This is a genomic window from Paenibacillus konkukensis (assembly GCF_023523925.1).
Lineage (GTDB): Bacteria > Bacillota > Bacilli > Paenibacillales > NBRC-103111 > Paenibacillus_S > Paenibacillus_S doosanensis.
On record NZ_CP027059.1, the window covers coordinates 2,823,517 to 2,881,187 of the forward strand.

General features: G+C 54.4%; 42 protein-coding genes, 20 tRNA genes and 3 rRNA genes (1 of these 65 running past the window's edge). 9 read left to right on the forward strand and 56 right to left on the reverse strand.

From position 1 onward, the window contains the following. Window positions 1–200 precede the first annotated feature (200 nt). The 15 genes from SK3146_RS11925 to SK3146_RS11995 all read right to left on the reverse strand — a co-directional run bounded on the left by SK3146_RS11925 (window position 201) and on the right by SK3146_RS11995 (window position 16,024). Window positions 201–1,076, reverse strand: a complete 876-nt coding sequence (locus SK3146_RS11925; protein WP_249865286.1) for an Rpn family recombination-promoting nuclease/putative transposase — start codon at window positions 1,074–1,076, stop codon at window positions 201–203. Between the two features lie 179 nt (window positions 1,077–1,255). Beyond that, the gene (locus SK3146_RS11930) at window positions 1,256–2,050 is read right to left on the reverse strand and encodes an SDR family NAD(P)-dependent oxidoreductase (RefSeq protein WP_249865287.1); all 795 of its coding nucleotides are present in this window, start codon (window positions 2,048–2,050) and stop codon (window positions 1,256–1,258) included. A gap of 74 nt (window positions 2,051–2,124) precedes the next feature. Beyond that, complete coding sequence (locus SK3146_RS11935) at window positions 2,125–3,285, reverse strand: UxaA family hydrolase (protein WP_249865288.1); 1,161 nt, start codon at window positions 3,283–3,285, stop codon at window positions 2,125–2,127. 98 nt (window positions 3,286–3,383) lie between these two features. Next, window positions 3,384–3,704, reverse strand: coding sequence for a UxaA family hydrolase (locus SK3146_RS11940; RefSeq protein ID WP_249865289.1), 321 nt, complete (start codon window positions 3,702–3,704; stop codon window positions 3,384–3,386). Between the two features lie 182 nt (window positions 3,705–3,886). Further along, on the reverse strand, window positions 3,887–4,810 hold the full coding sequence (locus SK3146_RS11945; protein ID WP_249865290.1) for a fumarylacetoacetate hydrolase family protein: 924 nt from the start codon (window positions 4,808–4,810) through the stop codon (window positions 3,887–3,889). Between the two features lie 79 nt (window positions 4,811–4,889). Further along, on the reverse strand, window positions 4,890–5,663 hold the full coding sequence (locus tag SK3146_RS11950; protein WP_249865291.1) for an SDR family NAD(P)-dependent oxidoreductase: 774 nt from the start codon (window positions 5,661–5,663) through the stop codon (window positions 4,890–4,892). Between the two features lie 32 nt (window positions 5,664–5,695). Beyond that, the gene (locus SK3146_RS11955) at window positions 5,696–6,454 is read right to left on the reverse strand and encodes an IclR family transcriptional regulator (protein ID WP_249865292.1); all 759 of its coding nucleotides are present in this window, start codon (window positions 6,452–6,454) and stop codon (window positions 5,696–5,698) included. Window positions 6,455–6,792: 338 nt separating this feature from the next. Then, window positions 6,793–7,587, reverse strand: a complete 795-nt coding sequence (locus tag SK3146_RS11960; protein WP_249865293.1) for a LutC/YkgG family protein — start codon at window positions 7,585–7,587, stop codon at window positions 6,793–6,795. Then, entirely contained in the window at window positions 7,577–9,079 is a 1,503-nt protein-coding gene (locus SK3146_RS11965; protein ID WP_249865294.1) for a LutB/LldF family L-lactate oxidation iron-sulfur protein, read from the reverse strand. Before SK3146_RS11965 ends, SK3146_RS11960 begins: the two co-directional genes overlap by 11 nt. Further along, window positions 9,063–9,806 carry a (Fe-S)-binding protein gene (locus SK3146_RS11970; protein ID WP_249865295.1) on the reverse strand — a complete coding sequence of 248 codons (744 nt, stop codon included), beginning with the start codon at window positions 9,804–9,806 and terminating at the stop codon, window positions 9,063–9,065. The genes SK3146_RS11965 and SK3146_RS11970 overlap by 17 nt, the downstream gene beginning before the upstream one ends. Before the next feature lie 215 nt (window positions 9,807–10,021). Then, window positions 10,022–11,197, reverse strand: a complete 1,176-nt coding sequence (locus tag SK3146_RS11975) for a Ger(x)C family spore germination protein (RefSeq protein ID WP_249865296.1) — start codon at window positions 11,195–11,197, stop codon at window positions 10,022–10,024. After that, entirely contained in the window at window positions 11,194–12,663 is a 1,470-nt protein-coding gene (locus SK3146_RS11980; RefSeq protein ID WP_249865297.1) for a spore germination protein, read from the reverse strand. Before SK3146_RS11980 ends, SK3146_RS11975 begins: the two co-directional genes overlap by 4 nt. Next, window positions 12,627–13,727: a GerAB/ArcD/ProY family transporter gene (locus SK3146_RS11985; RefSeq protein WP_249865298.1), complete on the reverse strand. Its 1,101-nt coding sequence runs from the start codon at window positions 13,725–13,727 to the stop codon at window positions 12,627–12,629. The genes SK3146_RS11980 and SK3146_RS11985 overlap by 37 nt, the downstream gene beginning before the upstream one ends. Before the next feature lie 473 nt (window positions 13,728–14,200). Further along, complete coding sequence (locus SK3146_RS11990) at window positions 14,201–14,914, reverse strand: FadR/GntR family transcriptional regulator (protein ID WP_249865299.1); 714 nt, start codon at window positions 14,912–14,914, stop codon at window positions 14,201–14,203. Between the two features lie 237 nt (window positions 14,915–15,151). After that, window positions 15,152–16,024 (reverse strand): AraC family transcriptional regulator, encoded by an 873-nt coding sequence (locus SK3146_RS11995; protein WP_249865300.1) that lies wholly within the window; start codon window positions 16,022–16,024, stop codon window positions 15,152–15,154. 462 nt (window positions 16,025–16,486) lie between these two features. On the opposite strand from SK3146_RS11995, the gene SK3146_RS12000 reads away from it, so the two are divergent. Next, complete coding sequence (locus SK3146_RS12000; protein ID WP_249865301.1) at window positions 16,487–18,460, forward strand: alpha-amylase family protein; 1,974 nt, start codon at window positions 16,487–16,489, stop codon at window positions 18,458–18,460. 124 nt (window positions 18,461–18,584) lie between these two features. Here SK3146_RS12000 and SK3146_RS12005 read toward each other — a convergent pair whose 3' ends face one another. Further along, on the reverse strand, window positions 18,585–19,970 hold the full coding sequence (locus SK3146_RS12005; RefSeq protein WP_249865302.1) for a protoporphyrinogen oxidase: 1,386 nt from the start codon (window positions 19,968–19,970) through the stop codon (window positions 18,585–18,587). Window positions 19,971–20,081: 111 nt separating this feature from the next. Between SK3146_RS12005 and SK3146_RS12010 the strand changes: the two genes are divergently transcribed. Next, complete coding sequence (locus SK3146_RS12010; RefSeq protein ID WP_249865303.1) at window positions 20,082–20,594, forward strand: dihydrofolate reductase; 513 nt, start codon at window positions 20,082–20,084, stop codon at window positions 20,592–20,594. Window positions 20,595–20,787: 193 nt separating this feature from the next. Here SK3146_RS12010 and SK3146_RS12015 read toward each other — a convergent pair whose 3' ends face one another. The 4 genes from SK3146_RS12015 to SK3146_RS12030 all read right to left on the reverse strand — a co-directional run bounded on the left by SK3146_RS12015 (window position 20,788) and on the right by SK3146_RS12030 (window position 24,064). Continuing rightward, window positions 20,788–20,991 (reverse strand): YbdD/YjiX family protein, encoded by a 204-nt coding sequence (locus tag SK3146_RS12015; protein ID WP_249865304.1) that lies wholly within the window; start codon window positions 20,989–20,991, stop codon window positions 20,788–20,790. Next, window positions 20,984–23,071: a carbon starvation CstA family protein gene (locus tag SK3146_RS12020; RefSeq protein WP_249865305.1), complete on the reverse strand. Its 2,088-nt coding sequence runs from the start codon at window positions 23,069–23,071 to the stop codon at window positions 20,984–20,986. The genes SK3146_RS12015 and SK3146_RS12020 overlap by 8 nt, the downstream gene beginning before the upstream one ends. 121 nt (window positions 23,072–23,192) lie before the next feature. Further along, window positions 23,193–23,402 carry a LytTR family transcriptional regulator DNA-binding domain-containing protein gene (locus tag SK3146_RS12025; RefSeq protein WP_249865306.1) on the reverse strand — a complete coding sequence of 70 codons (210 nt, stop codon included), beginning with the start codon at window positions 23,400–23,402 and terminating at the stop codon, window positions 23,193–23,195. A 359-nt stretch (window positions 23,403–23,761) separates the two neighbouring features. Further along, window positions 23,762–24,064 (reverse strand): YunC family protein, encoded by a 303-nt coding sequence (locus tag SK3146_RS12030; protein ID WP_249865307.1) that lies wholly within the window; start codon window positions 24,062–24,064, stop codon window positions 23,762–23,764. Window positions 24,065–24,252: 188 nt separating this feature from the next. Here SK3146_RS12030 and SK3146_RS12035 point away from each other — a divergent pair, with 188 nt between their 5' ends. Next, complete coding sequence (locus SK3146_RS12035; protein ID WP_249865308.1) at window positions 24,253–24,807, forward strand: hypothetical protein; 555 nt, start codon at window positions 24,253–24,255, stop codon at window positions 24,805–24,807. 73 nt (window positions 24,808–24,880) lie between these two features. Here SK3146_RS12035 and SK3146_RS12040 read toward each other — a convergent pair whose 3' ends face one another. The 32 genes from SK3146_RS12040 to SK3146_RS12195 form a co-directional block, all read right to left on the reverse strand. Further along, entirely contained in the window at window positions 24,881–26,830 is a 1,950-nt protein-coding gene (locus tag SK3146_RS12040; RefSeq protein WP_249865309.1) for a putative bifunctional diguanylate cyclase/phosphodiesterase, read from the reverse strand. A gap of 377 nt (window positions 26,831–27,207) precedes the next feature. Continuing rightward, window positions 27,208–27,588, reverse strand: coding sequence for a DUF423 domain-containing protein (locus tag SK3146_RS12045; RefSeq protein ID WP_249865310.1), 381 nt, complete (start codon window positions 27,586–27,588; stop codon window positions 27,208–27,210). A gap of 135 nt (window positions 27,589–27,723) precedes the next feature. Continuing rightward, on the reverse strand, window positions 27,724–28,026 hold the full coding sequence (locus tag SK3146_RS12050; RefSeq protein WP_249865311.1) for a hypothetical protein: 303 nt from the start codon (window positions 28,024–28,026) through the stop codon (window positions 27,724–27,726). 232 nt (window positions 28,027–28,258) lie between these two features. Continuing rightward, window positions 28,259–30,586, reverse strand: coding sequence for a glycoside hydrolase family 95 protein (locus SK3146_RS12055; RefSeq protein WP_249865312.1), 2,328 nt, complete (start codon window positions 30,584–30,586; stop codon window positions 28,259–28,261). Window positions 30,587–30,847: 261 nt separating this feature from the next. After that, window positions 30,848–31,141 carry a DUF3817 domain-containing protein gene (locus tag SK3146_RS12060; RefSeq protein ID WP_249865313.1) on the reverse strand — a complete coding sequence of 98 codons (294 nt, stop codon included), beginning with the start codon at window positions 31,139–31,141 and terminating at the stop codon, window positions 30,848–30,850. A 108-nt stretch (window positions 31,142–31,249) separates the two neighbouring features. Then, on the reverse strand, window positions 31,250–32,233 hold the full coding sequence (locus tag SK3146_RS12065) for an aldo/keto reductase (RefSeq protein WP_249865314.1): 984 nt from the start codon (window positions 32,231–32,233) through the stop codon (window positions 31,250–31,252). Between the two features lie 253 nt (window positions 32,234–32,486). Beyond that, on the reverse strand, window positions 32,487–33,503 hold the full coding sequence (locus SK3146_RS12070) for an NAD-dependent epimerase/dehydratase family protein (protein WP_249865315.1): 1,017 nt from the start codon (window positions 33,501–33,503) through the stop codon (window positions 32,487–32,489). 22 nt (window positions 33,504–33,525) lie between these two features. Further along, window positions 33,526–35,124: a glycoside hydrolase family 28 protein gene (locus SK3146_RS12075; protein WP_249865316.1), complete on the reverse strand. Its 1,599-nt coding sequence runs from the start codon at window positions 35,122–35,124 to the stop codon at window positions 33,526–33,528. A 338-nt stretch (window positions 35,125–35,462) separates the two neighbouring features. Further along, a tRNA-Gly gene (locus tag SK3146_RS12080) sits at window positions 35,463–35,533 on the reverse strand. 4 nt (window positions 35,534–35,537) lie between these two features. Beyond that, window positions 35,538–35,614, reverse strand: a tRNA-Pro gene (locus SK3146_RS12085). 7 nt (window positions 35,615–35,621) lie between these two features. Beyond that, window positions 35,622–35,704, reverse strand: a tRNA-Leu gene (locus SK3146_RS12090). A gap of 6 nt (window positions 35,705–35,710) precedes the next feature. Next, window positions 35,711–35,784 (reverse strand) — tRNA-Arg (locus SK3146_RS12095). 53 nt (window positions 35,785–35,837) lie between these two features. Beyond that, a tRNA-Cys gene (locus SK3146_RS12100) sits at window positions 35,838–35,911 on the reverse strand. Between the two features lie 11 nt (window positions 35,912–35,922). After that, window positions 35,923–35,994, reverse strand: a tRNA-Gly gene (locus SK3146_RS12105). A gap of 8 nt (window positions 35,995–36,002) precedes the next feature. Then, a tRNA-Leu gene (locus SK3146_RS12110) sits at window positions 36,003–36,087 on the reverse strand. Window positions 36,088–36,098: 11 nt separating this feature from the next. Next, window positions 36,099–36,171, reverse strand: a tRNA-Lys gene (locus tag SK3146_RS12115). 13 nt (window positions 36,172–36,184) lie between these two features. Then, window positions 36,185–36,256 (reverse strand) — tRNA-Gln (locus SK3146_RS12120). Between the two features lie 10 nt (window positions 36,257–36,266). Continuing rightward, window positions 36,267–36,342 (reverse strand) — tRNA-His (locus SK3146_RS12125). Window positions 36,343–36,360: 18 nt separating this feature from the next. Beyond that, a tRNA-Tyr gene (locus SK3146_RS12130) sits at window positions 36,361–36,443 on the reverse strand. 19 nt (window positions 36,444–36,462) lie between these two features. Then, window positions 36,463–36,538 (reverse strand) — tRNA-Thr (locus tag SK3146_RS12135). 20 nt (window positions 36,539–36,558) lie between these two features. Further along, window positions 36,559–36,634, reverse strand: a tRNA-Phe gene (locus tag SK3146_RS12140). Window positions 36,635–36,659: 25 nt separating this feature from the next. Further along, window positions 36,660–36,736: transfer RNA gene (locus SK3146_RS12145), tRNA-Asp, on the reverse strand. Window positions 36,737–36,754: 18 nt separating this feature from the next. Further along, window positions 36,755–36,831, reverse strand: a tRNA-Met gene (locus tag SK3146_RS12150). 16 nt (window positions 36,832–36,847) lie between these two features. Further along, window positions 36,848–36,923 (reverse strand) — tRNA-Val (locus SK3146_RS12155). Between the two features lie 30 nt (window positions 36,924–36,953). Next, window positions 36,954–37,028 (reverse strand) — tRNA-Glu (locus tag SK3146_RS12160). 13 nt (window positions 37,029–37,041) lie between these two features. Beyond that, window positions 37,042–37,133: transfer RNA gene (locus SK3146_RS12165), tRNA-Ser, on the reverse strand. Between the two features lie 10 nt (window positions 37,134–37,143). Continuing rightward, a tRNA-Asn gene (locus SK3146_RS12170) sits at window positions 37,144–37,219 on the reverse strand. 4 nt (window positions 37,220–37,223) lie between these two features. Beyond that, window positions 37,224–37,300 (reverse strand) — tRNA-Ile (locus tag SK3146_RS12175). A 42-nt stretch (window positions 37,301–37,342) separates the two neighbouring features. Then, window positions 37,343–37,459 (reverse strand): 5S ribosomal RNA (rrf, locus tag SK3146_RS12180). Between the two features lie 153 nt (window positions 37,460–37,612). Further along, window positions 37,613–40,660 (reverse strand): 23S ribosomal RNA (locus SK3146_RS12185). Between the two features lie 241 nt (window positions 40,661–40,901). Then, window positions 40,902–42,443 (reverse strand): 16S ribosomal RNA (locus SK3146_RS12190). Together the 16S, 23S and 5S rRNA genes with 20 tRNA genes alongside form the textbook arrangement of a ribosomal RNA operon. 522 nt (window positions 42,444–42,965) lie before the next feature. Continuing rightward, window positions 42,966–43,934 (reverse strand): quinone oxidoreductase family protein, encoded by a 969-nt coding sequence (locus SK3146_RS12195; protein ID WP_249865317.1) that lies wholly within the window; start codon window positions 43,932–43,934, stop codon window positions 42,966–42,968. A gap of 316 nt (window positions 43,935–44,250) precedes the next feature. Between SK3146_RS12195 and SK3146_RS12200 the strand changes: the two genes are divergently transcribed. The 6 genes from SK3146_RS12200 to SK3146_RS12225 all read left to right on the forward strand — a co-directional run bounded on the left by SK3146_RS12200 (window position 44,251) and on the right by SK3146_RS12225 (window position 50,852). Beyond that, entirely contained in the window at window positions 44,251–44,985 is a 735-nt protein-coding gene (locus SK3146_RS12200) for an MBL fold metallo-hydrolase (RefSeq protein WP_249865318.1), read from the forward strand. A gap of 101 nt (window positions 44,986–45,086) precedes the next feature. After that, on the forward strand, window positions 45,087–45,944 hold the full coding sequence (locus SK3146_RS12205) for a Cof-type HAD-IIB family hydrolase (RefSeq protein WP_249865319.1): 858 nt from the start codon (window positions 45,087–45,089) through the stop codon (window positions 45,942–45,944). A 178-nt stretch (window positions 45,945–46,122) separates the two neighbouring features. Continuing rightward, window positions 46,123–47,157 (forward strand): ABC transporter substrate-binding protein, encoded by a 1,035-nt coding sequence (locus SK3146_RS12210; protein WP_434006871.1) that lies wholly within the window; start codon window positions 46,123–46,125, stop codon window positions 47,155–47,157. Between the two features lie 19 nt (window positions 47,158–47,176). Beyond that, a complete protein-coding gene (locus tag SK3146_RS12215; RefSeq protein ID WP_249865320.1) occupies window positions 47,177–48,946 on the forward strand; it encodes an ABC transporter permease in 1,770 nt (589 codons plus the stop codon). Further along, window positions 48,943–50,010 (forward strand): ABC transporter ATP-binding protein, encoded by a 1,068-nt coding sequence (locus SK3146_RS12220; RefSeq protein ID WP_249865321.1) that lies wholly within the window; start codon window positions 48,943–48,945, stop codon window positions 50,008–50,010. Before SK3146_RS12215 ends, SK3146_RS12220 begins: the two co-directional genes overlap by 4 nt. A gap of 62 nt (window positions 50,011–50,072) precedes the next feature. After that, entirely contained in the window at window positions 50,073–50,852 is a 780-nt protein-coding gene (locus SK3146_RS12225) for a Cof-type HAD-IIB family hydrolase (RefSeq protein ID WP_249865322.1), read from the forward strand. Window positions 50,853–50,957: 105 nt separating this feature from the next. Here SK3146_RS12225 and SK3146_RS12230 read toward each other — a convergent pair whose 3' ends face one another. The 4 genes from SK3146_RS12230 to SK3146_RS12245 all read right to left on the reverse strand — a co-directional run. Further along, a complete protein-coding gene (locus tag SK3146_RS12230) occupies window positions 50,958–51,296 on the reverse strand; it encodes a bh protein (protein WP_249865323.1) in 339 nt (112 codons plus the stop codon). Next, window positions 51,293–52,285, reverse strand: a complete 993-nt coding sequence (locus tag SK3146_RS12235) for a sugar-binding transcriptional regulator (protein ID WP_249865324.1) — start codon at window positions 52,283–52,285, stop codon at window positions 51,293–51,295. The genes SK3146_RS12230 and SK3146_RS12235 overlap by 4 nt, the downstream gene beginning before the upstream one ends. Window positions 52,286–52,738: 453 nt before the next feature. Beyond that, entirely contained in the window at window positions 52,739–53,854 is a 1,116-nt protein-coding gene (locus SK3146_RS12240) for a glycoside hydrolase family 88/105 protein (RefSeq protein ID WP_249865325.1), read from the reverse strand. 216 nt (window positions 53,855–54,070) lie between these two features. Beyond that, on the reverse strand, window positions 54,071–57,671 hold the 3' end of the coding sequence (locus tag SK3146_RS12245) for a pectinesterase family protein (protein ID WP_434006872.1). 3,677 nt of this gene lie beyond the right edge of the window; only the last 3,601 of its 7,278 coding nucleotides appear in the window; the start codon falls outside the window, past its right edge; the stop codon is at window positions 54,071–54,073.

Consider the following 57,671-nt stretch of genomic DNA (forward strand, 5'->3'; position numbering starts at 1 on the left):
TAACATCACTTCCGTACTTTATACCTACGGCGCATTTGATTCGAGACTTGCGTTGGTACATAAGGCGGGAGTTGAGGGTAAAATTTCGCCCTTTCCTCCACCGTTCCCTCTTTGGTCCCGCTTTTGGGCTGCAATCCCTTTCCGTCAATATCGCAAAAAACAGCCGGCTCCTGCAGCGCGGCTGTCTTGTTATATTTCATTTATTTAAGAGAGCCGAGCGTGCTGATCTCTTCTGTCGACATTCCCGTCGCCTTGGCTATGGTTTGAATATCGATTCCCAGCTCCAAAAGCTTGAGCGCCGTTTCCGCTTTGCCTCTTTCTATGCCTTTTTCTATGCCTTTTTCTATTCCAATAGCCAGCCCTTCCTCCAAAGCCCCTTCAATCCGCGATTTTTCATCGCTAAGCGCCTTCATACGGGCGTCGTAAGCCATCCTTGCCGCCGCATCCTGACTCAAAAATTCCAATGTATCCATCGCCTTTTTCAACATCGGCTCATTCATCGTCAACACCTCCCAGTTGGATTTGTCCGCACCCTTCAGGAACATCAGCCAATTGACCAGACCACCTCTGTCCAGCGGAACGAATTGTTGATCCAGCTTCGTAAGCTCTATCACATGAATCTCGATATCGTCCAAAAGCGGAATCCCTGTGTGATCCTCTCGCAAATGGAATACGCTGTGGTAACGGTCATTCGGCAGGCTGGAATAATTCAGAATATTGATCGTGACGCACTTTTTCAGCTTCGTGTAATTGCTGCCCTTCGGAATCTGATGGTAGTACATCTCAGACCAGTAGAATAAAGTTCGCTTCTCCATATGGTATGGATTGAATAACTGCATCTCAATGTTCAAAAGCTCCCCTTGTGCAGTACGGGCCTTGATATCCATAATCGATTGTTTATCATCGGGGCTGTCTGGCTCCGTATATGGATTCAGCAGGATAATCTCCGTTAACGGGGGCTCGCCGGCATCCCGAAACGTACTGTTCAAAAATGCCAGCAGCACATCCTTGTTATGCTCACTGCCAAATATGCGTTTAAAAATAATATCCACACGGGGATCAAGCATGTCTTGCATCGCAAAATCAACTCCATTCCTTTCTTGTTTATTATATCATTTTCAAGACGGTATAATAAAGAAGTACAAAGTACGGCTAATAATAACGTTGGAATGACCTGATTTGGAAGCTGCCCCTGTAAGCGAAAAAAAGCCCCTCGGATTAAATCCCGAGAAGCTTGAGCCTGCGATTATTTTTATTAATGCTCCATATGATCTTCAGGCTGAGCCGCTTTGACTGTCAAGCCGCCGTCAACCATCAGCAAATGGCCGTTGATCTGCATAGCCTCATCCGAAGCCAGAAATACGACGGCGTCGCCGATTTGGCGGGCCGTTCCAAGACGTTTCATCGGATTCGCTTCGATCTCTTTGGCGCGAATTTCCGGATCGGCCAAGAAATCGGTACACATATCGGTGTCGACCGTACTCGGGCCTACCGCATTGACGTTAATGTTATATTTGCCCAGCTCGATAGCCATGCCTTTGGTCAGCATGTTCGCGGCGGCTTTAGACGACTGGTAATGCGGGATGACCGGACTTGTTACGACAAGGCTTGCCGTAGAGAGGACATTGACGATTTTGCCGTAGCGCTTCTCGATCATTTTCTTCGCAGCCAGCTGAGAGCTTAAGAAAATCGACTTTACATTCGTAGCGTACGTGCGGTCCCATGTTTCTTCCGTTACTTTCATAAACGGTTCGAACGGAGCGATCCCCGCGTTGTTCACCAAAATTTCAACGTCTCCCAGCTGCTCCTCCACTTGCTTGAACATCGCTTCCACTTGAGCCTTGTTGCCCACATCGGCTTGCACGACGATCGCTTTGCTGCCCAGCGCCTCGATCTGCTCTTTGACTTTCTCAGCCAATGCGCGCGAACGGTCCGACGTATAGTTAACGGCTACGTGCGCGCCTTCTTCCGCGAGACGAATCGCAATCGCTTCGCCGATTCCCCGACTGCCGCCTGTAACCAGAGCTACCTTATCTTTTAATCTTGCCATCTTCACGAATCCCCTTTCGCGTGAATACAACCTTATGGACTGCTCAGCGCAGTCATGTGACGCATCCGGATAGATTATAAGCTAGGCCCGATCCGGTTAATACTGAACTCGGTATGGCCGAGCACTTCCGCTTTCGTCAGCTTGCCGCTCGCAACCGCTTTGATCTCTTCCCAGATTTGATTGCCCGCGTCTTCGAGGCTCAAAGTCCCTTCCAGCATATCGCTGACGTCGATATCCATATTATCGCTCATCCGCTCGAACATCCGTTTATTTCCGGTAATTTTGATAACAGGAATGACTGCGGAGCCGGTTGGCGTCCCGCGGCCGGTCGTGAAGCAGACGAGATGAGCTCCGCCGGCGGCCATTCCGGATACGCATTCGATATCATTTCCCGGGGAATCCATGAAGTACAGTCCGTGCTTAGGCAGCTGCTCCGCATATTCGACGATACCCTTGATCGGCGCATTGCCGCATTTGCTGATACAGCCCAAAGATTTCTCCTCGATCGTCGTAAGTCCGCCGGCAATATTGCCCGGACTCGGATTGCCGCCTCGCATATCCGCGCCCATCCGCTCGACTTCCTTCTCGAAACGCTCGACGATATGGTATAACTGCTTCTCCGTCTCCGGTGTCGCGCAGCGGGAAGCAAGCACATGCTCCGCCCCGATGATCTCCGTCGTTTCTCCGATAACGACGCCGCCGCCTTGCTGGATCAGCGTATCCGCCGCCGCTCCAAGCGCAGGGTTGGAGGCAAGGCCTGATGTCGCGTCCGAACCGCCGCATTTGACGCCGATAATCAGCTCGCTGAAAGGAATCGGCTCCGGCTGCATCGCATCGAGCTGAGCGCGCATTTTCTTCGCCAGCTCGGTTCCATGCTGAATCGCTTTCACCGAACCGCCGACCGACTGAATGTCGAATACTTCGACGAGCTTGCCCGTCGGTCTGATCGCCTCTGCCAGCTCATGAGGATCGATCACCTCGCAGCCGAGGCTGATAATGATGACGCCGCCGACATTCGGGTTTTTCCCTGTCCCCGCCAGCACCTCGAACGTGCGTTCTTTGTCCGCTCCGATCTGGCTGCATCCGTGCTGATGCGGAATCGCTACCGTATCCGGCACCATTTGGTTGATTCGGCTGCACACTTGATTGGCGCAAATAACGGTCGGAATAATCAGCAAATGATTGCGAATCCCTACATCGCCGTTCGGTCTTCTGTAACCCATCATGTGACTCATATGTTCTCCTCCTAAAAGTTTTCGCAAGAAAACTGGCTTCGTAAGCGTTATAAGAAAACGTTTCTTGCGTAAACATTGCGCTTACTCTCTAATGTATATTATGCTTTGACCGCCTGATCCCCGCGGCCGCGAATGCCTTCAACGTTATGAATATGAACGTGCTGCCCCGCTTTAATGTCCGCTGTTGTCCGGCCGATCACCTCGCCGTATTTGCGAATATCAGTGCCTTGAGGAATATCCTCGATCGCCAGCTTATGGCCGAAAGGGATTGCATCAACAAGCACAATCTCATGCACTTGATCCTGCTTGCGGTAGCTTACCTTCTGTCCTTGCTGCAAATCTTTGATGGCCGTAGCCACGTGGTCTCTGGCGTCCATGACCAGCGCGTCGGCTCCTGCTTCGATATGATGTGCTGCCATTGTTTTGACCTCCTAGAGCTTTCCGTAAGGAAAGCTATCTTCGTAAGCATTCGCTGAGCTTTCCGTAGGGAAAGCTATCTTCGTTAGCGAATAGTGAATGCGCCGAGCTGCGAGCGCGCGGATCGTTCCTCCGATCGCCGCTTCTCCGGAACGATCGCGTCTGTCTGCCGCGTCTTCGCCGTTTAAACCTGCTCCGCGACCATTTTGTTAGTCAGCGAGCCGAGCTTTTCAATCTCGATCGTAACGACATCGCCGTCTTTTAAATAAACGCGCTTGTCTTCAGGCAGACCGAGCACGACGCCTTCCGGAGTTCCGGTCAAAATAATATCGCCCGGAACGAGCGTCATATGCTGCGAAATATAGCTGACGATTTCGTCGCAGTAGAAAATCATATCGGACGTGTTCGAATTTTGGCGAACCTCTCCGTTCACGATGCAGCGGACGGCAAGATCGTTCGGATTGCCGACTTCGTCCGCTGTGACAAGGTAAGGACCGAGCGGGCTGAAGCCGTCGCAGCTTTTGCCGAGCAGCCATTGATGCGTGCGCATCTGCAGATCGCGCGCAGACAAGTCGTTCACATTGCAATAGCCGAATACATGATCCAGCGCCTGCTCCTTGGAGACGTACTTCGCTTCTTTGCCGATGACGATAACCAGCTCGGCTTCGTAGTCGACTTGATCCGTAACCTTCACCGGAAGCGGCACGTCGGCCCCGTGACCGGTCAGCGTATTGTTGAACTTGTTGAACAGAATCGGAAACTTCGGAATCGGAGCGTTCGTTTCCTCGGCATGCTTGCGGTAGTTGAGCCCGACGCAAATGATTTTGTTCGGATGAGTAACGCAAGGGCCGAGCGTCAGATCGGATTCGGCGAGCAGATATGCCGCCGCCGTGCGTCCGGCCGCTCCCGCCAAAGCCTGATCCACATACGCTTGCAATGCCGCTACCGCCTGCGCGCCTCCGTCGATAACCTCATGCACCGTTTGCGGCACGGATTGTCCCGCCCCGGCGGGAACGGCTTGCAGAGCCGCGGCGATATGTACGATGCCCTGCTCCGTTTTCACTCCGAGCTTTTGCTGGCCGTTCTCGATAAAAGTAAGAAGTTTCATAATGGCATACCCTCCATAATAGTATGAGTCCTTATCGGTTGATAATTTGATCCAATAACGGCAGTTCCTAACGGACGGTTTAGGCGTTTTTGCCGAAGACGACGCCGCCGTCAATGTACAGCGGAGAACCCATCATGAACTTCGATTCGTCCGAAGCCAGGAACAACGCCGCTTTGGCGACATCCTCGGGTCTGCCCAGATCGCCGCTCAGCTGGCGCGATTTGAGCGATGCGTAAGCTTCTTCCTGATTGTCGTACGATTTTTTCAAATAATCTTCGACAAAAGGCGTCAGAATCGTTCCCGGAAGCAGCGCATTCACGCGGATTTGGTATGGCGCATAATCGACCTGCATGGACTTCGTCAACGCAAGCACCGCCCCTTTGCTTGCGGAGTACGACGCGCGTCTGGCTAGTCCTATCTCTGCGATACAAGAGGACATATTGATGATCGACCCGTTGCGCCGCTCCATCATATGCGGAAGCACATACTTGGAAGGCAAGTATACGCCGCGGATGTTTATGTTAATGACGCGGTCCCATGCGTCCGGCTCGACCTCGTGAATGGCTCCGACTCCGCTGACACCCGCGTTGTTGAACAGCACGTCAATGCGCCCGTAAGCGGCGATCGCCTGATCGACCATCGCTTTGACCGAGTCGGGATTCGTTACGTCGGCTTGCAGAAAAATCGCTTCGCCTCCGGCTTGCTTAATTTCTTCTACCGTTTCTTGCCCTCTTTCTTCGAGCAAATCATTGACGATAACGGCCGCTCCTTCGCTGGCGAAAAGCAGAGCCGTGCTCTTCCCGATGCCCGAGCCCGCTCCTGTAATCAACGTTACTTTATTCTGCAATCTCAATTGCTTCACGTCCCTTCCGGAATTATTAATCGCTATTGGCAGCTGCCTTGGGACAACCTGCCCGCAAGCGCGCAAATCTCCCTGCTTGCCTGCTCCCTCTTCTGCTCCCATTCATGCTGAAACATCGAACAGCTGATCGCCGCTATAACTTTTCCTTGCGCGTCCCGCACCGGGGCGGCCACACAGCAGAAACCCATGACGGCTTCCTGAAGATCGCAGGCATGACCTTGATCCCGTATGGCCGCCAGCTGTTCCATCAACTCGCGGCGCGACTTGATGGTATGCAAGGTTAGCTCCTGGCCCAGCTCCTCATTCGGGTATAACGCCTCAACCTCGGCCGGATCAAGCGCAGCCAGCATTGCTTTGCCGAGCGCCGTCGCGTGCGCGGGAAGCTTCATCCCCGGCTCCGAGGCGAGCCTGACAGGCGAAGGCATCTCCTCTTTGGCAAGATACAGTACATCCCGCTGCTCCAGCTTGGCGAGCTGAATCGTCTCCTGAATCGTATGCTTGGTTACGGAGGCTTCCTTGCGGAAGCGGTCGATCAAACTGAATTGCTTGAAAAAAACGTTCCCAATAAAACCCAGCTTCGATCCAAGGGAATACGTGCCCTCGGCTTCGCGCACAACCCACTCCAGCGTTTCCATCGTATTGAGCAGGGAAAACATCGAGCTCTTATTAATGCCGAGCTGCTTGGATAAATCGATAAGCTTCAGCTTGGAAGGCTGCCCGGAAATGGCTTGAAGCACGACGTCCGCCTTCTCCAAGGCGGGCACCCAGTATTTCTTTTCCATGGCTCCTCCTGAAAATGTGGTAAAAAACGCCGACTGCGCATGCGAAAGCAACTTCCTATCGCTCTTGCTCTATCTGCTTTTTCACCGGACTTTTAAACATAATAAAATCACGCCGATTTGGTTTTTTATACAAAACCATGGTTTTGTATATTTGACACCTTCATCGTACAACGGGTACATCTTTCTGTCAACGGATTTTTGCCCTATTACCGCCCCCGCATATCCGCTATGCTGCTCAGCTTGCCAAGCGCACAATCGGTTTCCGTCCTGGCGCATGACAAAGAGCCCTCCCCGCTTTCGGAGAAGGCCCTCTGCTATCTTTGTTACGCATTTAGCTTCTATTTAATGATAACCGCATACACTTTGCCTGGTCCGTGGATTCCGATCGTCAAGTCGTTCTCGATATCGGCGCTGCGGCTCGGTCCCGTAATCAGATTTAAAGACGAAGCATACTGGCTGCCGTCCGTCTTGCCCTGCGTAATGCCGCCGAATGCCTCGCCCATCCGGTATACGAGCTGGTCCGCGCGGAATATCGCGAACAATATTCCCGTCAGCAGACTGACCGAGCGGCCCCGCTCCGGCGTACATTGGAGGACTAGCGTGCTCGTGTTGGCGATAGCGTAATCCGGCCAGATGATGCCGAGCTGGCAGCGCTCCGTCCGTTTCAGCAGCTCGCTGCGCTTCGCCCAGTTGGAGTCGCCGCCTGCAGAACCTGCAGAACCGGCGGCTGTAGAAGCCTCCGACTCCGCCGCGTCGCCTTCCTTCCACGGAACGACGGTCACTCCGGCCTCGGCCAGCGCTTCATCCAAGCCGAGCTCGATAAGCCCCGCATGCTCCCAACGCGACGCTTGGGTTACCCCTTGCTCGGCTGCGACCTCTTTCAGCCAGGCGCCGATGCTTTCTTTCGCATCCTTCTCATCCACCACAAGCACTTTTCCCGTCAAAGCGGTCCAGCTTTGAATGAACAGCTCGATCTTCTCGTCCGTCGTCTTTTCGATCTGCTTATAGAAGTCCGGAGCTCCCATGAACGGCCGCTCCGGCGGCGTGGCCGAAGGCGCTCTGCGGCCGAGCCGCGACGAAATATTGGCGATAAAGGCCTCGCGGCCGTGAATTTGTCCGGTCTTAGTGCTCATGAGGCTTACCTCCCTTATTCGCTGGCGCTTCCGGGGCCTTCGCTACCACCGGAGCGTTCTTCAGCTCCTTCTGCAGCGCTTCCCAGCGCTCGCGGAACGACTGCTTCGGCTTCATCGGGAAGAAGCGCGACTGCGTCCAGCCGGACATCGGTCCCGGCCCTTTCTTGATATAGCCTTTGCTGATGAAAGGCTTCTGCAAATAATAGGCGGATTTGGTCGCCATTTTATACAACGTCACGTTCCCGAACGCCGTCTGGAACGACTTGAAGGCCGCGCGCTCGGCAAGGGGCGTCAGCCCCATCTTGACCTTGCGGGCGCGCAGCTGCACGAGCATATCGTGCAGCGGGATTTTGACCGGGCATGCCTCGTAGCATGCCCCGCACAAGCTGGAAGCGTAGGCCAGCTGGCCCGCTTCCTTCATGTCCTGCTGCAGCAGCGGCGTCAGCACGGCCCCGATCGGGCCGCTGTATACGCTGCCGTAGGTGTGTCCGCCCACGTGACGGTACACGGGGCACGCATTCATACAGGCTGCGCAGCGGATGCAATGCAGCACGTCCTGGAACACCGGATCGCCGAGCTGCGCCGAGCGCCCGTTGTCCAAGATGATCAGATGGAGCTCCTCCGGTCCGTCGGCCTCCCCTTCGCGGCGCGGGCCGGTAATCATCGACGTATACGACGTCAGCTTCTGGCCCGTCGCGCTGCGCGCGAGCAGGTTCAAGACGACTTCCAGATCCTCGTAAGTCGGCACGAGCCGCTCCATCCCCATGATCACGACATGCGTCTTCGGAATCGTGCTGACCATCCGGCCGTTGCCTTCGTTCTCCACAAGCGTAATCGAGCCCGATTCGGCGACGCCGAAATTGCAGCCGGTCAGGCCGATATCCGCCTCCAGGAAATAATTGCGCAGGCGCTGCCTCGCGTAGCCTGCAAGCACCTTCGTCTCCGGCGGGAATTGCTCCCCGGATTCGTTGTTGAACAATTCGGCGATTTGCTGCTTATTCTTATGAATCGCAGGAATAATCAAGTGCGAAGGCGTTTCCTTCGCAAGCTGCAAAATATATTCGCCAAGATCCGTTTCGATCGCTTCAATGCCCTTTTCATGCAGATGATGATTCAGATGAATTTCCTCCGACACCATCGACTTTCCTTTAGCTACCAATTTGGCTCTGCGTTCCTCGGCCAGCTCCATGAAAATTTTGACGGCCTCGTCCCCGGTTTTACAGAAATAAACATGGCCGCCCGCCTTGGCGACGTTATCGGTAAACTGGGTCAAATAATAATCCAGATTCTCAATGACATGCTTGCGGATTTGTTTGCCGCGCTCGCGCCATTCTTCCCAATGGCCGAAATCTTCCGCCGCCTGCAGCTTGGCGGATTTCAGCTTCTCCGTCGTGAAAGCTACCGCTTTGCGTAAAAACTGGTCGGCCAACGCTTCCTCGGTTCTTTTTTTCAGCCCTGTGCCGATCAATTGCTTCTCATCGACCTGATTCACCGTTCTTCACTCCTTCCTCCAGCAGCTGGGCGATATGCATGACGCGAATCGGCTGATTATCCTTGTTCAGCCGGCCGCCGATATTCATCAGACAGCCCATATCCGAACCGACCAGGATGTTCGCGCCCGTCGAGCAGACATGCCCCGCTTTCTCGCATACCATCGCTTCGGACATATCCGCCATCTTCACCGCAAACGTTCCGCCGAACCCGCAGCAATCTTCCTTCCTCGGCAGATCGATCACCTCAAGGCCCTTGATGTTCGACATCAGAAGACCCGGCTCCTCCTTGACCCCGAGGAACCGCGTCGCATGGCAGGAAGCGTGATAAGTCGCCTTGGCTTTCAACACCGCTCCGAGATCCGTCACTCCCAGCACATTGACCAAAAACTGCGAAAACTCGTACGTTTTGGCAATGAGCTCCTCCGCTTTCCGCTTCCATTCCGGCTCATTCTCGAACAACAGCGGATAGTAGTGATGAATCATCCCCGTACAGGACCCCGACGGCGAAACAACGTACTCGCTATGCTCGAAGGCGCGGATCAGCCCGCGGGCCACTTCTCTGGCTTCATCCTGGTAACCGCTGTTGAACGCCGGCTGGCCGCAGCATACTTGCGCTTCCGGGAAATCCACTTCGCAGCCGTAACGGTGGAGCAGCCTGACAACGCTTTCCCCTACTTCCGGATACAGCTGGTCCGCCAAACAAGTAATAAATAAAGAGACACGCATAAGGTTCCCTTCCTTTAACTTAAATTATCGATCGTATGTTATCAGGTTATCAGATAAGTTGATTTTTGAAAAGCTTTATTTGCATTTGCCGCAAAAGAACGAAAAAAGGCCGCACAACAACTGGAAGAGCGGGAAATGCGGCCCATTCGGCTGCTCTGCCCGTCATGATTGATCCGGAACCGGCTGCCGAAGCCTCTGCAAGCTGCACCCCTGTCCTATTGCTTGTACGACCCTTTCATCTGCGGCGATTTGTATTTTTGCGCATGGTTGATAAGCAAGTGCACCTCTATATCCTCAAGCGAGTCCCGATCCAGCGGCAGCCGCCCGTCTACATTCAGCGCTCTCCATTTGGCGGGGTTAAACATATAATAGGTCTGCCCCAAATGAATCAGATCCACCCCCATGTCAAGTCCCTTCTCGTAATACTCCTTAATCTCCTTGCGGATCGTCTGCTCCGCCAGCCGTTCGATCTCCTCCAGCGGCTTTTGCGTGGCAAGCTCCATCAGCGTCCCTTTGGCCTTCAGCTTCACTCTAAAGCGCGGACGGCTGTTCCGGTCGTCAATCTCGATATGGTGCGATGCGTCTTTCACCTCGACGGTCGCGATCGAGCGGCCCGCAGTCCGCAGCGTCAAAGGGGAAGCTTCATAGGCCACCTGCAGCCAGCGCCCCAGCATAATATCGCTCATTTTCATCCATCCCGCATACTTCGTTCCGTTGAAGATGAACCCTCCCGTTTTTTTTAATATGGGCATCGGCCGGTTTTGCTCCCTCCATACCTTGCTCGTCAGCTCAATCGAGGGGATGGCGACCGTGGAGGAAGGCTCCAGCATACTGGCGACGATCTCATTTACATAGTACGGCTTCAAGTTCGAAAGCTGATCGTAGTTCGGCTCCGGGTTGCCCAGCAAGCTGTCGATGGAACTCCGGTCAAAAAACGTTTTGGCGTTAAGCAGGTCGAACAGATCGCTCTTCGTGCCGTAGAACCATTTGGTATAGCGCGTCTCTTTGTTGCGGTTCGTGAAATCGAACACTTTCTCGAGCATTTGCTTTTTAAACACATTTTCCGTCAAAACCAAATAATTGACATGCCCGAGAAACATTCTTCCTTGCCCCGTCGCTATCAAATCATTCATTGCAGCCAGCACCGTCGCCCCTTTCCCTCTGCCTACATAAGCTTTCACCGGGGCCGTCTGCTCCTCCACTTTGGCAATCGAGGCAAAATTGAGCATTTGCGCGTAAACGATAAAATCGTTGTCTTCATAATCGACGCCGAGCCCTGTAATATAGTTCAATCGCTGCACTTCTTTGGCGTCCCAGCAGCCTGCAAGCACCAAAAGGACGGAACCTGCCAGCAGATACGAGATGAATCGTTTGGCCGCTCGTTTGCTCAAGACGTTCCGCCTCCTTTCGGCGGGGAGCCCGAACGGACCAGATCGATATTGTTTTTCCGGAAGGGAAGCCGGATAAATTTCAGCAGACTGTCTTTCCGGCTGTATCTCTCGTAAGTGAAGTAGGGCGTGCCGAACGATTCGGTGTTGACGGCATAAACGAGCATATAAAACAGCCCGAGGATCGTCCCGTAAATGCCGCAGATCGCCGACAAAATCAGGACGAACAGGCGCATAATCCTCGTCGTGCTCTGAAGATTCAGGTTGACCAGCGTCGAGCCGGATACGATGGCGACTGCGGCGAGAAACGTCATGCTCGGAGACAAGATCCCTGCGCGCAAAGCCGCATCCCCGATAATGATCCCGCCGACGACCGTAATGGTCGAGCCTGTCGCTCTCGGCAGGCGGGCCCCCGCCTCTCTCAGCAAATCCAGCAGCAGCAGGCTAAGCAGCATTTCGAAAAAGGCGGAGATCGGCAGCCCGAGCCGCGAGATCCCGATCGTCGATAGCAGCTGGAACGGAATCTGATCCTGGTTATACATCAGCAGCGAAATAAGGACGCCGGGCGAGAACACCGTGATAAAAGCGGCAATGACTCGCAGCATACGGCTGGCAATAGCCGCGTGATAGCTGAAGTTCGAATCCTCCGGGCTGATGAACAGCTCGGTCAAGGTTACCGGCGCGATCATCGCGGTCGGCATTCCGTCCATTAGCACCAAAATTTTGCCCCTTGCAAGACGCTCTGCGGCATAATCGGGTTTGCCCGTAAAATTGCTGAGCGGCAGTATGGAATAACGGTTTCCCGTGATCACGTCCTCAAGCCTGGCGTTGCCGCCGATGAGAACCGTCTGATCGAGATTTTCCAGACGCTGCCGAATGAGAGAAAGCGAAACCTGTGGAACCCGGTTAGCAAAATAAAGCAGCGCCAGCCTCGTCTTGGAGGTGCCGTAGGAGTAGTAATACTTCACGCTTAAATCCGGGGTGGAAAGCCGCTTGCGGACCAAGGCGATATTCGTGTCCAGCTCCTCGACGAAGCCGTCCCTCGCCCCGCGGATGGAAGGCTCCAGCGCCGACTCCTCCGGCTCCCGATGAGGCTTGTTGGCGAAATTAATGCTGTAGAACTCCTGTCTGTGCGCGAAATAGAGCAGCAGACGGCCGCTGAATATAAGAGATGCGCACTCGCCCGAGTTCGTATCTTCGTCCCTAATCCGCGAAGCGCCGTTCTCGATCAGCAGATGGGAAAAGGACTTCCCTTCCCCTGACAAGGAATGGACCAGCTCCGGCATGAAATATTCGCGCATGCGTTTCATATCGACCATATCCGGCTGGAAAAATATCGTTACTTGGTGGCCGCCGGCCTCCAGCTGCTCCGTTGCGATATCCTCGCAATCCCGAATGCTCTTCTTTAGCTCTTCATACATCCCCTCTTTCTTCAAGTTGATCCGCTCCTCTCCTGCTTTTTGAACCAAACGAGCAGCGTAACCCCCGCGCTGAACAAGAGGGCGACCGTCACAGCTCCCGTGAAATACCAATCGTTTAGAAAAGCGACAAAGTCTTTATCCGAAAACGGCAGCAGCACGGCGATCGTCATAAGGCAGCCCAACCCGGCGACGACGGCCATGGACCCCCGACCGGGAAGCGAACGGCTGCGAAGCATATCCTTCAGCAGAAACAGCGCAAGCGATATCCGGATAAACCCTCCCGAAAGCCACTGGAATATCGATAAAAAGTCGACATGCTCGACGTAATGCCCGATTCTGACCAGCCGCCATTCCTCATAGGCCGGGTATCGGAGATGCGCCGCTTCCGCCGGGCCGAATTCCGCAATCGCTCCGACTAATGGCCCTGAAGTTAACCCGACAAGCACCCAGAGAGTAAGCAGCATATGGCTAAACTTCGGCTGAGCTTTCAGATGATGCTGCATCAGCAGCACCATCACAACTTCAATAAGACCGCCGCCTACGATAAACATCCCTTCGAAGACAGGGCCCATGCCGTTTTCCAGCAACGGAAGCAGGTGATCGTAATGTTTGCGCGGTATATTCGCCACGCTGACGAACATGCCGAATACAACGACAAGCGGCAGAAGAAAAACGCCGCATCTTGCAATCGTCCGTATACCCGAGTAAGTGGCCCATACGCAAACGCCCATAAATGAAAATGCGATAAACCAAACAGGCGTCTCGGGAAGAAACATGCTCTTGACCCACACTACCGTGTCCACAAGCGTTGTTGTTCCGAGCGCGAATAAATATACCGCCATGGGTATTTGAAACAAGGCGGAGATCACCGGGCCGTATCTCTGCCTCATCCATAAAAAAAGCGGCTGCATCTTCGTTTTCTTTATCACATAGGTTAAGAGCGGCAGCCAGCAAGTCAGGAGCACTCCGACCAGTACAACGGTAATCCATCCGCTGCGGCCTGAAATCCCAAGCAAAAAAGGCATGACAATGACATGATCCATAAGACCCGATGAGAGCATAAATAAGGTAAAAAGCTGCTGAAGATTCAAGCTCCTCTGGTTGTTATCCATGGCTTAACCACCGACTGTTTTTTTTTGAAAATAAAAGCAGGTTAGGCGTATTATTCCTCGGATAGTTCAGTTTATACCCGCCGAGCAAATCCTTCCGAAAGCGGTGCCCCGTTCATCACTATCGCAGCGGCAGCGAGAACAAATCCCCAAAAAGTGACGTGATGCTCTGAAGCTTATTCCGTCCGCATCCAGCCTAAGCTGGATCGGCGTCTAACCATTCCTCTGGGATCGTTCTATGGGTAGACTTTACTTTCGGGGGTGCCCACGGATTTCCACAGGATATGGCTGCGCATCATTTCCTAAACAAACAAAAAGCCTCCTTTCCATCCGGCGGAAAAGAGGCTCACTCTAGAAGGGCAGTGATTAATTTCGGGTCCTGCGGTCGATAGAGGTTTCTCGCTGCTGAAATCGGATTCAAAGACGCCCACTGACGCTGTTCCAGATTCAAACGGCCCTTTCGCTCGCTTCACCGCTTATTTTTTCAAAAACTTCAAAAGCACCTGCTCGACATGAAACAAATGATGGCGCATCGCGTCCTGGGCCGCCGCAGGATCTCCCTTCAATATGGCTTCATAGATAGCTCTATGCTCCTTAAGAAGCTGCCTGGACACGGTCTTGCTGGAATACATCTGCAGCCGTCTCGTCTCGCGAATAGCAGCCTGCATCTGAGTGGAGATCGAATCGATCATTCGTTCCATAATCGAGTTATGCGTCGCCTGGGCGAGCGTCAGATGGAACATCATGTCGGACCGCTCTCCCTCTTCTTCATTGCCCAGGAAATCTTCCATTTTGCTCAGCACCGCCTCAAACTTGGCGATATCCTGATCGTTACGCTTCTCGGCCGCTAACGCCGCATTCGAGATTTCGAGCGCCTTGCGCGCTTCGATCAGCTCCATGACCGTCTCCCGGCTCATCAGCAGCGAATCGAATACGGGCAGGTCGACATCCTGCGCTTCGATGCTGCGCACATAACTTCCTTCGCCCTGATGGATTTCGACGAGCCCCATGGCCTTCAGGGCGCTCAGCGCCTCTCTTACCGTGGACCTTCCCACCTGGAAACGCTCGGACAGCTCCTTGGCCGAAGGCAGCTTCTGCCCCGGCTGCAGCGCGCCGCTCACAATCTGCTCCTTAATCTGATCGGCGATCACTTCATATATTTTACGCGACGAAATTTTCTGAATTTCCAAATCGGGCCGCCCCCTGACTGCTTCTATGACTAGCTCCATATCCTGTCATTCTCACGTTTATTATACCTATCCTGCAGCATAAAGCCAATGATCGCCGTTTACGCCTTACCCTGCACATTACCGAACGCGCTGCGTCATCCAAGCTTCGCGCCTTGAACTTCTCTTCCTTTTCCCCCCGAAATGTCTACGGCGCACGGCTATCGTCAAGATCAGGCGATATTGTGCTATTGCTGCCGATCATACATACCCTCTGGCCGATTGCCGGAACAGTCCGGGAGACACTCCGACGGTTTTACTGAACATCCGGATGAAATAATTGTAGTCGGCAAAACCCACTTGAGAAGCGATTTCCGGCACCGGAACCGCGCTGTCCAGCAGCAGCCGTTTCGCCGTCTCCATCCTTAGCGCGTGCTGGTACTGCAGCGGGCTAAGTCCCGTATGCTTCTTCAGGCAGCGGGCCGCATAATCGAAGTGAAAATGCAGCTCCTCCGCCAGCAGCCGCGCCTCGAACGGCTCGGCCATATGCTGCTCCAGATAAGCTTTGACCTGCTCGGAGACGGCATAGGATCGGGTGGCGCGGCGCTGCTCGCGGACGCCGGATTGCAGCTGCGCGAGCAGCCGTCCCAGCGCCACCTGCAGATCGACCGCATGCTCCAGCGTCAAGCTGTCGCGCAGCCTTAGAATATCCTTCAGCGCCGGCTGAAGCGGCTTTATATCGACGGCGCCGTACTTGGGCAGGAACATATATTGCTCCGGCGCGGTCAAATCGCTGTCCGTTCCTCTGCGGACCAGCGTCGACCAAGGAATATGCTTCTCGGTCAGCCTCGCGAGCGGTCTTGTGTGACGGAAGTGCAGCCAATACAGCTCCGAATCCTCCGCAGAAGGCCTGTGACCGTAATGCGTCCGCCCCGGCTCAAGCAGCAGCAGCTCTCCCGCCTTCACTTCGTAAGGAATGCCGTCCTCCGTCATATACAGCGCTCCGCTGCAGACAATGATCAGATCGTACACCTCGAAGGTTCGCTCGAAATGCTGCATTCCTTCCCGCCATACGCTGTGCCCCGCCGTCAAAAACTGCGGCAGCGGCGGGATGGCCAGCTGCAAAATATCCATACGCTTCCTCCCTGCCCCAAGCTCGGAATCCGTTTTCTCTGATACATCAGTGTATATCAGCGCACGGCAAAAAACAAATTGCATTTGGTCTAAATTATGCTATAAATGGTCGTGCCTCCACCTATGACGCCCCGCCGCCTTCCGCTTATAGTTAGGGAAGAGCAAGCCGGGCATGCTTCCCGGCGCAACATTTTGAGCAAGAACAAATCCCCCAAAAGCCATCCATGCCGCTACGCGGCACCACAGACAATGGAAATGGGGTACCAAGAGTAATTTCCAGGGTAGTGACGTGATGCTCTGAAGCTTATTCCGTCCGCATCCAGCCTAAGCTGGATCGGCGTCTAACCCTTCCTCTGGGATCGTTCTATGGGTAGACTTTTCTTTCGGGGGAGCCCACGGATATCCACAGGATATGGCTGCGCTTCATTTCCTAAACAATAAAAAAAGGAGAGTGCGATCCGCATGCGTTTTCGTCAAGTTCATTTAGACTTTCATACTTCGGAAGCTATTCCGCATATCGGCAGGCAATTTTCCAAACAGCAGTTTCAAGACATGCTGCAAAAAGGCCGCGTCGATTCCATTACGATTTTCTCCAAATGTCATCACGGATGGGCCTATCATCCCAGCGAAGCGAACGAGAGACATCCCGGCCTCAGCTTCGACCTGCTCGGCGCCATGATCGAAGCGGCGCACGAGATCGGCGTCAAAACGCCCGTTTATATTTCTGCCGGACTCGACGAGAAGCTGACCCGGAGACATCCCGAGTGGCTTATCCGCGATATTCATGACAATACGAACTGGGTGGACGGCTTTATGAAGCCGGGCTATCATCAGTTTTGCCTCAACTCGCCTTATTTGGACATTTTGATCGCACAGATCGAAGAGGTAGTGCGCAATTACGACGCGGACGGCATCTTCCTCGATATCGTCGGCGTCCGTCAATGCTACTGCCATACCTGCGTCCGGATGCTCCGCGAGCAAGGGCAGGACCCGCGGGACAAAGACGCCGTCATCGCGCTGGGCGAGCGAACCTACGCGAGCTACGCCCGCCGCGTCCGCGAAGCGATAGACGCCATCAAGCCCGGGCTGCCGGTGTTTCATAACGGCGGTCATATCCGCCGCGGCAGACGCGATCTGGCCCGGATGAACTCGCATTTGGAGCTGGAATCGCTGCCGACCGGCGGCTGGGGGTACGATCATTTTCCGCTATCGGCGCGTTACGCGCACGGGCTCGGGATGGATTTTCTCGGAATGACGGGCAAGTTCCATACGACCTGGGGCGAGTTCGGCGGCTACAAGCATCCGAACGCGCTGCGCTACGAAACCGCGCTCAGCATCGCCAACGGCGCCCGCTGCTCCATCGGCGACCAGCTGCATCCCGAAGGCTTGATGGACCCGGCCACCTATGAGCTGATCGGAGCCGCCTACCGAGAAGTCGAGCAGAAGGAAGCATGGTGCGCGGGAGCCCGCAGCGTAGCGGACATCGCCCTGCTTTCGGTGGAAGCGGCTGCCTCGAATAAAGAGGAGAAACGCGAAGACCGGTCGGGCGCTTCGGACGCCGGAGCGGTTCGCATGCTGCTCGAAGGCAAACTGCTGTTCGATGTGATCGATACGGAGAGCGACTTCACCCCGTATAAAGTCGTCGTTCTGCCCGATCAGATTACCGTCGGTCCGAAGCTGCGGGCCAAGCTGGACGGTTATTTCCGGCAAGGCGGCAAGGTGCTTGCTACCGGCCGTTCAGGGCTTAATGAAGAAGGCACGGCATTCGCCATAGACCTCGGCGCCGTCTGGGAAGGAGAGAATCCGTATAAGCCGGATTACTTCCGCCCGCATTTCGAGCTCCCTAGTCTGGCAAACGCGTCGTTCATCTTTTACGCCGACGGCCAGCAGGTCGGCTTGGCCGAGGGCGGCTCCGTTCTCGGCCACCGCGAGAATCCTTATTTTAACCGGGACGTATTCACCTTCTGCTCTCATCAGCATACGCCGAGCGCGCTGCACAATAACGGTCCCGGCATGATCGAAAGCGCCAACGGCATTTATTTCGCCTGGAACGTATTCGCCGATTATGCGACCAAAGGAAGTCTCGCGCTCAAAGAGTGCGTGCTTTACGCCTTAAACCGGCTGCTGCCGGACAAGACGCTGACGACCGATTTGCCGGCGCAAGGCGTCGTTACGCTCATGGAGCAGCAGGCCGAAGGACGTTATGTCAATCATCTGCTGTACGCCTCCCCCGTCAAGCGCGGCTCGGGCGTCGAAGTGATTGAAGACATCCTGCCGATTTTGGACACGACGGTTTCGCTGAAGCTGGATAAGCCGGTGCGGCGCGTTTATTTGGCTCCGCAAATGACCGAGCTTCCGTTTGAAGCGGCGGACGGCGTCGTCCGTTACACGGTGCCGAAGTTCGAGTGCCATCAGATGGTCGTTCTGGACGTTTAGTCTATTCTCCATAATCTAAAAAAGGCGTCCCTCCTGTCGGAAACGACGGTAGGACGCCTTAACTTTATGGCTGCCGGAACGTTATACCGGGGAGCATCTCCCGGTTCTTCCTATTCGGAACGAGTTACAGCCGTCCGGCGATCAGCTCGGCCGTCTTTTGGCCGTTCGCAATGCAGTCGGGAATGCCGACGCCGTAGTAAGAGCAGCCGGCCAGCAGCACGTTCGGATAGCCGGCCTCCATTTTCCGTTCCAGCGACTGCACGATCTCGTTATGCTTAATATGATAATTCGGCATCGTTTCATGCCATTTGGTCACCTTGTACGTCACCGGCTCGGACGTAAGACCGAGGCTGCTTTCGATATCTTTTAGAGCTACCTTCAGCAGTTCCTCTTCGGTAAGATTTTTCAACGTTTGATAGATCGGCTTCAAGCTCTTGTAGAACAGCCTGACGAGCAGCCGGCGGTTTGCCGACGTATGCTCCCACTTGCGGCTCGTCCACGTACAGGCGTCGCAAACCAAATCGCCGTTCTTGGCGGCGATAAAGCCGGTGCCGTCTTTGGGCAGCTCGTGATCGGGAATGTCAAACCCGATGTAGACGCTGATCAGCGAGCTGTTGCGCAGCCGGCTGAAATCCTCGTTCAGCTCCTCCGATTGCAGCAGCGCCTGCGCCGCGGAGTGCAGCGTGCTCAAGACGACGAAGTCCGCTTCAATCCGCCGCCCGTCGGCAAGCGTAATCCGGTACTTGTCCCCCTCTTTGACGAGCGCCTCCGCCTTGACGCCTTTTATTACGTCCACGCCGGTAAGCTTGCGCTCCATCTCGTCCACCAGTGCCGAAACGCCATGTTTAAACGATAAAAACTTTTTATCGCCCGTGCCTTTAAATTTGCTCCTATTTTCAGAGAGTCCTTGGATGATGCTGCCGTACTCATTTTTATAATCCAGCAAATAAGGGAGCGTGGAAGCGATCGTCAAATCATGCAGCTCGCCCGAATATACGCCGGATATGACCGGCGAAATTTGCCTTTCGACCAGCTCTTTGCCGAGGAAGCTTTCCAGGAACAAGCCGATGGAATCGTTTTTGGTGAACGTTTCATTTTTGGTATAGAAATCTTTCAGCGCATCGACTTTGCCTTCGGCGGACACGAGATCGCTCTTGGCCAGCGATTCCAGGCTTAGCGGAATGCCGAACATCGTATCGTCCGGGATCGGCTTCAATTCGCCGTCGATATAAATATACGACTTGCCGGTTCCGTTATAGACGACCTCTTCGCGCATATTCAATTCATCGATGAGAGGAGCCACATTCTGCTTCCGGGTGATGATCGAGTCGGCCCCGGTTTCCATTGTAAATTCACCTTCATAGTGCGTGCTGATCTTGCCGCCCAGCTGCTTGTCGGCTTCGATCAACACGACTTGGACGTCCAGACTGCGTTCTTTCATCAGTTGATTCAAATAGTATACGGCAGACAAACCGGTAATACCGCCGCCGATCACCGCGACTGTTTTCATCGTCATTACCCCTTAATGTAAAAACTGCGATATTGTTATTCATTTTACCCCATCCGGGTTATTATTGTATGGTAGTATGAAAGAAAAGATTGAAAAAAAGGTGAAGCTTTCATGATCATTTCGTTAATTGCCGCCGTTTCCGAGAATGGCGTCATCGGTATGGACGAGACTATTCCTTGGAACATCCCCGGGGAACAGAAACGCTTTAAGGAGCTTACGCTCGGCAAAACCGTCATCATGGGCCGGAAAACGTACGATTCCATCGGCAGGCCGCTGCCGGACCGGCGCACGATCATCGTAACGCGCAGCCGCTCCCTGCAGTCCGGGCCATGCCTGACGGCGGGCTCGCTGGACGAAGCGCTGCGGCTGGCGCGGCAGGAGGAAGAAGTCTTAATCGCCGGCGGAGGCCAAATCTATGAAGCCGCCCTGCCTTACGCCGACCGGCTGTATTTGACGATCGTTCATCGGCAAGCGGTGGGCAATATTTATTTCCCGGCATGGGACCGCAGTCTTTATACGCTGACGTATGAGCGGCCGGTCGAAGGCAGCAACCCTTATACCTACTATACGTTCGAGCGTATAAAAGGAACGGAAAACCGTTCCGATGAACCGTTCCGTTCTTGAGCCGGTTCAATGCCCGCTGAACCTGCCGTAGCGGCCGTACGCTCAAGGGCCGAGCCCGCGGCCGCAACCGGCAATTCCTCTCTGTTCTCGCAAAAACGCAAAGACGCTTCCAAATGCCGCTCTACTAAGCGGAAACGGAAGCGTCCTGTTATTTTGCCTATCGTCGGAATTGGAATGACTGCAGGGCTTGCGGCTAACAGCAGCGTGACACTTTGCCGCCCTTGCCATTGTAGCGCGCCTCTTGCGCTTCACGGAAAAACTCCTCCCGCGACTGAATCGGCTCTGCGGGATGATGCTCCAGCCTGTGCTCTACGTATTTATCGTAGCTCGGCACGCCTACCAGAAGATCCAGAAACTGATTGCGGTACTTCAGCACGCTGTGGACCGTCTCAAACATACTTCGGCACCTCCCGCCCGTTATCGCCGCCGCGCGGCACATAAGGCGCTTCGACCAGCGGGGCCGGCTTGTGGCTCAATACGCGGAACCATATCCGAATAGACGAGATCAGCACGGCGATCACGATAATCATAAACAGCGCGCACAAGGCGGCGTCCAAATAATCGTTCGTGACGATCTGCCGCATTTGCGCGGCATTTTTCGCCGGAGCGATCAGCTGCCCGCCGTTCAGCGCGGTTTTGTACTGCGCCGCATGGGTAAGAAAGCCGATGCTGGCGAACGGATGGAACAACTTCTGCCAGCCGGCGCTCATCGTAACGATCAGCAGCCAGGCCGTCGGCAGCAGCGTTACCCAGGCATAAGCTCTCTTGCCCATTTTCAGCAAAATCGTCGAGCCGAGCAATAGCGCCATACCGGCCAGCATCTGATTGGCGATGCCGAACAACGCCCACAAGGAGTTGATACCGCCAAGCGGATCGATGACCCCTTGGTAGAGGAAGTAGCCCCAGCCCGCAACACAGAGAGCCGTAGCGAGGAAGTTGCCGATCGTCGACTCGGTATTGCCGAGCGGCCTCACGACGCTGCCCAGTATTTCCTGAATCATGAAACGCCCGACTCTCGTGCCGGCGTCGATCGTCGTCAGAATGAACAAAGCTTCGAACAGAATCGCGAAATGATACCAGAACGACATGAGCATTTTGCCGCCGATCACATTGGACAAAATATGCGCCATACCGATAGCGAACGTCGGCGCCCCGCCGGTGCGGGATAAGATCGTCGTTTCCCCGACGTCCCTGGCCATCGCCGTCAAGTCATTCGGGGTGATCGTAAATCCCCAGGAGGTGATCGTCGCCGCGGCTTTCGCCGCATCCGCGCCGATGACGGCCGCCGGGCTGTTAATCGCGAAGTAAGTGCCTGGCGTAATGACGCAGGCTGCGATCAAAGCCATCATGGCGACGAACGATTCCGTCAGCATCGCGCCGTAGCCGATCGGGCGGGCATGGGACTCCCGCTCCAGCATTTTCGGCGTCGTGCCGGACGATACGAGCGCATGGAAGCCGGAAACCGCGCCGCAGGCAATCGTAATGAACAGGAACGGGAACAGATTGCCCGCAAACACAGGGCCTGTACCATCAATGAATTTCGTGGTCGCCGGCATTGCCAAATCCGGCAAGACGACGAGAATGCCGAGCGCCAGGCCGACGATCGTACCGATTTTGAGAAACGTGCTGAGATAATCCCGCGGCGCCAGCAGCAGCCACACCGGCAGCGCCGAGGCGATGAAGCCGTAGGCGATCATCATCAGCGCGATCGTTTCGCCGCTGAAGTCGAACCAGCCCGCAAGAGCCGGGTGCTCGGCGACGTATTTGCCGCCCATCAGCGCCGCCAGCAGCAGCACCGCTCCCATCAGCGAAGCTTCTCCCACCCGTCCCGGGCGAAGGTAGCGCATATAGACGCCCATGACGACGGCGATAGGAATGGTCGCCGCAATCGTGAACATGCCCCATGGGCTGCCGATCAATGCTTTCACGACGACGAGCGCCAACACCGCCAGCAAGATGACCATGATGCCGAGAATACCGACCATGGCGACGGCTCCTGTCACCGGACCGAGCTCGTCCTTGATCATTTCGCCGAGCGATTTGCCGTTGCGCCGCGTGGAGGCGAACAAGACGACGAAGTCCTGTACGGCGCCTCCCAGAATGACGCCGACCACAATCCACAGCGTGCCGGGCAGGTAGCCCATCTGCGCGGCCAGCACAGGGCCGACGAGCGGACCAGCGCCCGCAATGGCGGCAAAATGATGTCCGAACAACACCCATTTGTTCGTCGGAACATAATCTTTGCCGTCGTTTCTCAGCTCGGCAGGCGTCTTTCGGTTGTCGTCCAGGCCGAATACTTTATTCGCCAGAAATTTGCTGTAGAACCGGTAGGCTACCGCATAGAAGGCCATGGCCGTCACGACGAGCCAGATGGCGTTAATCGACTCCCCCCTGTTTAAGGCAATCGCAGCGAAGCCGAAGGCGCCGGCCGCGGAGATGAGCCCCCAAATCAAGATGGACTTGATGCTTTTAGCCATACGCAATCCCTCCAGAAAAATAACATGAATGAGTGAAGATGTTAAATTTCCAGCTTCAAACGCAGCTCCAAGGCATAATTCCGGCTTACCGGAGCCGCGCTTTGAGCGGCATCGTTCATCATCAGATTATACGATTATACGCGCCGTTCACCCGAGATTTTAATTCGACGATAGCCTTAAGCTGCGCCTGATAGCTCCCTTCCATATCCTGCAGCGTATACTGCATTTCATAACCGCTCTGTTGCGCGTACACGAGGACATGCTTGCCTTCCTTACTGATGTATACGATAGTCTTGGCCGAAACATACTTAATCCCTCCCGCAAATTCCATAGCCACTATCCCCCAAACAAGAACCAATCCCCCAAAAGCCATCCATGCCGCCGACGCGGCACCACAGACAATGGAAATGGGGTACCAAGAGTAATTTCCAGGGTAGTGACGTGATGCTCTGAAGCTTATTCCGTCCGCATCCAGCCTAAGCTGCTAAGCTGGATCGGCGTCTAACCATTCCGCTGGGATCGTTCTATGGGTAGACTTTACTTTCGGGGGAGCCCCCGGATATCCACAGGATATGGCTGCGCATCATTTCCTAAACAACCAAAAGGCAGCCGAATCCTTATAAAGGAGAATTCGGCTGCCTGTTTTATATCCATACCTATGGCTCCCGGCTCGCAGGCGGAGCAATCTTTTTATCTCATCTTGAGAATCGCATCTCTGCCCTTCATCCCGGGAACGATGCCGAGCTCTTCGGCCTGGTACGTTACCGATTCCAGCGGCGCGTCGAGCAATTCCTCAATCGTTCTTACGCCTGTCGCCCTGGCGGCGATAATTTGCCGGTCCTTCAGCTTCGCATTCAGCAATCCGACGTCCAGCGCGCCGCACATTATATACCCTTTATCGGTAGTGACCGCGAGCAGGGTCGTTTTGGGAAGCTTGACCTCAATGGCTAACGCGGTAAAATCGTCAAGCGTCACGGGTTCCATGCGCATCATCGTCAGCATCTCCTTTTATTCAGCACTGTAGAGTATTATATGTAGCTCACTCAATAGGCGTGAATGGAGCAGCGGCTCAGGAAGATGTTTTTATCGAGGGAAAGGAGGCGCATTTTAAAAAATCGCTACTTAAATCCTATGAAAAATGATATAGTAGGGATGATTACTAGGTCTTAAGGAGGGCAGCCATGGAGGCGGACCAAAACCGAATCGGCAAACGCAGATTCCTTTTCAACGTAGACATTCTCATCGAAGACGAGACCAATGGGCGTGCTCTGGAAAAGCTGCTTCACCTGTTGAACGGGGACGGAATCAGAGATTATCAGATCAAAGAAGGGGTTGAATTAGGTAAGTTTATCGAATTGGCGCTGCGCCAGTCGATCAGTAAGCCCAAATCCGATCTAAGCGGAACCCGAGCGTCGGCAGGCATGACGGCGCATCCATCGCAAGCCGCTTCAGCCGCAGACGACGCACCGACATCCGCTACCGCAGCTGCAAAAGCTCCGTCAAGCCCGGCTCATGGAGACCCGCACCAACCGATCTGGGATCAACTGCAGCAGTTCAAAAATCAAAACTCCCTCGTTCGCTTAACGGTCGTGAAGGGTAAAGGCATCAAACTGAACATTCCCTGTAGAATTCTTAATTTCGACCCGATCAGCGGCAATGTTTCCGTATATCACGTTGACGAGAAGCAGGTCTACCTGTTTAAAATTAACGAAATTGACGATTTCAACGTCAGTTAACCCCAAAAAGGCGGAAAGCCCGTACCGGGATTCTCATCCCGTTGCCGGTTTTCCGCCCTTTCTCATGCCAAAATTACGATTTGGTGCCGCCTAAGATCGGATGCATACGAACCGCTGCAACCTGCTGCTGGCGGTGCAGCAATTCCTCCGCCTGCTCGGCGCTTAAGGGCGGACTAAACCAGTAGCCTTGGATTTCATTGCAATGATTGTTATGCAGAAAGCCAAGCTGTTCCTCTGTTTCCACACCCTCCGCGATCACCCGCAAATTCATGTGCCGCGTCATGGCGATAATTGAAGCTACGATCGCCGCATCGTTCGGATCGGTCATAATGTCGCGAACGAACGATTGATCGATCTTCAGCTTGTCGATCGGAAATCGTTTCAAATAAGACAGCGAGCTGTATCCGGTGCCGAAGTCGTCGATGCTGATTTTCACGCCGAGCGCTTTTAGCTCAAGCAGCAGGCCGATCGCATAATCGACATCCATCGTACTGCTCTCGGTAATCTCCAGCTCCAGGTATGCCGGATCGAGCTGCGTCTCCCGCAGCACCTCGGCGACCTTCTCCGGCAAATTTTGCTGCAGAAACTGCCTTGTCGACAAATTGACGGAAACCGGCACATGCACAAGTCCCTGATCCTGCCACAGCTTATTTTGCCTGCACGCTTCCTGCAATACCCATTCTCCGATCGGTACGATCATGCCGCTCTCTTCCGTGAACGGGATGAAGTCCATCGGCGGAATCAGTCCCTTTTCCGGATGATACCAGCGAATCAGCGCTTCGAAGCCGACGATCCCCCCGCTTTTAATATCCATCTGCGGCTGATACTTCAATACGAATTCATTCTGGCTCAGCGCTTTTCTCAGCTCGTTTTCAAGCGTCAGCCTTTTGAAAGAAACGGATTTCATCTCCGAGTTAAACACTTGATAATTGTTTTTGCCCTTCTCCTTCGCCCTGCTCAGCGCAATGTCGGCGTATTTCATAAGCGAGCTACCGTCTTCGCCTTCCTCTGACAGCACCGCTATGCCGATGCTTGCCGTCACATGCACCTGATGCTGTTCGAGGATAAACGGCTCCTCCAGCACTTCGATCAGGCGCGAGGCCAACTCGTGAACCTGCCCTTGACCGAAACCCGCAAACAGAAAGGCGAATTCGTCCCCTTCCGTCCGAGCCACAAAATCGTTTTCCGTAACGCATCGTGTGAATCTTTCGGCTAGCTGCAATAGCAGCATATCTCCGTAATCATGTCCGAATACATCGTTTATAATTTTGAACCGGTCGATGTCGAGGTAAAATACGGCGAGCTCATGCCGGTGCAGTTTGGCGGAAGCAATCGCTTCATCAAGCTGGGCTACGTACAGCCTGCGGTTCGGAAGTCCGGTCATGTCGTCGTAATAGGCCATATAGCGTATACGCTCTTCCGTTCGCTTCGTCGCCGTAATATCCTGCCCTATGACGATCATGCCGTTCATAGCGCCGTTATCCTTCACGGGCGCCGCCGTCGTATCGAGATCGATCCGGTAGCCGTTCTGGTGCAGCATACCCGTCCGAAACGTCTGCGGCAAGCCTTGCCGCACCTGCGCGAACGCTTCAAGCGTCTTGCCGATGCTCTCCTCGCTAAGGAACCGGCTGAACGCCATGTTCTCCATCATCGTCTTCGGATAACCTAGCAGCTTCTCCATGTTTCCGTTAACCTTGACGATCGTCCCGTCCATATCCATTAAGCAAACCAGATTCGGGTTATGCTCGAACAGCGATTCGAACGCCTTCTCATGATCTTTCGCAGCCGCTCCTTCATAGAGGACCGGCGGTTCGGGCACAAACAGCGCCGATACGGCCCGCCGCTTTCTCTGTAAGCGGCGCAGCGCGGAGATAACGGGAAAAACCGCCAACAAGCTCAATATCCACACTGCGAAATAGAGACCCCACCAGGCTACAGCCAAAGACAACAAAAAATACCCGACGGTCCATACTAACTGACCTCTTCCCTCAAGCAGACCGGGGCGAATCATCTTCCGCATCATTGCCCTCCTCTTTAGCCGGAATTTTCGACAATGAAATTCACTACCATTTTCTACAATGGGGGCCTTTTCTCCTGCATGCACTTGAGAAAAAGCGCAAATTCCCCGTTTTTTTGACACAATTCCGTTCACAAATAGTCTAAATGACCTACTGTGCAATCAACTTTGAACAAATCGCCCAAAAGTGACGTGATGCTCTGAAGCTTATTCCGTCCGCATCCAGCCTAAACTGGATCGGCGTCTAACCCTTCCTCTGAGATCGTTCTATAGGTAGACTTTACTTTCGGGGGAGCCCCCGGATTTCCACAGGATATGGCTGCGCATCATTTTCCTAAACAACAAAAAAAAATTCGGCCATGCCGGCCGAATCCAAAAGATGGCTATGATTTCTTGTGTTGGAACGCGGCGAGCGCGACCGATAACCAGCCGTACAGGAAAGCGACTCCGCCGAGCGGAGTAATCGCTCCTAGCGGCTTAATCCCGGTCACACTAAGCGCATATAAGCTGCCGGAAAACAAGATGATCCCGATCAGCATCGCCCAGCCGGCCCGCACCAAATGCTTGCTCGCAGGCATTAACGCCGCCAGAACGCCTATGATGATCAGCCCGAGCGAATGGACCATATGGTACTGAACGCCGGTTTCGTAAATCGCCTGCATCTCCGCAGTCAAATGGGACTTCAGCATATGAGCTCCGAAAGCTCCGATAGCAACGGACAACAGCGCGCAAATAGCGCCGACGCCGACAAAACGATAGTTCATTCCGTTCTCCTCCATAATAGCGCTAGATTCATTATTTGAGATACATATATCATACTGGATTTACCGGACGGATGCCAAATCGGCGGCAACGCAAAAAACCGGCCTCGTTGACGAACGGGCCGGAAAAACAGCGCATTAATAAATTTCTCCCACATCATGCTGGCCGATAATAAGCGTGACCGGCTCCAGATAAACCCTCGTCGCTGCGGGAACCTGCATCAAATCGGTTTCAATATCGACGATCTTGACACGCTGCTGCTTCCCTTCCCGCTTATCATACACAACCTCGAATTGGCGCAAGCCAAGCTGATGCGTAATGACCGAAGAACCTACGCTCAGGGCCACCAGCTCATGCTGGCCGTGATCAAACAAGACTTCAGACATAATTTCATCGTTCATATCAACAAGTTTAACGGATTGATAAATTGAATATTGCATACACATCCTCCTTTAGTTTTATACGTATGCACTCCATTTCGACGCAATCCGTCAAAATTCCTGCCTATTTCCCCCCCGCAAATAGGACAATTTTCATTGCCATGTCGAAGGTCCCGGCTGAATCCCGAAAAAATGACGATAATATCCCATCCTCCCAGGCCCAATCGGCGGGCGCAGCAGCGGCAAAAACGGCCGAACCTTGTGCGGTCCGGCCGTATCTGCAACGCAGAATCTATTCGTCTTTTGATCCGCTTGGAGTCAGCACATAAACCCGTCCGGCCTCGGCTTTCCAAACGAGCAGCCCTTCCCGGTATTCGGATGCGGCTGCCTGTCCGCCGCAATGTACCTGAAGCGGCTGCTTGCTGTAAACCCGGACGACGCCCGAATGCGATGCACGGATTACCGCTTGACTAAGCGCCCCCTGCTTCCATTGCAGATCGACCTCCAGCCCGCCTCTGGCCCTTAAGCCGCGGATACTTCCGTCCGGCCATACCTTCGGCAGCGCAGGCAGAAGGGAAATCTCGCCGCCGTGTGACTGCAGCAGCATCTCGGCGATGCCCGCCGCGCCCCCGAAGTTGCCGTCGATCTGGAACGGCGGGTGGGCATCCAGCAAGTTCGGGTAGGTCGATTTCGCCAGCAGAGCCTTCACATGATCGTAAGCAGTGTCGCCTTCTCCGAGTCTTGCCCAGAAGTTGATGATCCAGGCGCGGCTCCAGCCGGTATGGCCCCCGCCGTTCGAGAGCCTGCGTTCGAGCGTGCGCTTCGCCGCCTGGGCCAGCTCCGGCGTGCGGCGAGCATGAATCATTTCGCCCGGGTGCAGCGCGAACAATTGAGAAATATGACGGTGGCCGGGATCAAATTCCTCGTAATCCTCCAGCCACTCCATCACTTGGCCGTATTTGCCGATCTCCGGCTTCGGTATCCGTTCAAGCGCTGTCGTAAGCTCCCGGCGGAAATCTTCATCCCGATTCAGGATCGCCGCCGCCTCCGTACATGCGGTGAACAGCGTATGGACGATTTGCATGTCCATTGCGGGACCCATACAAATGTTACCCGCCGTTCCGTCCGGGAGAATGAATTTATTTTCAGGAGAAATGGACGGGCCTGTCACGAGGCGCCCCTTGGCATCCTCCACCATATATTCAAGCAGAAACTGCGCAGCTTCCTTCATGATCGGATAAGCGCGGTTAGCGAGGAATTCCCGGTCCAGCCCGTATCGATAATGCTCCCATAGATGCAAGGATAGCCATCCGGCCCCGAGCGGCCATATCGATGCGGATACCGGTATGCCTTCTACATGGGTGTCTCCCCATAAGTTCGTGTTATGATGCGCAACGAACCCGCCGCAGCCGTACACATCCCGCGCCGTTACCCTACCATTCGGCAACATCTTGTCGATCAAATCGAACAGCGGCTCGTGGCATTCCGCCAAATTGCACAGCTCCGCCGGCCAATAGTTCATCTGCGTGTTAATGTTAATCGTGAACTTCGATTCCCATGGCGGCGTGTAGCTGTCATTCCAAATTCCTTGCAGGTTCGCGGCGATACTGCCGGGCCTTGAGCAGGAGAGAAGCAAATATCTACCGTAGTCGAAATACAGCTGAACAAGTCCCGGATCGTCTTCGCCTTCCTGTACCTTGTCCAATCGTACATCGGTCGGCGATCCGCTTGCCGCAGGCGCCGAAGGCGAGGACAGCTCCAGGCGGACCCGCCCGAATTTCTCCGCATAATCGGCGATATGATCCCGCCTCAACTGCTCATAGCCTTTGGCGGCTGCCGAATCCAGCTGGCTCAATACTTCCTTCTCCGGATCTTCATACCGGAAGGTCGTATTCGCGGCGAGCAGCAGCGTCACTTCATCCGCCTGCTCCACAGACAGAAAATCGCCTATCGTCTTCACGGTCCCGCCCCGCACCGCCGCTCTCAAACCGGCACGGAACTCTACGCCTTCCTTGCCGCATTCGCCGAGCATCATGATCGTATCCGTTCCGATGCTTTTCGTTCCTCCGTCAAACGGCCGGCGCATGAAATGGACGCCGAAAGTCAGCCCTCCCGGCTTATTCGTTTTCAGGCGGATCGCCATCACATGGTCGGCCGCGCTGCTGAAATATTCTCTCGTATATTCATAGCCGTCCAGCTCGTAGCGGACGCCGGCTATCGCCGTTTCCAGATCCAATTCCCTGCGGTAGGCGGCAGTTTTTTGATCGTGATGCAAAAAATAAAAAAGAAGATCCCCGAGCGGCTGATACGGATGCAAATATTTGGGCGCCGACATCAGCGCCATCCGGCTCAAATGCTCCGCTTCCTGCTGTTTTCCTTCAAACAAAAGGCGCCGAATTTCCGGCACGTAGTTTAAAGCATCGGGGTTATTGGCCTTCTTGGGGCCTCCGTACCATACAGTATCTTCGTTAAGCTGAATTTTTTCCTGGGCTACCGATCCGAAGATCATTCCTCCCAGCCGGCCGTTGCCGATCGGAAGCGCCTCCTGCCACCTGCTTGCCGGCTGCTCATACCATAATACCGGGCGGTTCAGCTCGGCCTCCTTATGCAAACTGCTCATGCAAAGACTCCTTCCTGTCATAAAAAGCTTCAACAAAGCTGCGACCTATACGCATACCTTTTTTATTTTATAGAAGTTTGTCCGGCAGTTACATGCAGAATGCTCATCTGTTTTTGCATAAAACTAAGATAACCCCACAAAGTGAGGCTCCTAGCTTCGAAGCCGAATCAAGTACTTTGCGGGGACCCCGAATAAAAAAAGCCTCGATTCGGAGCTTTTTCCACGATGTTTGACCCTGCGTAAGCGGTAGCTTGATGCCGGTTAACGGCCGCTTCGGCGCAGCCGGGCGTCCAACACAAATGTGCCGAAGGGCAGCAGCGATGCGAGAATCGCGCCCAGTACCTTGAAGATGTTCCAGCGGTGCGCCCATGTCACATGGGCAAGCGCCAGCAAATACAAGATAAACAATATGCCGTGAAGCATGCCTATGTATTTGACCGGCTGAGGAAAATCCGCATAATATTTGAGCGGCATGGCGATAATCAGAAGCACCAGGAATGAAATGCCTTCATAAATGCCTATGGCCCGAAGCCGCCCGATAGGGGTTTTGAACATGTGGCTCCTCCTGTCCTAAGGGATATTTTCCTAATCATTATATATAAAAAAACCGCTGTCGTAATACGAACAGCGGCATTTGTCAGAATGAATTCATTTTTATGGCAATCAATACGCTCCACGAATATGCTCATGAACCTCTTGGTGATAAAAACGGTTCAGCTTCTCATGATCAAACGGCGAGAACGGTTCCACGTCCAGCACGCCCAGGTTGTCCTCGACTTGAGCCGTATTTTTGAAACCGGGAATAACGCAGGTCACATTCGGATTATCGAGAATCCAGCGAAGTGCGGCCCTTGTCATATTGCCTCTGCCTTCTCCGATCCATTGCAGCTGTCTGCTCAATTGAACGCCCTTCTCGAACGGCAAGCCTGCGAACGTTTCTCCGACATTAAAGCTTTCTCCGTTGCGGTTATAGCTGCGGTGATCGTCCTTGTCAAAGGCGGCGTCCTCCTTGAACTTTCCTGTAAGCAGCCCGCTGGCGAGCGGCAGGCGGACGAGAATGCCGACTCCGCGCTCTTTGGCGCGCGGCAGCAGTTCTTGCTCCGGCTTTTGTCTGAAAATATTATAGATCACCTGAAGCGCTCTCACATTCGGATTTTCCAGGCAAAGCAGCCCTTCCTCCACCGTCTCCACGCTTACGCCGTATTCGCGGATCTTGCCTTCGCCGCGCAGCTTGTCCAGCACTTCAAACACCGAGCCGTCCCGCAAAATGGAAATAGGCGGACAATGAATTTGGTACAGATCGATTCTTTCTCTCTGCAGCCGCTTTAAGCTTTGCTCGCAATAAGCGCGAACCGCGGCTTCCGTGTAATTATTCGGATCGTGAATATCTCCGGAGCGGCAAAATTTGGTGGCGATATGGATTTGATCTTCCTTGCCTTTGGTCGCTTGGGCAAGAAGCTCCTCGCTATGGCCGTTCCCATACACATCCGCCGTATCAAAGAAATTGACGCCTGCCTCCATGGCGCGTTCCAAACCTTTTAACGACTCCCCGTCATTCACAGTCCCCCAAGACCCGCCGATAGCCCACGTGCCGAAGCTGACCTCGCTTACCTTTATATCGCTAGATCCTAACTGTCTATATTTCATAGCTTCTATTCCCTCCCTGATGGCTGACCGTGCTTACGCCCGGCCTTCTTCTATTATAGCCGCGGAGCAGCTGCTGCAAAATAACGCAAAAAAAGTTCAGTTACTTACATTTAGGTAAGCATGGCGAGAATTTGTCGTCCCTTTGCGACATTCGGTTCGCGCGCCAACAAGCGGTACGCAACAAAGCCGAAGACGGGCCCCGTTGCATCTCTTCTGCAAGCGCTGGCCCCGTCCCCGGCTATCCGTTCATTTCTTATATAGATAATAATTTCAACTGTTTGCCGAATTCCGTATAAAGCCCTGTCAGCCGATCCTCCAGCAAATCCTTCTCCGTATCGACCTGATGACCGTCGCGCTCATACCAGTCAAGCAGCATTGAAAGTCCGGCAGACAGAGAGATGTCCGCTTGATAGCCGGGCAGATCGCGTTTCAGCTTGCTGTTGTCGAACAGCCCGGAGTAGCTTTTTTCATAATAAAGATGTGAAAATAACGCCGGACTCGCCTGCACCAGCAGATCCGTGCTGATATGAACGATGTTCGGCTCTACGCCGAGCAGCTTGCCGAATTCCAAATATAAGTCCTGCCAAATATGCACATCTTCGTTGGTTGCATGATAGCTTTTTCCATACATATTGGAATTGCCTACGGCGCCGACGAAAGCCTTGGCCACATCCGGCGCAAAGCTGAAGCTCCACGGTACGGTACCGTCGCCGAACATAAGAAGCGGCTTACGGCTTCTTATACGGTGCACGATATTAAAGTTTTGGCGCAGTACGCCAAGATTCGCGCAGCCGATACCGTAGGTTAAAGAAGGCCGGATGATCGTCACGGGAACTTCGCCCAGCTTGATCATGCCGCCCAAATAACGTTCCATCTCCGCTTTTTGAAACGCATAGGCGAATGAAGGATCGTCAAACAGCTCCTCCGCGTCCTCGGCCGTCGGAATCGTACGGAACGGTCTCTTGTAAGCGGCCGTGCTCGAGCAAAAAACAAACTGTCCTGCTCGTCCGTGCAGCGCCTCCAACGTTGCCTGTGCGTCGGCCGCGTCGAAGGAAATCATATCGATGACCGCATCAAACCGGCGATCTTTCATCAGCTCGCGGAATTGCTCTCGATTCGATTTGTCGCCCGTAATGCATTCCACTTCGCCGGAAAATAAATGATTCTTGCTGCCGCGGTTGAACACGGCAACCTCGTATTGCTTGGCGAGAGCCGCTTCCACGATGGAACGGCTGATGACGCCGGTTCCGCCTAGAACTAATACTTTCATGATGTCACCTGCTTTTTTCTTCCTATTTTACCACAACCATACCTTCTGCCGTAGCATCTACTGCGATATCTTGAACCGCTTTCTCCAGCATATTGCCGGAAAATACGATATCCTTCGTTTCCCCGCCGCTGATTTGGGCGTACACATCCGTTCCGCGCACGGCAGCAGCGCCTTGCACGTACGCTCCTTGAGTATCGCGCAGCTCAATGACCGGCGTATCCGCGTGCGGACGCTTCATCCCGAATCCGTGCAGCTCGATGTCCTCGCCCTTATCGATCGTAAGAGCCGCTCCCTCCCGGGTCTCGATCCGCACATGATGCATTTGAAGCGAACGCACATATTTGCAGTACATTCCTTTGCCTGCCATCACGAGTTCTTCGCGCACCATATCCGGTTCTCCGCCCTGCTCGTTCGGATCGCTTGTCATCTCGATATGAATATGATCCAGCACGACATCCTCGATCGGCATTTCCGGCAGACCGTACAGGAAGCCGGCCGCGCCCAACACTTCGGTCGCCGTAATATGGCTCAGGCGGATGTGACGGAACACCGGGGTCGCCTCGGTAACCGGCTGCGCCAGCGGGCTTGAAATATCCGGATTGGCCGGATCAACGCCGTAACGGTAGAACGAGTTAATGGCGATCGGACACAGCACGCCTTTCATGAAAATATTATTCACCTGCACATGCTCGATCGTTCCCCCACGGGCCCGGTTCGACTTAAAGCGGATGCCGCGGTCCGTTCCGATAAAGACGCAGTTGGAGATGACGACATGGCGGATGCCACCGGCCGTCTCGCTGCCCAGCACGACGCCGCCGTGTCCCGCCCGCATCGTGCAGTTCGTTACCGCGACGTTCTCCGTCGGGATGCCGATGCGGCGCCCATCCTCGTCGATCCCGGATTTCAGGCAGAGGCAATCGTCTCCGACATCGAATTGGCAATCGGATATGCGCACGTAACGGCAGGAATCGATATCGAGCCCGTCGCCGTTAGGCGTATCCGAAGGATTGTGAATGAGCAAGCTGTGCAGCGTTACATTATCGCAATAGACCAGATGCGTATTCCAGAATGGAGAATTTTGCAGCGTCACTCCTTCGATCCGCACATTCGTGCAGCGGAACAATTGAAGCAGCGCGGGACGTAAAAATTGCGTCTCCCACTCCACGATATTGCTCTTGATACTCATCAGATGGCTGTTCAACTCAAACAACTGCTTCTCCCGCTCGCTGGAAGGGCGGCGTCCCGCTTTGCATTCATGATACTGCTTCCACCAGGCTGAGCCTTGTCCGTCGATAATGCCTCCGCCTTGAATCGTCACATTCGTCAAATCAATGCCATATACCAACGGGGAATAGCCGTAGCATTCATAGCCGGACCAGCGGGTTTTGACAAACGGATATTGATCCGGGTCCGTCGAAAACAATAGCTTAGCCCCCGAATCGATATGCAGCGTCATATGGCTCTTCAGATGAATGGCCCCCGTTAAATAAGTGCCTGCAGGAAAATATACCGTACCTCCGCCGGCCGCTTCGCAAGCTTCCATCACTTTGCGGATCGCTTCCGTATTCAAGGTCGTCCCGTCTCCGACAACCCCGTAATCCAACACATTAAACATCGTCATGGTGTCTCTATCCTCCTAAATTTCACCAAGTGAGCGGAGGACTATAAGCTCCGCTCACGCGCTGTATCTCTATCAATCCTGTTTATTATCTCATATGTTGGTATACCAGACTATCCGTTGTATTTAACCATTACTCAAATTAGCGAGGATTTATTCAGACCGAAACCTTCATCGTCTTTATTTAACCGGCCGATACTCCGTATTTAACCTCGTTTTCCTCCCCGCTCATGCAGGTTTACATCGTCTGCATTCCCGATTTCCTTCCATGTATCATTTTTCCCGTAATAGAAAAAGAGCCTCAGGATCTGATCCTAAGACTCTTTCGCTATGTTTCAGAAAGCGGGTGATGGGAATCGAACCCACGCTACCAGCTTGGAAGGCTGGAGTTCTACCATTGAACTACACCCGCGAGATGGTCGGGACGACACGATTCGAACATGCGACCCCCTGGTCCCAAACCAGGTGCTCTACCAAGCTGAGCTACGTCCCGAAGATTATGGTGCCGGTAGAGGGACTTGAACCCCCACGGTTTCCCTCACGATTTTGAGTCGCGCGCGTCTGCCAATTCCGCCATACCGGCTTACTACGTGCCCTGAGAGATTCGAACTCCCGACCTTTTGATTCGTAGTCAAACGCTCTATCCAGCTGAGCTAAGGGCACATAAAAGTTATTGATTCCTTGATCCTAAAGCATCTGCGGCTCCAATAAAACAATGGAGGCGCCACCCAGACTCGAACTGGGGGTAAAGCTTTTGCAGAGCTCTGCCTTACCACTTGGCTATGGCGCCGGATAAAGGAAAGCGGAAGACGGGAATCGAACCCGCGACCCTCGCCTTGGCAAGGCGATGCTCTACCGCTGAGCCACTTCCGCAAAACCAATGCGCTCGAGAGGACTCGAACCTCCACGGGGGGTTAGCCCACACGGACCTGAACCGTGCGCGTCTGCCAATTCCGCCACGAACGCATAATGAAATCTGAGCCATGTAGGACTCGAACCTACGACACCCTGATTAAAAGTCAGGTGCTCTACCAACTGAGCTAATGGCTCGCAATTAGAAATACTGGGGATCTAGGATTCGAACCTAGGCATGACGGAGTCAAAGTCCGTTGCCTTACCGCTTGGCTAATCCCCATCAAAGATCATGGGGCGATCGATGGGACTTGAACCCACGAATGCCGGAGCCACAATCCGGTGCGTTAACCCCTTCGCCACGACCGCCGCAGCTCGAAACCGGTATGGAGGCTGATGGATTCGAACCACCGAACTCGTCAGAGAACAGATTTACAGTCTGCTGCGTTTGGCCACTTCGCTAAGCCTCCATATTTGTTGCGAAAGCAATGGTGCCGTCGAGAGGACTTGAACCCCCAACCTACTGATTACAAGTCAGTTGCTCTACCAATTGAGCTACAACGGCAAATTATTATTAAGATTACATGGTGGCTCGGGACGGAATCGAACCGCCGACACGAGGATTTTCAGTCCTCTGCTCTACCGACTGAGCTACCGAGCCTAATGTATTCGGTGAAAAATGATAATGGCGGAGCCGACGGGATTCGAACCCGCGGTCTCCTGCGTGACAGGCAGGCATGTTAGGCCTCTACACCACGGCTCCACACTGTAAAAAGTAAATTGGTTGCGGGGGCAGGATTTGAACCTGCGGCCTTCGGGTTATGAGCCCGACGAGCTACCGGGCTGCTCCACCCCGCGTCGTTAAAAGTATATATGGTGGAGGCTGAGGGGATCGAACCCCCGACCCTCTGCTTGTAAGGCAGATGCTCTCCCAGCTGAGCTAAGCCTCCATATATGTCTTATACCTTTATTGGAATTTATGGTGACCCGTAGGGGATTCGAACCCCTGTTACCTCCGTGAAAGGGAGGTGTCTTAACCCCTTGACCAACGGGCCATGCTGTATATTATGGCGGAGAGAGAGGGATTCGAACCCTCGAGACGCTTGTGACGCCTACACGATTTCCAATCGTGCTCCTTCGGCCAACTCGGACACCTCTCCAGAGGAGAAATGGCTCCCCGAACAGGACTCGAACCTGTGACAACTCGATTAACAGTCGAGTGCTCTACCAACTGAGCTATCAGGGAACAATGGTGGGCCTTAGTGGACTCGAACCACCGACCTCACCCTTATCAGGGGTGCGCTCTAACCAGCTGAGCTAAAGGCCCTTATGTCTTGAATGCTGTGATAAAACACAAGATTAAAGCTTTGCTTGGCGACGTTCTACTCTCCCAGAACCCTTCGGTTCAAGTACCATCGACGCTGGAGGGCTTAACGGTCGTGTTCGAGATGGGAACGCGTGGTTCCCCTCCGCCATCATCACCAAACGGTGTAGCTTGTTCAAGGCTTGCGCCTTGAAAACTAGATACGAAACTTGTGCGCGTAGCGAGCAATGGTTATTTGTTCTTCCCGGTTTGTTTCCGGGCCCCGAGAAAGTATTTGGAATCAGCTTCGAAGCTTCTCTTCACTTTCTTGGGAACTAGGTTAAGCCCTCGACCGATTAGTATTCGTCAGCTCCACACGTTGCCGTGCTTCCACCCCGAACCTATCTACCTCGTCGTCTTCAAGGGGTCTTACTTACTGGGAAATCTCATCTTGAGGGGGGCTTCACGCTTAGATGCTTTCAGCGCTTATCCCGTCCGTACGTAGCTATCCAGCCATGCTCCTGGCGGAACAACTGGTACACCAGCGGTACGTCCATCCCGGTCCTCTCGTACTAAGGACAGCTCCTCTCAAATTTCCTACGCCCACGACAGATAGGGACCGAACTGTCTCACGACGTTCTGAACCCAGCTCGCGTACCGCTTTAATGGGCGAACAGCCCAACCCTTGGGACCTACTTCAGCCCCAGGATGCGATGAGCCGACATCGAGGTGCCAAACCTCCCCGTCGATGTGGACTCTTGGGGAGATAAGCCTGTTATCCCCAGGGTAGCTTTTATCCGTTGAGCGATGGCCCTTCCATTCGGTACCACCGGATCACTAAGCCCGACTTTCGTCCCTGCTCGACCTGTTTGTCTCGCAGTCAAGCTCCCTTCTGCCTTTGCACTCTTCGAATGATTTCCAACCATTCTGAGGGAACCTTGGGGCGCCTCCGTTACGCTTTAGGAGGCGACCGCCCCAGTCAAACTGCCCACCTGACACTGTCCCCATACCGGATCTACGGTACCAGGTTAGAACTCCGATACGATCAGGGTGGTATCCCAACGTCGCCTCCACACAAGCTGGCGCTCATGCTTCTCAGGCTCCCACCTATCCTGTACAGATCGTACCAAAGTCCAATATCAAGCTGCAGTAAAGCTCCATGGGGTCTTTCCGTCTTGTCGCGGGTAACCTGCATCTTCACAGGTATTAAAATTTCACCGGATCTCTCGTTGAGACAGCGCCCAAGTCGTTACGCCATTCGTGCGGGTCAGAATTTACCTGACAAGGAATTTCGCTACCTTAGGACCGTTATAGTTACGGCCGCCGTTTACTGGGGCTTCGGTTCATAGCTTCGGGTTCCCCCTAACCACTCCCCTTAACCTTCCAGCACCGGGCAGGCGTCAGCCCGTATACTTCGCCTTGCGGCTTCGCACAGACCTGTGTTTTTGCTAAACAGTCGCTTGGGCCTTTTCACTGCGGCCCCCTCGGGCTATTCACCCTACCGAGGCACCCCTTCTCCCGAAGTTACGGGGTCATTTTGCCGAGTTCCTTAACGAGAGTTCTTCCGCGCGCCTTAGCATGCTCTGCTCGCCTACCTGTGTCGGTTTGCGGTACGGGCACCTTCTCCCTGGCTAGAGGCTTTTCTTGGCAGCCTGAACTCATGACCTTCGCTACTGTTATTTTCACTCCCCATCACAGACCAGCCTTACGATCAACGGATTTGCCTATTGACCAGCCTCTCTGCTTGGACGGGCATCCATCAGCCCGCGTCACTATCCTTCTGCGTCACCCCATCGCTCATAACGGTTCACGGTGGTACAGGAATTTCAACCTGTTGTCCTTCGACTACGCCTTTCGGCCTCGCCTTAGGTCCCGACTTACCCTGAGCGGACGAGCCTTCCTCAGGAACCCTTAGGCTTTCGGCGGATCAGATTCTCACTGATCTTTTCGTTACTCATACCGGCATTCTCACTTGTGTACTGTCCAGCGCTCCTTACGGTACACCTTCAACCTATACACAACGCTCCCCTACCCCTGCGTCACCTTCATTCCAGCCTCGAAGCGGCGCGTTTAGCCCTGGGGTGCATTTAGCCAGATTCCTTGAATCTACTTAAAAGTAGAATCTGGCGAATGTCCCGTGTCTAAACGGTAACCTCAAAGATGCAATGAAGGCGACGCGAGCCATAGCTTCGGTGGCGTGTTTAGCCCCGTTACATTTTCGGCGCAGAGTCACTCGACCAGTGAGCTATTACGCACTCTTTCAATGATGGCTGCTTCTAAGCCAACATCCTGGTTGTCTGCGCAACTCCACATCCTTTCCCACTTAACACACACTGGGGGACCTTAGCTGATGGTCTGGGCTGTTTCCCTCTTGACAATGGATCTTAGCACTCACTGTCTGACTCCCGGGATAAAGTATGTGGCATTCAGAGTTTGACTGGACTTGGTAACCCTTGGCGGGCCCCGCACCCAATCAGTGCTTTACCTCCACTACTCATCTCCCGAGGCTAGCCCTAAAGCTATTTCGGGGAGAACCAGCTATCTCCGAGTTCGATTGGAATTTCTCCGCTACCCCCACCTCATCCCCGAATTTTTCAACATTCGTGGGTTCGGGCCTCCAGTGCGTGTTACCGCACCTTCACCCTGGACAGGGGTAGATCACACGGTTTCGGGTCTACGCCCACGTACTTCGTCGCCCTATTCAGACTCGCTTTCGCTGCGGCTTCGGCTCTTCACCTTAACCTTGCACGGGAACGTAACTCGCCGGTTCATTCTACAAAAGGCACGCCATCACTCATTAACGAGCTCTGACTTCTTGTAAGCACACGGTTTCAGGTTCTATTTCACTCCGCTCCCGCGGTTCTTTTCACCTTTCCCTCACGGTACTGCTTCACTATCGGTCGCTAGGGAGTATTTAGCCTTGGCAGATGGTCCTGCCTGCTTCCCACGAGGTTTCACGTGTCTCGCGGTACTCGGGATCCGTCTAAGGTGTTCGCAGAATTTCAATTACAGGGCTTTTACCTTCTATGGCCGGCCTTTCCAGACCGCTTCATCTACCCCGCTGCACCTACGTTGACGTCCCACAACCCCAGAGAGCAAGCCCTCTGGTTTGGGCTGTTCCGCTTTCGCTCGCCGCTACTGACGGAATCACTTTTGTTTTCTTCTCCTGAGGGTACTTAGATGTTTCAGTTCCCCTCGTATGCCTCTACACACCCTATGTATTCAGATGTGAGTAACTGAGAATTACCTCAGCTGGGTTCCCCCATTCGGATATCCCCGGATCAAAGCCTGCTTACGGCTCCCCGAGGCGATTTCGTCGTTCGCCACGTCCTTCTTCGGCTCCTAGCGCCTAGGCATCCTCCGTGTGCTCTTATTAGCTTAACCATGCTAATACACGTTGTATTGCTCTACGCATTTCGTTTCGTTATCTAGTTTTCAAGGAACAATCTTATTGAAATTGAGAGTCATTAGGCTTCCTTTGCGGGCACCTTTGTCCTCTCAAAACTGAGCAACGAGTGAGTGACGTTGCAACTGTTACATCGAGTTCGTCGATGTCCGTTGTCAACTATTGTGCAACTGTTAGTTGCTTATGTCCGCTACCCTTCAGATAGCATGGACTCCATAGAAAGGAGGTGATCCAGCCGCACCTTCCGATACGGCTACCTTGTTACGACTTCACCCCAATCATCTACCCCACCTTCGGCGGCTGGCTCCTTGCGGTTACCCCACCGACTTCGGGTGTTGTAAACTCTCGTGGTGTGACGGGCGGTGTGTACAAGACCCGGGAACGTATTCACCGCGGCATGCTGATCCGCGATTACTAGCAATTCCGACTTCATGCAGGCGAGTTGCAGCCTGCAATCCGAACTGAGACCGGCTTCTAAAGATTCGCTCCACCTCGCGGCTTCGCTTCCCGTTGTACCGGCCATTGTAGTACGTGTGTAGCCCAGGTCATAAGGGGCATGATGATTTGACGTCATCCCCGCCTTCCTCCGGTTTGTCACCGGCAGTCACTCTAGAGTGCCCATCCGAAATGCTGGCAACTAAAGTCAAGGGTTGCGCTCGTTGCGGGACTTAACCCAACATCTCACGACACGAGCTGACGACAACCATGCACCACCTGTCTCCTCTGTCCCGAAGGCCTCCCCTATCTCTAGGGGATTCAGAGGGATGTCAAGACCTGGTAAGGTTCTTCGCGTTGCTTCGAATTAAACCACATACTCCACTGCTTGTGCGGGTCCCCGTCAATTCCTTTGAGTTTCACTCTTGCGAGCGTACTCCCCAGGCGGAGTGCTTACTGTGTTGACTTCGGCACCAAGGGTATCGAAACCCCTAACACCTAGCACTCATCGTTTACGGCGTGGACTACCAGGGTATCTAATCCTGTTTGCTCCCCACGCTTTCGCGCCTCAGCGTCAGTTACGGTCCAGAAAGTCGCCTTCGCCACTGGTGTTCCTCCACATCTCTACGCATTTCACCGCTACACGTGGAATTCCACTTTCCTCTCCCGCACTCAAGTCACCCAGTTTTCAGTGCGATCCGGGGTTGAGCCCCGGGCTTAAACACCAAACTTAAATGACCGCCTGCGCGCGCTTTACGCCCAATAATTCCGGACAACGCTTGCCCCCTACGTATTACCGCGGCTGCTGGCACGTAGTTAGCCGGGGCTTTCTTCTCAGGTACCGTCACCCTTAGAGCAGTTACTCTCTAAGGCGTTCTTCCCTGGCAACAGAGCTTTACGATCCGAAAACCTTCATCACTCACGCGGCGTTGCTCCGTCAGACTTGCGTCCATTGCGGAAGATTCCCTACTGCTGCCTCCCGTAGAAGTCTGGGCCGTGTCTCAGTCCCAGTGTGGCCGATCACCCTCTCAGGTCGGCTACGCATCGTCGCCTTGGTAGGCCGTTACCCTACCAACTAGCTAATGCGCCGCAGGCCCATCCGTAAGCCACAGGTTACCCCGTGTTTCATGATCTCCTCATGCGAGAAGACCAGCTATCCGGTCTTAGCTATCGTTTCCGATAGTTATCCCGATCTTACAGGCAGGTTGCCTACGTGTTACTCACCCGTCCGCCGCTAACTGTTCCCGAAGGAACAGTCCGCTCGACTTGCATGTATTAGGCACGCCGCCAGCGTTCGTCCTGAGCCAGGATCAAACTCTCCATTAAAGTACGACCGATGCCGAAGCACCTTTCGTTATAACAGAGCTTGTCTTAAGCTCAAAATTCAATGCTAGCAAGAATTTGCATTCTCTATTTAACACTCACTCGTTGTTCAGTTTTCAAAGGACAATCTTCGTTCTTATCCGACACGTTTCAGCAGCGGACAAGTAAGAAATATATCATATTTTTTCGAGCGATGCAAGCTTTTTTTCATTCCTTATTGTCATCGAAACAACCGGGATTTTATTTCACTTGCTTGTCTGCTCAACAACAGCTCGATTAATATAGCATAAGTTAATTACATATTGCAAGTACATTTTAAAAATATATTTACTTCTCTAAAATGTTTACCTGCTCGAGCAAGAATCTTAATTTATCACGATACGATTACAATTGCAACCTCTTCTTTCAAACTTCCTTTTTCTATTATTATAAATCGAATGTAAACGGAGCCCATAAGGAAACATTACCATTTCACTAAAGCCGTTTCAGAAATCGGATATACGCGATCTCATTTATCCTACCGGGTTAAGGGATCAACAATATTTTCCCGGTGTTTCCCCTCCCCTCAAGCAACCGGTGCGCCGCCTCTCCGTCTTCGAGAGCGAATTGTTTCGGCTCTTCCAGCTCCAGCCTGCCCATCCGTAAGTCTGCAAAAAGCGTCTCCGCACGTTCAAGCCGTTGGTTACGCGTCGTCAAATGATTCCATAAGTCGCCCCCAACCAACGATTTGGAACTGTCCATCAGCATGCGGGGATCGATATTCGGCGGATCTCCTCCGGCCATTCCGAAGAACACGACCGTCCCTTTCGTTTGAACGGCTGCGAAGCTGTTCATCAATGTCGATCCGATCGAATCGTAAACGACATTGGCGCCGCAGCCGCTTTGAGACCAGCCGATAACGTCATGAACCCAATCGTCGTCATAGAATAACACTTCATCCGCTCCGGCTTTTAACGCCGCTTCCCGCTTGGCATTGGAGGAGGTGATTCCCGCCACTCGGGCCCCTTTATTTTTGCTCATTTGAATAAGCAATTGCCCCACGCCTCCCGCCGCAGCATGAATGACTACATCGTCGCCGGGGCGAACGTGATAGCTGTCATGGACCAAATAATGCGCAGTCAGCCCTTGAAGCAAAATGGCCGCCGCCTGTTCGAAGGAAATATCATAAGGCAGCGGAATCAGGCGATCGGCGGGCGCGGACACAAGCTCGGCATTGGCGAACGGAACATCGGCAAAAGCAACCCGATCTCCGGCTCGTATCCCATCCAGATCGGAAGAGACTTGCTCGACAATGCCTGCGCCTTCATAGCCCAATATGTAAGGCGGGTCACCGGCCAAATAGTAGCCGCCTCGCCTTCTGTAAATATCCGCAAAATTGAGCCCGGCGGCTTTCATTCTTACCAATGCCGTTCCCGGCTTCATTGGCGGATCAGGCGCCTCTGCGTAATAAAGCACCTCGGGCCCGCCGAATCGTTCGAACATCAACGCTTTCATTATATATACCTCCGGTATGTCGGACATTGGTCCTCTGCTTTTCTCCACGTAACATTCTGCCCTCCGGGCCATAGTTTAACTCCCGCTTTTTAAAAGCTTGGTGATTTATGCGCGGCCTGCAGTCGATAAAGCTTTCCACTCGCAGGAAATCCTTCTACAAAGGCGAACCTAACGCTTTTTTGGATTAAGATGCCCCGCTCCGCGCATTTACAGTATCTTAACTTGCCCTTTCATCAGGGCCGACCTATATTTATAACAAATGTATGCATCATGAACAAATGATACAAGGCGGTTTATATCAACTGAGGTGAAGAACATGCATGTACAAATCTTAGGTTATTGGGGAGGATACCCGTCCGCAGGCGGCGCTACTGCAGGCTATTTGGTCACAACGGAGGAAGGGCAAATTTTGCTCGACTGCGGCAGCGGCATCATGAGCCGGCTTAATTGCCACACAAGCGTCGAGCGTCTGTCGGGCGTCATCGTATCGCACCTGCATCACGATCACATGGCGGACATCGGAATTTTGCAGTATGCCGCCGTCGGGGCCATCCGAAATCAAAGAATGAAGCACAAGCTTCGTCTATTCGTGCCCGAAGAACCGTCCGACATCCTTGAGAGGCTGTATGGCCCGCATTCGGAGATTACGCTGATCGACAAAACACTTCGGGTTCGATTGGCCGGCGCCGATATCGAGTTCGTTCCCGTTCAGCACACAATATCCTGTTACGCCGTTAAAATCACCTATCAGGGCAAAACGCTGGTCTATTCCGGGGATACCTCCTATTGCGAATCGCTGGTCGAGCTTGCGCACAACGCAGACATTTTATTGTGCGAGGCGACGATTTGCGAAGGCAGCTGCCATACGACCGGGCTCGGGCATATGAATGCAAGCCAAGCGGCCATGGTGGCGGAGAAAGCCAAGGTAAAAAAATTGGTTCTAGTGCATCTGCCGGGCGACGGTGACTTTGAGCTGATGAAGCAATCGGCAAGCGCCGTATTCGGCGGCCCGGTCTATCTTCCCGATACGTCCGGCGTCTATACCGTGTAACGTTAGCATTAGAAGCCGAATCCTAATAGACTCGAACGGGAATCGCGCTCCCGACAGCAGCCTATTTTTCCACAAAAAATCACATGAAACGGAGATCCGCCATGTATCGTTTGCTGATCCTGGATATGGATGGAACGCTGCTGAACCGCAGCAAAATCGTAACTCCGGCAGTACGCCTTTCGCTTGAAACGCTTATTGGAAAGGGGGTGAAAGTAACCATCGCCTCGGGACGTTTTCCCGCTTCGGTCTGGCTGCACGGACAGCACATCGGCATGAATTGCCCTCTCATTGCGTTGAATGGGGCCGTCATCCTTGATGCGGCAACGGGCCGTTGTCTTCACGGCTATCCGCTTCGGCCGGATGCGGCGCTTCATGCGGCCAAGCTGGCTGCCGAGGCCGGGGTGTACATTCATTTTTACGGTTATAACCGGCTCTATGTGGAAGCCTTGAATGCAATGAACGCGGTTTGGCCGCTTGCCAACGTCGTGAGGCGCGAAGACGCTGCGCTCACCTGGGACAACTACCGCAGCCAAGCGGAGCTAATCGAAGTGCAGCCGGTCGGCAGTCTGGCGAAATTCGCCGAAACGGCCGAAGCGCCGCTCTACAAGGCTACCGTCATCAGCGACCGCGCCGATGCGCTGAATTCGCTGTACGACGAATTACGGTCAGGCGGCGAATTCGTCTTGACGAGAACGGGAACAAGGCGCTTCGACATCAACGCCTCCGGTGTCAGCAAACGGTCGGCGGCGGAGCTTATATGCCGGATGCAGGGAATAATCGCTGAAGAAACCGCAGCGATCGGCGATTACGATAACGATGTAGAGATGCTCAGCTGGGCAGGTCTCGGCATCGCCATGGCGAACGGAAGCGAAGCCGCCAAGCAAGCCGCCGCCGCGCTGACGGCCGGCAATGAAGAGGACGGCGTCGCGCTGGCGGTCGAGAAGTATTTTACAATATGAAGACCTTCAGTTTACCGTCTTATAACATTCGTTTCCTATAATGAAATGGAACCAACCGCTCTCCGTTCGTTCGGCACGCGAATGAACCGGGCGGAACGGCTATACGCATAATTAATTATAATTATTCCCATAGGGAAAGACAGGTAGGGAGAGAATAATGTTGCTGAAAAAAGGATCTATGTTGATGAGCGTGGCGGCGCTGCTGCTGTTTAGCGGGTGCGGAACAAGCCCGCAGCCTTCGGGAGCGCAAACCGCCCAATCGGCGGGAAGCAAGCAGGAAGCGGCAGGAAGCGGCGTATCGGGTAAGCTGGCCTTTTACACGTCCCAACCCGAAGAAGACGTCACCAAGCTGGTAGCCGCATTTAATAAGAAATATCCCGATGTGAAGGTCGACAGCTTCCGTTCCGGCACCGAGGAAGTCACCGCCAAAATTCAAGCGGAAAATCAGGCGGGCAAAGTTCAAGCCGACGTGCTGCTGCTGGCCGACGCGGTTACCTTCGAAGGGCTGAAGAAGCAAAATTTATTAGCTGCTTACAAATCGCCGGAATTATCCAAAATTCCTAAAGAGCTCGTCGATCCGGACGGCATGTACTCGGGCACGAAAGTCATGGCGACAGTGCTGGCCATCAATACGCAAAAAGTAAAAACCCCGCCGACCTCTTGGAAAGCGCTGGTCTCCGCCGAGAGCAAGGATGCGGGCATTATGCCGAGTCCGCTGTATTCCGGCGCCGCAGCCTACAACGTAGGCGTGCTGACGAGAACCGACGGCTTCGGATGGGATTACTTCAAAGGTCTGAAGGCGAACAACACCTCGGTCGTCAAAGGCAACGGCGCTGTCCTTAACGCCGTAGCCGGCGGAGAGAAATCGTACAGCATGGTCGTCGACTATTTGGTAGCCCGCGAGAAAGCGAAAGGCTCCCCCGTCGATCTGATCTATCCGTCCGAAGGGGTGCCTGTCATTACGGAGCCGATCGGAATTATGAAAAATTCGGCCAATGAAACGGCCGCCAAAGCTTTCGTCGATTTCGTCCTGTCCGAGGACGGACAGAAGGTCGCCTCCGATATCGGCTATACGCCGATTCGCGAAGGGGTACCGGCGCCTAAAGGATTAAAGAGCATCTCCGAATTTAAAGTGATTTCCTCCGACATCGCCAAGCTGACGGAGGCGCGCGACGAAGATAAGAAGCAATTCACCCAGCTGTTCGGACAATAAGAAGCGGAGTGCGTAAACCATGATAGAATCCAAACCAATTCGGCTTGCGAGGGAGAACGGCGAGATCGGGTCCGCTCTCCCTCCCTTTCCTTCCCGGACCGTGAAATCGATTGCCGCCGGTTTCTTCGCGCTCGTACTGGCTCTTGTCTTCGTGCTTCCGGTCGTCAAGCTTATATATTTGAGCGTGCACGGGGACATGGGGCTTACGCTGGAGCATTATACCGAAATGCTGCGCCAGGACCGTCTATGGAAAACGCTGAAAGATACGTTCATCGTCGTCGCCGGCTCCTCGCTCGTATCCGTCATTCTCGGGACGGCGGCCGCCTGGCTGATTGCGTATACGGACATCAAGCATAAAAATACGCTGCATTTGGCGCTGTTGCTGCCGTTTATTTTACCGTCCTACGTTCTGACGCTATCCTGGTCTTCGTTTATGAGCGCTCAAGGCTTCGTCGCCCAGGCGCTTCATTGGTTCCAGCCCGACGCCAAGCCTTGGAGCATGTACAGCTATGGCGGCATTATTTTTGTTATGGGCATCCATCACTTCCCGCTCGTCTATCTTCTGACGGTAGAGGTGCTGAAAAAAATACCTCGCGATTTGGAATGGGCGACGCGGGCGAGCGGAGCAGGGCGCTGGACGACGTTCCGTCTGGTCACGCTGCCGCTTTCTCTGCCCGGACTGACGGCAGGCGCTCTGCTTGTCTTTCTGGCTTCCTTGGACAATTTCGGGATTCCCGCTTCTCTCGGCATTCCGAGCCATATTTCCGTTTTAAGCACGCTGATTTACGAAGAAATTATCGGTTTCGGTCCGTCGGCTTTCGCCAGAGGGGCGGCGCTATCCGTCATGCTCGGCGTCATTGCCGTCATCGGTACGATTCTGCAGTGGCTGTCGGTGCGTAAAATTAAAGCGGCGGACACGGTCGTCTCCGACAACAGTCCCCGTTATACATTGGGAATGCACCGCGGGTGGATGACGTCGGCCGTTTGGGCGGGCATCGCTTTCATCACTTTGATCCCCCTCATATCGATGGTCGCCATTTCGCTCAAAAAAGCCTACGGCCTTCCGTTCCAATGGAAAAATCTCACTTGGGATAACTATCGGTATATCTTGCTCGATAATCCGAAAGTATGGCAGTCGATCCAAACGAGCCTGCTGCTGTCCGTGACGACCTTCGTCATTTGCCTCGTGCTCGGCTCCCTGCTCGCCTATGCCCGCGTGCGCAAGCCGTCCTGGCTAACCAAGGCGGCGGAGCTTGCGGTCGCTTTGCCATACACATTGCCCGGAATCGTCTTCGGGCTCTGCATGATCTTCGCCTGGATGGAGCCGATCCCCGGCTGGAATCCCGGTATATACGGTTCGATAAGCATTTTGTTTATTGCCTATACATGCCGTTTTCTTATTCTGCAGGTGAGGGCGGGCATTACGGCGTTCACTCAAATCGACGTTTCGCTGGAGGAGGCCGCCCATAGCTCCGGCGCCGGTTTTTGGCGCAAGTGGGTTTCGGTGCTGATCCCGCTTCTGCTGCCGGGGCTATTAAGCGGAGCATTCCTCGTCTTTCTGACCGCCTTCACGGAGCTTACCGTCTCCGCCTTGCTGTGGTCGACGGGATCGCAGACGATCGGCGTTACAATCTTCAGCTTCGAGCAGGCCGGCAGCACCTTGTACTCGACCGCTCTGTCGAGCTTGATCGTCGTTCTGATTTTGGGCGGCATGGCCGCACTGCAATTGCTGCAAAAGCTGCAGTCCGGCAAAAACGCTCAGTCCAGCAAAGGAGTTCAACAGCCATGAGCATTCAATTACGGGAAGTCAGCAAATCGTTCGGAAGCTTTCAGGCGCTCAAATCTTTAAATTTGACTATCGCCAAAGGAGAATTCGTCGCCATATTGGGACCGTCCGGCTGCGGCAAGACGACGCTATTGCGGCTGCTCGCCGGATTCGAGCAGCCCACCACGGGCGAAATCTGCATGAATGAGACGCAGGTGGCGAAGCCCGGCTTCAGCCTGCCCCCGGAAAAGCGCAGAATCGGCATGGTATTTCAGGCATTTGCCTTATGGCCGCACATGAACGTTACGGAGCATGTGCGCTTCCCGATTCGCCATCATCAAGAGACTCCGCCGTCCATTCGCGACAGGGAGCAGGATCGCATCGCCGACGTGCTGCAGATGGTCGGCTTATCCGAGCATGGCGGCCGGATGCCCCACGAGCTGTCGGGCGGGCAAAAGCAGCGGGTGGCGATCGCCAGAGCGATTGCGGCCGAACCTTCTCTGCTGCTCATGGATGAGCCCCTCAGCAGCCTCGATGCGATGCTGAGAATGGATATGCGCAGAGAAATCCAATCCGTGCACAGACAGACCGGTACCGCGATCGTATATGTTACGCATGATCAGGGGGAAGCGCTGGCGATGGCCGACCGGATCGTCGTCATGAAGGACGGGCGCATTGAACAGGAGGGAACGCCGCAGGACATTTATTTGCGTCCGCAAACCGAATTTGTCGCCAAATTCGTCGCCAAGGCCAACCTTGTGCGCGGACGCTGGAACAACGGCATCTTCGTGCCGATGAGCTCGGACGGTACCGTGCAATGGGCCGGCCCCGAAGTGGCGCCCTACTTTCAAGCTTGCGGCATGTACCCGGTGAGACCGGATCAGTTCGAGCTGTGCCCTTCCGGCACGGCGGGGATTCGCGGCGAGGTGACGAACGTGCAGTTTCAAGGCAGAGAATATCATTATCATATTCAATCCGAAGACGGAACATGGGAAATTTGCTCTCCCCTGTCATTCCGGCGCGGCGACAACGTGTCTCTCCGGTTGCTGCAAACAAGCGGCAGCCGGCAGGAAGCGCTCACCCGGTAACGGGAACGGGGCGAGGCATCGGCAACGCCCTTTTTTTCGCTATGACTTCTGGAGGTGCTACTATGACGCAGCGGCGAAGCATGATTTTCTTTGACATCGACGGCACCTTGCTTGACCGTCGCAAATGTTTGCCGCCTTCCGCCAAGGAAGCGGTTCTCGCATTAAAGCAGGCAGGGCACGAAGTCGCCTTCGCGACAGGACGCTCTCCCTTTATGATGGAGGAGCTGCGAAAGGAGCTCGGCATCGATTCCTTCGTCGGCTTCAACGGCCAATACGTAATGCTGAAAGACGCGGTCATATACCGAAATCCGATTCCTACCGAACGGCTCCGCGAGTTAACCGAATGCGCCCGCAGCGCCGGCCATCCTCTCGTCTATCTCGATCACGAGGGTATGAAGAGCAGCGTGCCGCGCCATGCTTACATTGAAGCCGGGATCGGCTCCCTGCAGTATGAGCATCCGGATCATGATCCCGATTACTATATCGGCCGCGATATTTACCAGACGATGCTTTTCTGCGCCGAGGAAGACGAAGCCGGGTACGTCGGCCGGCTATCCGGGCTCGATTTTATCCGCTGGCATCCCTTCTCCATGGATGTGCTTCCGTCAGGCGGCTCCAAGGCGCAAGGCATCGAACGGCTGATCGGCCGGCTCGGCTTTGCCAGAGAAAATGTTTATGCCTTTGGCGATCATTTCAACGATGTAGAGATGCTGCGTTACGTCGGGCACGGCATAGCGATGGGCAATGCACCCGCTTCCGTAAAGCAAGCGGCCCGCTACATAACCAGAGACGTCGGCCAGGACGGCATCGCCTACGGGCTGGAGCTTGTCGGGCTGCTGTAGTTGTATAGGCCCGAAGCCAAAACGCCAAAAAGCCTTATGACCGGTCCGGTACGCGTTTCACCAGATCGCCATAAGGCTTATGTTTTATTAGCCTGAACCTGTCATCTATCGTTTGTTTACCCGGTACTTTTTGAAATAACCGCGAATTTGCTTCGCCTCCTGAAACACCCGGTAAGGCTTGCTCACGACTCTGGCCGGCAAGTTCAACAAAAAACGGCTCACGTCGCTGCGGTATTCTTCCGTCATCCGGGACGGTTTGCTGCGGATTCTCCGGTACACTTCATCGTACAATTCATGAGCCAAATCGATCTTCAGCGAAAGCAGCCGGCCGCAGTTTCGGCATTGAATTTCGGAGATGCGGTCGTTCATATAGCCGATAACATGATGATGCTCCTGCTTGCACTGCGTACAATATAGAAAAGCTTCCAGCCGGGTCTCCTTCATGGCGATTCCTCCATCGACAGTTTGGAATGGGACGGTTGTTCTCTTAAACGGGCCGATAGACCGGACGCCGTTTCTTCGTCGGTAATAAGCACGTGCAAATAATTTCCTTTGAGCGCGGCCAAAATGCTGTCGATCTTATGCGAGCCGACGGCAATGCCGATCACGGTCTTCACGGATCGCAGCTGCTCCAGTTCCATGCCTATCACTTTATTATTGATCGGATGCCGGCACAGAGCGCCGTTCTTGTCGATAAAACGGGAGTTAATATCCGCTACCGCGTCCATCGCCTTAAGCTCCTGCAGCACATCTGCGGTTAAGTAGCCGATCTGTTCCATCGTCGATAGAGCGAACGGATTGCCGATCCCTACGAGCGCCAGATCGATCTGCTTGCCTTCCTCCAACACGGAAGCGATATGAGGAAGCTGAACAAGCTGGTTTTTGAGCTCCTCCGTCTCAACCACGGCCGGAGCGTACAGCGATTCGCATTTCGCCCCCAATTTTTTGGACAGCTCATAGGCGATTTGATTGGAGTGAATCTCGGTCTTATCGTTGCCCATACCTCCGACCAGAGGGATGATCTTCACATGATCCTTTTTTTCAAAAGGAAACTCTTTGACCGCGCAATGCAGCGTCGTCCCCCAGGAGACCCCGATCCGCTCCGCCTGCTTCATCGTTCGTAAGACGAATTGCGCGGCAGCCTTGCCGACGGTGCTGTAGATCAAATCCTCGTTTAAATCGCGGGTAGGCACGACGACCGCCTGCTTGAGCGCAAAAGCGGCTTCAAGCTCCTTCTCCAGCTCGCCCGCTTCCGGCCGCTCGTCATGAATGACGATCTCCACGATGCCTTCATCCCGCGCTTTTTGCAGCAGCTTGGACACGGCGGGACGTGAAATGCCGTACTTGACCGCAATCTTCTCCTGCGTCCACGATTCGAAATAATACAGCTTGCATATTTTGATAATAAATTGTTTTTCCTCGGCATTTAACATGAGCGACCGCCTAACATTTGTTCTATCTTCTTACAATTGTAATAACTATAAAATGGCTGCGGCGGCACCGTCAAGTTAAGAATCCGTAAACGCTTGTTCAGACATGGTCCCCTGAAGGAACAAATCCCCCAAAAGCCATCCATGCCGCCGACGCGGCACCACAGACAATGGAAATGGGGTAACAAGAGTAATTTCCAGGGTAGTGACGTGATGCTCTGAAGCTTATTGCGTCCGCATCCAGCCTAAGCTGGATCGGCGTCTAACCATTCCTATGGGATCGTTCTATGGGTAGACATTACTTTCGGGGGAGCCCCCCCGGATATCCTCAGGATTTTGCTGCGCATCATTTCCTAAATAACCAAAAAAGCCGCCCCCGGCAAAACGCAAAACCGTTCGGCTTTGCGGGGACAGCCCCTGCGGTCCCGGTTCCGCTCCTTTATGCAAACCCGGGTATTATTCTTCGGCCGCTTCGAGCTCCAGACAAGCCATAACGAATGGCGCATAGCCTTTCGGATCGTCTCTGCGAGTAGGCTCGCTGATGTAATAAGCGTAAGAGCCGTCGCGGTACGGATTATTGCCGAGGCCCGCTACGCTGCAAATATGATCCAGGTACCAATGTCCGTTCTCATCTTGTCCAACGCAGTGTTCGATCAGCCCGGCATGTCCGCGTTTGGCGGCTTGCAGGGCGTTTTTGCCCAAATAGCCTTTGCGGGCGCCTTTGGCCAGCGCGCATACGAACATCGCCGAACCGGACGCTTCCAAATAATTGCCTTTACGGGCGCCCTGATCGAGCACCTGGTACCACATGCCCGAATTCTGATCCTGCACGCGCATGATCGCCCCGGCCAAACGATGGAAGATGCCGACGATTTGTCCGCGCTTCGGGTGATCGAGCGGCAAGTAGTCGAGCACGTCGACTATCGCCATGACGTACCAGCCGACCGCGCGTCCCCAGAAGTGAGGCGAACACTCTGTCTCCTTATTCGCCCAGCGCTCTTCTCTTGTCTCATCCCAGCCATGATACAGCAGGCCCGACTCAGGATCGCGAGATACTTTTTCCATCAGCAAAATTTCATTGGCGACGTCGTCGAACCACTCGTGCTCTCCCGACATTTGAGCATAGGCCGCAAGCAGCGGAGACGTCATATATACGCCGTCCAGCCACATTTGGAACGGATAAATTTTCTTATGCCACAGTCCGCCCTCGCTTGTGCGGGGATGGCCCTTCAATTGCGTTACAAGCAGCTCGATCGCTTTCTTGTATTTCTCTTCCCCGGTTTGTTCGTACAGCAAAAACAGCGATTTGCCTTGGTTGATTTGATCTACGTTATATTCATTCAGGTCGTAGGTGTCGATAGTGCCGTCTTCGCGGATAAACAGGTCCATGTTTTCTTTAATGTAGCGATAATACTTTTCGTCCCCCGTTTTCCGCCACAAACGCTCCATTGCGGTCAGCGCGCATCCGTTTTCATAATTCCAGCTTCTTCTCTTTTGAAACGGCATATCGGATACGATAGGGTACTTCTTCATGAAAGAGTCCGCCATAGTTACAGACCAAATCGCACTCATTGATTAGTTCCTCCTCAAAATACAGCATGCTCCATATAACATTAGCATATTTGCGGCACAGAAACTTATCGTTTCTTGCCGATTCCTATCGCATCTTTATATTATTTTGTTCAATCGCGAATCGAATAACCGGCAAGTCCCCCGCGTTTTCCATCCTTATGCAAAAGAAAGCCGCGGAACCTATACTCCGGGTTCCGCAGCTTGTGCATATATCCGTTAATTGATGAAATTCAAGTTTTGCAGCAGCCGCTTCAGCATGACGGCAGCTTGCGCCCGTGTCGTCCGCTCCGAAGGAGCGAGCGTATGCGCATCGGTTCCCTGCATAATTCCGGCTTGAACGGTCCAGAGAACGGCTTGCTCGGCCCAGCCGCTAATTCCGGACGCATCGGAGTAAGCCGCCCGGACCTGGGCGTCCGCAGCCCCGCTCGCCGGCTTCCCTGCGAATTGGGCGGCCCTTGCGATCATCACCGCCATCTGCTCCCGCGTAATCGTATCGTTAGGCTTAAACTGTCCTTGTTCGAAGCCCTCAACGAGGCCGGCGCTTACGGCGGCATTTACGTCGCCTGCGAACCAGTCTCCCGGTTTCACGTCGGAGAAGCTTGCGCCCGCGTTCTGCCGATCCAGCCCCAAGGAACGTACAAGCAGGGAAGCGAATTCGGCCCGGGTAACCAGACGGTCAGGTTCGAACGCATCGGCGTCGGTCCCCTGAACGACCAGCTTGGATGCCAAAAGCTCGATCTCTTTCTGCGCCCAGTGCCGCTTCAAGTCCGTAAACGTTTTGCCCGCCTCGACGACCGTATAAACCCCATTGCCGGGATGAAGCAGCTTGGCGGTCGTCATTCCGTTCTTCGTCGTAAACACGGCAGGAACGAACCTCACTTGCCCTGTAGCCGGGTCCACAATGACGCCGGTTGCTATTGTATCATCCACCGTACCCGGCAAAACGATCGTGTGAACCGCGAATACCGACGCCCCCTCCAGCTCCTCGCTTCGGCCGTTTGCGTCAACCGTGATTCGGAATTGTACGATAGGCGCAAGCAGCTTCGCTCCCGCCTTCGCCGCCTGCTCCTCTGCGAGAGCCGTCAGCTTGGAATCGCCTTGGGACATCGTCAAAACGATGTCGGCCTGCTGCGCTCCGGCCGTCTTCAATTTGGCGATGTCGGACAGCGGCAGCTCGTAGGAAGCAAACCCGGCGTTTACTATGATAGAAACCGAGGACGCTGCAGCAGCTGCCGCCCCGGCCGGAAGCACGAGCCGCAAAGCGGATGCGTCCGAAGGCATATCGAGCTCGACCGTTTGGCCTCCGCGGTCAGCCGCCGCTTGAATAGCGGCCGATAATTGGGCTGTATCTACAGTCACTTGAACGACCCCGGCGGACAACGTGCTCACCTGCATAGCGTCGGCGGACAGCCGTACCGGCCCTTCCGTCGATGTCTCCGTACCGTTATCTGTCGGCGTTGTTCCGCCCGTGTCCGACGCTGACGCACCGCCTCCACCGCCGCCGGAGGAACCGCCGGAAGATGATTTGCGAATTTTCGCCGTTTGAACCGGCAGCGTCAAAGCTTCGCTTCGGTTGCCCGCCGCATCTTCAGCCGTCAGCTCGAACGAATACGACGTGCCCGCCGCCAATCCTGCGACGGTATAAGATAAAGCGTCGCCGCCTACAGAAGCCTTCTCGCTGCCGTTTAACCAGATCCGGTACCGGGCAACGCCGACGTAGTCCTGCGCAGCCGTCCAGTTCAGCTCCGCTGACGAAGTCGTTACGGCGCCCGCCGTCAGCGCGCCGTTCCGCCATACCGGCGCCGTCGTATCCGTCACCGTGACGGCTACGTTCGCGCTGTACACCGCATAGGTTACGCTCGTCACCGTCGCTGCCGCCGTCCCCGGCTTCAAGCCGGTGATCAGGCCATCCCCGGTTACGCGAACCGCTTCGCTGCCGCCCGACCAGATTACTCGCTGGTCCGCCGTTTCCGGCAGCACTGTCGCCTTCACTCTGACCGACGCTCCCGCCTCCAGCGTGAGCACCGCGCTCTCCGTCTCGATTCCCGTCGCTCCCGTTCCCGACTCCGGCTGCTCCGGCTGTTCCGGCTGTTCCGGCTGTTCCGGCTCCGGTTTGGAACCGAGGACAAACTCGATCGTGTAAACGCTCGACGTGCCGTCGGCAGCCGTTACGGTCACAACAGCCGCGCCTGGCACAGAGCTCGCTTGAGCCGCCGATACGTTCGCAGAGGCGGAATCGCTCACTGCGGCTACGCTAGGAGCGGCCGCTGTTCCCTCAAGCAGGACAACCTGATAATGCCTTGTCTGCGAATCGAATTGCGGCAATGGTTCGCCTTGAACCGTAAGCGAACGCAGCGAAGAATTGCTGTCCGGCAGCCCGCCGGACAGTCTAGGATTCCACTGATCCGTCCCTCCCAACGTCGCTTGAACGGTATACCCGGCCGCTTCCGCAGCCGTCAGCTGTTTGGCCCAGGTCACCCGCTTGTCGGGATTGGCTCCCGCGCCTTTGCTTAAGTACTCCGCATATCTGGCGGTGCTTTCATTGGCCTCCGCTCCCCAGTTGTTCCAGCCGCCGGGCTTGATATGACCGCCCATCTCCGTGTTGATGTAGGTCACGCTGGAATACGGACGCCAAGGTCTGCCCAGCTCAACCTGAGACGTCATCCCTGCCTGCGAAGTCAGCGTGCTGTTCAGAATCACGTAGCCGGGCTGCCCTTCCGCCGACGATGCGGCTGTTACATAGCCCGGGCCTTCGCTGTGAAGGATGCAATTCTCGAATACGGCGGGGGAATTGCCGAAGATAAAGTCGACGTCGCCGGCAATGTAGCTGTCGGCGAAATATTGCCGCCCTTTATCGGCGAACAACGTATCCTGATACCCGAGGAGCTTCACGTCCCGGTATGTTCCGCGGTCTCCTTCCGCATACAAGGCTACCGCTTGCCCCGCACCCTGCCCGGCGCTGTTCCGGATCGTAATATGCTCCAGCGTAAAATCCGTGCCGCTCGCCCGCAGCGTATAGCTCCCCGACGTCCCTACTTCCTTGCCGTCCGGTCCGATCGTTTTGGCGGAATCGCCGTATACGATCACCGTGCCGTCCCGGCTCTCGCCGGACATCGTAAGCAGCTTCTTGGAGGCAGGCACGTACAGCTTCTCTTGATAAATACCGTCTTTGATGCGGATCACGGTCGGAACGGCGCTGTTGTCCTGTACGGCGTTAACGGCCTCCGCAACTGTCCGGAAGTCGCCGCTGCCGTCCTGGGCTACGACGATGACCGTCGCCGGAACCGCTTGAATCGGCTCGGAAGCGTAGCTCTCGCCGCTTTCGCCTACGGCGGCAACCGCGTAGTAATAAGCCTTGCCGTTCGTGAGCCCGGTATCCGTAAAGGAAACGGAGGTTATCCGATCGCCGGCGACCGTATACGGCCCCGTCCTGTTCTCGCTGCGCACCACCTTATAAGAGGAGGCCCCTTCCGCAGGCAGCCAGCTCAGCCGAACCTGCTTATCCCCGGCTTCCGCTTGAACCGCTGCCGGTGCGGAAGGCTGTCCGTACTGCCCGGCCGGACGAGCCGCTACCGCGGCGGAGTCCATTCCCGCCGAGTCCGCGCTTACCGCCGCAACCTTGTAATAGTAAGGCGTACCGTTCGTCAAATGCGAATCCGTGTAGGACGTCGTCTGAACACGGGAAGCAATGACCGTATAAGGTCCCTCGTATGCGTCGGAACGCTTGATATCGTATCCGTCGGCTCCCTGCACCGCAGGCCAGCTTAAAGCAATCTGCCCGTCTCCGGCTTGCGCCGTTACAGACGGCGTGCCCGGC

What these genes read in the sequence shown, in the direction of transcription:
- SK3146_RS11925 (WP_249865286.1), bottom strand. Translation starts at nt 1,076, where the DNA reads ATGCAAGACATGCTTGATCCCCGTGTGGATATTATTTTTAAACGCATA.
- SK3146_RS11930 (WP_249865287.1), bottom strand. Translation starts at nt 2,050, where the DNA reads ATGGCAAGATTAAAAGATAAGGTAGCTCTGGTTACAGGCGGCAGTCGG.
- SK3146_RS11935 (WP_249865288.1), bottom strand. Translation starts at nt 3,285, where the DNA reads ATGAGTCACATGATGGGTTACAGAAGACCGAACGGCGATGTAGGGATT.
- SK3146_RS11940 (WP_249865289.1), bottom strand. Translation starts at nt 3,704, where the DNA reads ATGGCAGCACATCATATCGAAGCAGGAGCCGACGCGCTGGTCATGGAC.
- SK3146_RS11945 (WP_249865290.1), bottom strand. Translation starts at nt 4,810, where the DNA reads ATGAAACTTCTTACTTTTATCGAGAACGGCCAGCAAAAGCTCGGAGTG.
- SK3146_RS11955 (WP_249865292.1), bottom strand. Translation starts at nt 6,454, where the DNA reads ATGGAAAAGAAATACTGGGTGCCCGCCTTGGAGAAGGCGGACGTCGTG.
- SK3146_RS11960 (WP_249865293.1), bottom strand. Translation starts at nt 7,587, where the DNA reads ATGAGCACTAAGACCGGACAAATTCACGGCCGCGAGGCCTTTATCGCC.
- SK3146_RS11970 (WP_249865295.1), bottom strand. Translation starts at nt 9,806, where the DNA reads ATGCGTGTCTCTTTATTTATTACTTGTTTGGCGGACCAGCTGTATCCG.
- SK3146_RS11985 (WP_249865298.1), bottom strand. Translation starts at nt 13,727, where the DNA reads ATGGATAACAACCAGAGGAGCTTGAATCTTCAGCAGCTTTTTACCTTA.
- SK3146_RS11995 (WP_249865300.1), bottom strand. Translation starts at nt 16,024, where the DNA reads ATGGATATTTTGCAGCTGGCCATCCCGCCGCTGCCGCAGTTTTTGACG.
- SK3146_RS12000 (WP_249865301.1), top strand. Translation starts at nt 16,487, where the DNA reads ATGCGTTTTCGTCAAGTTCATTTAGACTTTCATACTTCGGAAGCTATT.
- SK3146_RS12005 (WP_249865302.1), bottom strand. Translation starts at nt 19,970, where the DNA reads ATGAAAACAGTCGCGGTGATCGGCGGCGGTATTACCGGTTTGTCTGCC.
- SK3146_RS12010 (WP_249865303.1), top strand. Translation starts at nt 20,082, where the DNA reads ATGATCATTTCGTTAATTGCCGCCGTTTCCGAGAATGGCGTCATCGGT.
- SK3146_RS12015 (WP_249865304.1), bottom strand. Translation starts at nt 20,991, where the DNA reads ATGTTTGAGACGGTCCACAGCGTGCTGAAGTACCGCAATCAGTTTCTG.
- SK3146_RS12020 (WP_249865305.1), bottom strand. Translation starts at nt 23,071, where the DNA reads ATGGCTAAAAGCATCAAGTCCATCTTGATTTGGGGGCTCATCTCCGCG.
- SK3146_RS12025 (WP_249865306.1), bottom strand. Translation starts at nt 23,402, where the DNA reads ATGGAATTTGCGGGAGGGATTAAGTATGTTTCGGCCAAGACTATCGTA.
- SK3146_RS12030 (WP_249865307.1), bottom strand. Translation starts at nt 24,064, where the DNA reads ATGATGCGCATGGAACCCGTGACGCTTGACGATTTTACCGCGTTAGCC.
- SK3146_RS12035 (WP_249865308.1), top strand. Translation starts at nt 24,253, where the DNA reads ATGGAGGCGGACCAAAACCGAATCGGCAAACGCAGATTCCTTTTCAAC.
- SK3146_RS12040 (WP_249865309.1), bottom strand. Translation starts at nt 26,830, where the DNA reads ATGATGCGGAAGATGATTCGCCCCGGTCTGCTTGAGGGAAGAGGTCAG.
- SK3146_RS12045 (WP_249865310.1), bottom strand. Translation starts at nt 27,588, where the DNA reads ATGAACTATCGTTTTGTCGGCGTCGGCGCTATTTGCGCGCTGTTGTCC.
- SK3146_RS12050 (WP_249865311.1), bottom strand. Translation starts at nt 28,026, where the DNA reads ATGCAATATTCAATTTATCAATCCGTTAAACTTGTTGATATGAACGAT.
- SK3146_RS12055 (WP_249865312.1), bottom strand. Translation starts at nt 30,586, where the DNA reads ATGAGCAGTTTGCATAAGGAGGCCGAGCTGAACCGCCCGGTATTATGG.
- SK3146_RS12060 (WP_249865313.1), bottom strand. Translation starts at nt 31,141, where the DNA reads ATGTTCAAAACCCCTATCGGGCGGCTTCGGGCCATAGGCATTTATGAA.
- SK3146_RS12065 (WP_249865314.1), bottom strand. Translation starts at nt 32,233, where the DNA reads ATGAAATATAGACAGTTAGGATCTAGCGATATAAAGGTAAGCGAGGTC.
- SK3146_RS12070 (WP_249865315.1), bottom strand. Translation starts at nt 33,503, where the DNA reads ATGAAAGTATTAGTTCTAGGCGGAACCGGCGTCATCAGCCGTTCCATC.
- SK3146_RS12075 (WP_249865316.1), bottom strand. Translation starts at nt 35,124, where the DNA reads ATGACGATGTTTAATGTGTTGGATTACGGGGTTGTCGGAGACGGGACG.
- SK3146_RS12195 (WP_249865317.1), bottom strand. Translation starts at nt 43,934, where the DNA reads ATGAAAGCGTTGATGTTCGAACGATTCGGCGGGCCCGAGGTGCTTTAT.
- SK3146_RS12200 (WP_249865318.1), top strand. Translation starts at nt 44,251, where the DNA reads ATGCATGTACAAATCTTAGGTTATTGGGGAGGATACCCGTCCGCAGGC.
- SK3146_RS12205 (WP_249865319.1), top strand. Translation starts at nt 45,087, where the DNA reads ATGTATCGTTTGCTGATCCTGGATATGGATGGAACGCTGCTGAACCGC.
- SK3146_RS12210 (WP_434006871.1), top strand. Translation starts at nt 46,123, where the DNA reads ATGTTGATGAGCGTGGCGGCGCTGCTGCTGTTTAGCGGGTGCGGAACA.
- SK3146_RS12215 (WP_249865320.1), top strand. Translation starts at nt 47,177, where the DNA reads ATGATAGAATCCAAACCAATTCGGCTTGCGAGGGAGAACGGCGAGATC.
- SK3146_RS12220 (WP_249865321.1), top strand. Translation starts at nt 48,943, where the DNA reads ATGAGCATTCAATTACGGGAAGTCAGCAAATCGTTCGGAAGCTTTCAG.
- SK3146_RS12225 (WP_249865322.1), top strand. Translation starts at nt 50,073, where the DNA reads ATGACGCAGCGGCGAAGCATGATTTTCTTTGACATCGACGGCACCTTG.
- SK3146_RS12230 (WP_249865323.1), bottom strand. Translation starts at nt 51,296, where the DNA reads ATGAAGGAGACCCGGCTGGAAGCTTTTCTATATTGTACGCAGTGCAAG.
- SK3146_RS12235 (WP_249865324.1), bottom strand. Translation starts at nt 52,285, where the DNA reads ATGTTAAATGCCGAGGAAAAACAATTTATTATCAAAATATGCAAGCTG.
- SK3146_RS12240 (WP_249865325.1), bottom strand. Translation starts at nt 53,854, where the DNA reads ATGAGTGCGATTTGGTCTGTAACTATGGCGGACTCTTTCATGAAGAAG.